This is a genomic window from Azonexus sp., assembly GCF_036170495.1.
Taxonomy (GTDB): Bacteria; Pseudomonadota; Gammaproteobacteria; order Burkholderiales; family Rhodocyclaceae; genus Azonexus.
Genome location: NZ_JAVHPH010000252.1, coordinates 2749 through 46134, shown reverse-complemented (window position 1 = coordinate 46134; position 43386 = coordinate 2749). Strand labels below are relative to the sequence as shown.

Annotated in this window: 43 protein-coding genes, 1 pseudogene and 1 riboswitch; of the genes and pseudogenes, 28 read left to right on the top strand and 16 right to left on the bottom strand. The window is 61.5% G+C overall.

Annotated elements, in window-relative coordinates; genetic code table 11:
• Positions 1-506 (top strand): phosphate acyltransferase (locus ADADOO_RS09105; RefSeq protein WP_511276897.1); only part of this gene is annotated, 506 nt, incomplete at its 5' end.
• Positions 507-609: 103 nt separating this feature from the next.
• Here ADADOO_RS09105 and mpl read toward each other — a convergent pair.
• Complete coding sequence (gene mpl / locus ADADOO_RS09100; RefSeq protein ID WP_511276895.1) at positions 610-1956, bottom strand: UDP-N-acetylmuramate:L-alanyl-gamma-D-glutamyl-meso-diaminopimelate ligase; 1347 nt, start codon at positions 1954-1956, stop codon at positions 610-612.
• Between the two features lie 50 nt (positions 1957-2006).
• Here mpl and ADADOO_RS09095 point away from each other — a divergent pair, with 50 nt between their 5' ends.
• The 9 genes and pseudogenes from ADADOO_RS09095 to ADADOO_RS09055 all read left to right on the top strand — a co-directional run.
• Positions 2007-2597: a hypothetical protein gene (locus tag ADADOO_RS09095; RefSeq protein WP_511276893.1), complete on the top strand. Its 591-nt coding sequence runs from the start codon at positions 2007-2009 to the stop codon at positions 2595-2597.
• 39 nt (positions 2598-2636) lie between these two features.
• Positions 2637-3116 (top strand): type II 3-dehydroquinate dehydratase, encoded by a 480-nt coding sequence (gene aroQ / locus ADADOO_RS09090; protein ID WP_511276891.1) that lies wholly within the window; start codon positions 2637-2639, stop codon positions 3114-3116.
• Positions 3117-3171: 55 nt separating this feature from the next.
• Positions 3172-3624, top strand: a complete 453-nt coding sequence (accB, locus tag ADADOO_RS09085) for an acetyl-CoA carboxylase biotin carboxyl carrier protein (protein ID WP_511276889.1) — start codon at positions 3172-3174, stop codon at positions 3622-3624.
• Between the two features lie 7 nt (positions 3625-3631).
• Entirely contained in the window at positions 3632-4990 is a 1359-nt protein-coding gene (gene accC, locus ADADOO_RS09080) for an acetyl-CoA carboxylase biotin carboxylase subunit (protein ID WP_511276888.1), read from the top strand.
• 3 nt (positions 4991-4993) lie between these two features.
• The gene (prmA, locus tag ADADOO_RS09075; protein WP_511276886.1) at positions 4994-5884 is read left to right on the top strand and encodes a 50S ribosomal protein L11 methyltransferase; all 891 of its coding nucleotides are present in this window, start codon (positions 4994-4996) and stop codon (positions 5882-5884) included.
• Complete coding sequence (locus tag ADADOO_RS09070; RefSeq protein WP_511276900.1) at positions 5884-6948, top strand: DUF3426 domain-containing protein; 1065 nt, start codon at positions 5884-5886, stop codon at positions 6946-6948. The genes prmA and ADADOO_RS09070 overlap by 1 nt, the downstream gene beginning before the upstream one ends.
• A gap of 6 nt (positions 6949-6954) precedes the next feature.
• Positions 6955-7887, top strand: coding sequence for a carbohydrate kinase family protein (locus ADADOO_RS09065; protein ID WP_511276884.1), 933 nt, complete (start codon positions 6955-6957; stop codon positions 7885-7887).
• A gap of 97 nt (positions 7888-7984) precedes the next feature.
• The gene (locus tag ADADOO_RS09060) at positions 7985-8737 is read left to right on the top strand and encodes a GNAT family N-acetyltransferase (protein ID WP_511276882.1); all 753 of its coding nucleotides are present in this window, start codon (positions 7985-7987) and stop codon (positions 8735-8737) included.
• 74 nt (positions 8738-8811) lie between these two features.
• A pseudogene (locus ADADOO_RS09055) lies at positions 8812-9267 on the top strand (lysophospholipid acyltransferase family protein); the annotation flags it as partial.
• A 190-nt stretch (positions 9268-9457) separates the two neighbouring features.
• Here the strand turns inward: ADADOO_RS09055 and ADADOO_RS09050 are convergent.
• From ADADOO_RS09050 to ADADOO_RS09040, 3 genes are read right to left on the bottom strand one after another with little or no spacing between them, the layout of a single operon-like run.
• On the bottom strand, positions 9458-10288 hold the full coding sequence (locus ADADOO_RS09050) for a symmetrical bis(5'-nucleosyl)-tetraphosphatase (RefSeq protein WP_511276881.1): 831 nt from the start codon (positions 10286-10288) through the stop codon (positions 9458-9460).
• 44 nt (positions 10289-10332) lie between these two features.
• Positions 10333-12156, bottom strand: a complete 1824-nt coding sequence (gene glmS / locus ADADOO_RS09045; RefSeq protein WP_511276879.1) for a glutamine--fructose-6-phosphate transaminase (isomerizing) — start codon at positions 12154-12156, stop codon at positions 10333-10335.
• A 9-nt stretch (positions 12157-12165) separates the two neighbouring features.
• Complete coding sequence (locus ADADOO_RS09040; protein ID WP_511276877.1) at positions 12166-13173, bottom strand: NAD-dependent epimerase; 1008 nt, start codon at positions 13171-13173, stop codon at positions 12166-12168.
• Positions 13174-13328: 155 nt separating this feature from the next.
• Here ADADOO_RS09040 and waaC point away from each other — a divergent pair, with 155 nt between their 5' ends.
• Together waaC and waaA are read left to right on the top strand one after the other, a co-directional pair.
• A complete protein-coding gene (waaC, locus tag ADADOO_RS09035; protein WP_511276876.1) occupies positions 13329-14282 on the top strand; it encodes a lipopolysaccharide heptosyltransferase I in 954 nt (317 codons plus the stop codon).
• Positions 14279-15541 (top strand): lipid IV(A) 3-deoxy-D-manno-octulosonic acid transferase, encoded by a 1263-nt coding sequence (waaA, locus tag ADADOO_RS09030; RefSeq protein WP_511276899.1) that lies wholly within the window; start codon positions 14279-14281, stop codon positions 15539-15541. Before waaC ends, waaA begins: the two co-directional genes overlap by 4 nt.
• Here waaA and ADADOO_RS09025 read toward each other — a convergent pair.
• From ADADOO_RS09025 to ADADOO_RS09005, 5 genes are all read right to left on the bottom strand, one after another.
• The gene (locus ADADOO_RS09025; RefSeq protein WP_511276875.1) at positions 15507-16832 is read right to left on the bottom strand and encodes a TolC family outer membrane protein; all 1326 of its coding nucleotides are present in this window, start codon (positions 16830-16832) and stop codon (positions 15507-15509) included. The two genes, waaA and ADADOO_RS09025, sit on opposite strands and share 35 nt — an antisense overlap.
• 7 nt (positions 16833-16839) lie before the next feature.
• Positions 16840-17163, bottom strand: coding sequence for a rhodanese-like domain-containing protein (locus tag ADADOO_RS09020; protein WP_511276874.1), 324 nt, complete (start codon positions 17161-17163; stop codon positions 16840-16842).
• The gene (locus tag ADADOO_RS09015) at positions 17163-17816 is read right to left on the bottom strand and encodes a protein-L-isoaspartate O-methyltransferase family protein (protein WP_511276873.1); all 654 of its coding nucleotides are present in this window, start codon (positions 17814-17816) and stop codon (positions 17163-17165) included. Before ADADOO_RS09015 ends, ADADOO_RS09020 begins: the two co-directional genes overlap by 1 nt.
• 62 nt (positions 17817-17878) lie before the next feature.
• Positions 17879-18523, bottom strand: a complete 645-nt coding sequence (locus ADADOO_RS09010) for a TetR/AcrR family transcriptional regulator (protein WP_511276871.1) — start codon at positions 18521-18523, stop codon at positions 17879-17881.
• A gap of 53 nt (positions 18524-18576) precedes the next feature.
• A complete protein-coding gene (locus ADADOO_RS09005) occupies positions 18577-20043 on the bottom strand; it encodes a carbonic anhydrase (protein WP_511276869.1) in 1467 nt (488 codons plus the stop codon).
• Between the two features lie 122 nt (positions 20044-20165).
• Positions 20166-20261: riboswitch (TPP riboswitch) on the top strand.
• Between the two features lie 41 nt (positions 20262-20302).
• On the opposite strand from ADADOO_RS09005, the gene thiC reads away from it, so the two are divergent.
• From thiC to ADADOO_RS08990, 3 genes are all read left to right on the top strand, one after another.
• A complete protein-coding gene (gene thiC, locus ADADOO_RS09000; RefSeq protein WP_511276867.1) occupies positions 20303-22219 on the top strand; it encodes a phosphomethylpyrimidine synthase ThiC in 1917 nt (638 codons plus the stop codon).
• Positions 22220-22408: 189 nt separating this feature from the next.
• A complete protein-coding gene (locus ADADOO_RS08995; RefSeq protein WP_511276866.1) occupies positions 22409-22687 on the top strand; it encodes a type II toxin-antitoxin system ParD family antitoxin in 279 nt (92 codons plus the stop codon).
• Positions 22687-23043, top strand: coding sequence for a type II toxin-antitoxin system RelE/ParE family toxin (locus tag ADADOO_RS08990; protein WP_511276864.1), 357 nt, complete (start codon positions 22687-22689; stop codon positions 23041-23043). Before ADADOO_RS08995 ends, ADADOO_RS08990 begins: the two co-directional genes overlap by 1 nt.
• A 121-nt stretch (positions 23044-23164) precedes the next feature.
• Here the strand turns inward: ADADOO_RS08990 and ADADOO_RS08985 are convergent, their stop codons facing one another.
• The 3 genes from ADADOO_RS08985 to ADADOO_RS08975 are packed head-to-tail and all read right to left on the bottom strand — an operon-like array spanning position 23165 to position 24792.
• The gene (locus tag ADADOO_RS08985) at positions 23165-23539 is read right to left on the bottom strand and encodes a hypothetical protein (RefSeq protein ID WP_511276862.1); all 375 of its coding nucleotides are present in this window, start codon (positions 23537-23539) and stop codon (positions 23165-23167) included.
• Positions 23540-23902, bottom strand: coding sequence for a hypothetical protein (locus tag ADADOO_RS08980; protein ID WP_511276860.1), 363 nt, complete (start codon positions 23900-23902; stop codon positions 23540-23542).
• Between the two features lie 2 nt (positions 23903-23904).
• A complete protein-coding gene (locus ADADOO_RS08975) occupies positions 23905-24792 on the bottom strand; it encodes an HNH endonuclease (protein ID WP_511276859.1) in 888 nt (295 codons plus the stop codon).
• A 227-nt stretch (positions 24793-25019) separates the two neighbouring features.
• On the opposite strand from ADADOO_RS08975, the gene ADADOO_RS08970 reads away from it, so the two are divergent.
• The 13 genes from ADADOO_RS08970 to mgtE all read left to right on the top strand — a co-directional run bounded on the left by ADADOO_RS08970 (position 25020) and on the right by mgtE (position 38701).
• Positions 25020-25376, top strand: coding sequence for a Spy/CpxP family protein refolding chaperone (locus ADADOO_RS08970; RefSeq protein ID WP_511276858.1), 357 nt, complete (start codon positions 25020-25022; stop codon positions 25374-25376).
• Between the two features lie 176 nt (positions 25377-25552).
• The gene (locus tag ADADOO_RS08965) at positions 25553-27019 is read left to right on the top strand and encodes an efflux transporter outer membrane subunit (RefSeq protein WP_511276856.1); all 1467 of its coding nucleotides are present in this window, start codon (positions 25553-25555) and stop codon (positions 27017-27019) included.
• Positions 27016-28302, top strand: coding sequence for an efflux RND transporter periplasmic adaptor subunit (locus ADADOO_RS08960; protein ID WP_511276854.1), 1287 nt, complete (start codon positions 27016-27018; stop codon positions 28300-28302). Before ADADOO_RS08965 ends, ADADOO_RS08960 begins: the two co-directional genes overlap by 4 nt.
• A gap of 55 nt (positions 28303-28357) precedes the next feature.
• Complete coding sequence (locus tag ADADOO_RS08955) at positions 28358-29056, top strand: ABC transporter ATP-binding protein (RefSeq protein ID WP_511276852.1); 699 nt, start codon at positions 28358-28360, stop codon at positions 29054-29056.
• Positions 29053-30261 (top strand): ABC transporter permease, encoded by a 1209-nt coding sequence (locus ADADOO_RS08950; RefSeq protein WP_511276851.1) that lies wholly within the window; start codon positions 29053-29055, stop codon positions 30259-30261. The genes ADADOO_RS08955 and ADADOO_RS08950 overlap by 4 nt, the downstream gene beginning before the upstream one ends.
• Before the next feature lie 176 nt (positions 30262-30437).
• Positions 30438-30977 (top strand): Spy/CpxP family protein refolding chaperone, encoded by a 540-nt coding sequence (locus ADADOO_RS08945; RefSeq protein ID WP_511276849.1) that lies wholly within the window; start codon positions 30438-30440, stop codon positions 30975-30977.
• 466 nt (positions 30978-31443) lie between these two features.
• Positions 31444-32268, top strand: a complete 825-nt coding sequence (locus tag ADADOO_RS08940; protein ID WP_511276847.1) for an undecaprenyl-diphosphate phosphatase — start codon at positions 31444-31446, stop codon at positions 32266-32268.
• Positions 32253-32822, top strand: coding sequence for a YqiA/YcfP family alpha/beta fold hydrolase (locus ADADOO_RS08935; RefSeq protein ID WP_511276845.1), 570 nt, complete (start codon positions 32253-32255; stop codon positions 32820-32822). Before ADADOO_RS08940 ends, ADADOO_RS08935 begins: the two co-directional genes overlap by 16 nt.
• A gap of 7 nt (positions 32823-32829) precedes the next feature.
• Positions 32830-34731, top strand: coding sequence for a ribonuclease catalytic domain-containing protein (locus ADADOO_RS08930; protein WP_511276844.1), 1902 nt, complete (start codon positions 32830-32832; stop codon positions 34729-34731).
• 53 nt (positions 34732-34784) lie between these two features.
• Entirely contained in the window at positions 34785-35624 is an 840-nt protein-coding gene (locus ADADOO_RS08925) for an energy transducer TonB (protein ID WP_511276842.1), read from the top strand.
• Positions 35621-36472 (top strand): shikimate dehydrogenase, encoded by an 852-nt coding sequence (gene aroE, locus ADADOO_RS08920; RefSeq protein WP_511276840.1) that lies wholly within the window; start codon positions 35621-35623, stop codon positions 36470-36472. Before ADADOO_RS08925 ends, aroE begins: the two co-directional genes overlap by 4 nt.
• Positions 36469-37164: a monofunctional biosynthetic peptidoglycan transglycosylase gene (gene mtgA, locus ADADOO_RS08915; protein WP_511276839.1), complete on the top strand. Its 696-nt coding sequence runs from the start codon at positions 36469-36471 to the stop codon at positions 37162-37164. The genes aroE and mtgA overlap by 4 nt, the downstream gene beginning before the upstream one ends.
• Before the next feature lie 94 nt (positions 37165-37258).
• Entirely contained in the window at positions 37259-38701 is a 1443-nt protein-coding gene (gene mgtE, locus ADADOO_RS08910) for a magnesium transporter (RefSeq protein ID WP_511276837.1), read from the top strand.
• Between the two features lie 388 nt (positions 38702-39089).
• On the opposite strand, the gene ADADOO_RS08905 is transcribed toward mgtE, so the two are convergent.
• From ADADOO_RS08905 to ADADOO_RS08890, 4 genes are all read right to left on the bottom strand, one after another.
• The gene (locus ADADOO_RS08905) at positions 39090-41297 is read right to left on the bottom strand and encodes an SLC26A/SulP transporter family protein (protein WP_511276835.1); all 2208 of its coding nucleotides are present in this window, start codon (positions 41295-41297) and stop codon (positions 39090-39092) included.
• 61 nt (positions 41298-41358) lie between these two features.
• On the bottom strand, positions 41359-41697 hold the full coding sequence (sugE, locus tag ADADOO_RS08900; protein ID WP_511276833.1) for a quaternary ammonium compound efflux SMR transporter SugE: 339 nt from the start codon (positions 41695-41697) through the stop codon (positions 41359-41361).
• Positions 41694-42977 (bottom strand): glutamate-1-semialdehyde 2,1-aminomutase, encoded by a 1284-nt coding sequence (gene hemL, locus ADADOO_RS08895; RefSeq protein ID WP_511276831.1) that lies wholly within the window; start codon positions 42975-42977, stop codon positions 41694-41696. Before hemL ends, sugE begins: the two co-directional genes overlap by 4 nt.
• Positions 42974-43386, bottom strand: a 413-nt coding sequence (locus ADADOO_RS08890) for a thiamine phosphate synthase (protein ID WP_511276829.1), incomplete at its 5' end; no start/stop codon positions are given. The genes hemL and ADADOO_RS08890, both read right to left, overlap by 4 nt.

Genomic DNA, 43386 nt, shown 5'->3' with positions numbered 1-43386 from the left:
GTTCGCTGTTCATCTGCGACACGCATGTGAACGAAAATCCGAGCGCCCAGGAAATTGCTGAAATGACGCTGATGGCGGCCGAACAGGTCAAACGTTTCGGCAGCCATCCGAAGGTTGCCCTGCTCTCGCATTCCAATTTCGGCTCCAGCAATTCCGAATCGGCCCGCAAGATGAGTGTCGCCGCCGGGCTGGTCTTGGCCATGTCGGGCGGCGAACTGGAAGTTGACGGTGAAATGCACGGCGACTCGGCGCTCAATGAAGATCTCCGTCGCGCCGCCAATCCGGATTCGCCGCTCAAGGGCGAGGCTAACCTGCTGGTCATGCCGAACATCGACGCCGCCAACATCTCCTACAACCTGATCAAGATGACCGGTGGCGAAGGCGTTACCATTGGTCCCATTTTGCTCGGCGCAGCCCGCCCGGTGCATGTGCTGACCTCGACGGCTACCGTGCGTCGCCTGGTTAACATGACGGCGCTCGCTGTCGTGGAGTCCATGGAGCGCTAAACCAGGCTCGATCAAAAAGGCGCGGGAGGGAAACCTCGCCGCGCCTTTTTATTTTTGGCCCCATTTCCCAGTTGACCGTGGGATTTCGGCCAAACGCCGAGTTTTACTCAGTTAGCCCGGCCAGGATTTTGCCGTGAATGCCGCCAAAACCGCCGTTGCTCATGACCAGGATGTGGTCGCCCGGTTGCGCCGCGATGACGATCTGATCGACTAGTCGGGCCAGGTCGTCTTCAATGACGGCGCGCTCGCCCATCGGCGCCAGCGCCTCGCGCGCATCCCAACCGAGGTTGCCGGCATAGCAAAAAGCCATGTCGACTTCGCGCAGGCTGTCCGGCAGTTGCGCCTTCATCGTGCCCAGCTTCATCGTATTCGAGCGCGGCTCCAGCACAGCCAGGATGCGGGCCTTGCCAACCTTGCGACGCAAGCCGGCGACGGTCGTCGCGATGGCTGTCGGATGGTGCGCGAAGTCGTCGTAAACCGTCACGCCACGCACTTCGCCGCACACTTCCATGCGCCGTTTGACATTGACGAAGCGCGACAAAGCGTCGAGCCCCTGCTCAAGCGGCACGCCAACATGGCGGGCGGCAAGCAGCGCGGCACAGGCATTGGCCCGATTGTGGTTACCAGAAAGTCCCCAGACCGTCCGCCGAACTTTGCCGTCAGGCGAGTGCAAAACCAGTTCGCCGCGGGCGTCGTCCCCCGTCACGAAATAGCCTGCCGGGTCGTTGAAACGTTCCACCGGCGTCCAGCAACCGCGCGCTAAAACCCGGTCCAGACTGGCTTCGGCGGCGTTGGAAACGATCAGCCCGGATTGTGGCAGGGTGCGCACGAGGTGGTGAAATTGCGTTTCGATAGCGGCCAGATCGCTGAAAATGTCGGCGTGATCGAATTCAAGGTTATTTAAAATGACCGTTCGTGGGCGGTAATGGACGAACTTGGAACGCTTGTCGCAGAAGGCCGTGTCGTATTCATCGGCCTCAATGACAAAGAACGGCGTGCCGCCGAGCCGGGCCGAAACACCGAAGTTCAATGGCACGCCGCCAATCAGAAAGCCGGGATCCATGTTGGCCGCCTCGAGAATCCAGGCCAGCATCGAGGCCGTCGTCGTCTTGCCGTGCGTGCCGGCGACGCCGAGTACCCAGCGGCCCTGCAGCAGGTTCTCGGCCAGCCATTGCGGCCCGGAAACGTAAGGCAGGCCCTTGTCGAGAATGGCTTCGAGCAGCGGGTTGCCGCGTGAAATGGCGTTGCCGATCACGAAGACATCCGGCGCGAGCTTGAGTTGATCGGTCTCGAAACCTTCGATCAGCTCGATACCGGCACCGCGCAGTTGGTCGCTCATCGGCGGATAGACGTTGGCGTCGCAGCCCGTGACCTTGTGGCCCGAATCGACCGCCAATTGGGCAACGCCGCCCATGAAAGTGCCGCAGATGCCGAGAATGTGAATGTGCATTTCAGTTCGAGCCGTTAGAATGGGGGCGATTTTACCTTGATCGAGTCACCATGGCCCGTCATGAACGGCAACGTACGAGCCCCGGCAATCGGGCCAGCATCGCCAGTGCCGCCGCCCGCCTGATGGCGGAGGATGGCATTGCCGACTACCACCACGCAAAAAAGAAGGCAGCCCGCCAACTGGGTCTGTCTGAAAATGCCGCCTTGCCGGATAACGCCGAGGTCGAGGCCGAACTGCGCGCCTACCGGAGTCTGTATCAGGGCGAAGAACACGAGGAGATGATTGGGCTGATGCGCCATACGGCGCTCGAGCTGCTCGATTTGCTGGCGGATTTCAATCCCTACCTGACCGGGTCGGTCCTTGATGGTACGGCCAGCGAGCATTCGCACATCGATATTTTGCTCTTCGCTGATAGCGCCAAGGAGGTCGAGATCTTCCTGCTCAATCGCGCCATCAGCGTCTCACATGTAGAATCACGCAATGAGCGGGTCGAGGCCGTGCTGCGCATGGAAACCGACACGGCTGACGCAGATCTCATTATTCTGCCGCCGAACATGGAGCGAGTCAGCCTGAAACACCATGATGGGCGTCCGCATGAGCGCATCAGGGCAGATGCACTACGCGCCTTACTAAAGGAATAGACTGGACAAGTTGCAGCTATTTGCGGCAAACTTGCAGCTATGACGAAGCGAAAAACTGCTTCCAGGCCGGTAGAAAAGCCTCGTGTCCTGGTTATCCATGGGCCGAATCTGAACCTGCTTGGCACGCGCGAACCTGAGCATTATGGCCGGGTAACCCTGTCGGATATCAACATGTCGCTGGCGCGCGCCGCCGAAACGGCTGGTGTCGAGTTGGAGGCATTCCAGAGCAACCATGAAGGTGCTCTGATCGAGCGCATCCATGCCGCTCGCGAACAGGGTGTCCGCGCCATCATTATCAATCCTGCAGCGTACACGCATACCAGTGTGGCCCTGCGCGATGCCCTCGCGGCGGTGGCGATTCCTTTCGTCGAAGTGCATCTTTCCAATGTGCATGCGCGGGAACCATTCCGCCATCACTCGTATTTTTCGGACTTGGCCATCGGTGTTATCTGTGGGCTGGGTCATGAGGGCTACCTGCTTGCCCTCGAATATCTGCTTAACAAGCTCAATATTGAATAGTCCGGCTCGGGCCGGACACTTGTGCCCGACGGGCGCAACACAGAAGGGAGTCTCCATGGATCTGCGTAAACTCAAGAAACTTATCGACCTCGTACAGGAATCCGGCATTTCAGAGCTGGAAGTCACGGAGGGTGAAGAAAAGGTTCGCATCGCCAAGCATTACGGCACCCTGGCCGCCGCGCCGCAGCAATACTACGCTGCGCCGCCCCAGATGGTGCCGGGTGCTCCGGCTGCAACTGCGGCCAAGCTTGATGACGAGGACGAATTGCCGGAAGGCCACATCGTCAAGTCACCGATGGTCGGTACTTTCTACCGCTCCCCGTCGCCTGGTGCCGAAGCTTTCGTTCAGGTTGGCCAAAGCGTCAAGCAGGGCGAAACCCTGTGCATTATCGAAGCCATGAAACTGCTCAACGAAATCGAAGCCGATGCTTCGGGCGTAATCAAGGCCATCCTGGTCGAGAATGGCGAGCCGGTGGAATTCGGTGAGCCGCTTTTTGTGATTGGCTAATATGGCCATGTTTGAAAAGATTCTTATCGCCAATCGCGGCGAGATCGCCTTGCGTATTCAGCGCGCCTGTCGCGAGCTTGGTATCAAGACGGTGGTCGTGCACTCCGAGGCCGATCGTGACGCGAAATATGTCAAGCTGGCGGACGAGTCGGTCTGTATCGGCCCTGCGTCGTCATTGCAAAGCTACCTGAACGTTCCGGCCATTATTTCCGCGGCAGAAGTCACCGATGCCCAAGCCATTCATCCGGGCTATGGTTTCCTGTCGGAAAATGCCGATTTTGCCGAGCGTGTCGAGACTTCCGGTTTTGTTTTCATTGGCCCGAGAGCCGAAACCATTCGCCTGATGGGCGACAAGGTGTCGGCCAAGAATGCCATGAAGGAGGCTGGGGTTCCGTGCGTTCCCGGCTCTGATGGCGAGTTGCCGGAAGATCCGAAGGAAATCATCAAGATCGCTCGCGCCGTCGGTTACCCGGTCATCATCAAGGCCGCCGGTGGCGGCGGTGGTCGCGGCATGCGCGTTGTGCACACCGAAGCAGCGCTGATCAATGCCGTGGCGATGACCAAGCAGGAGGCTGGCAGCTTCTTCAATAATCCGGCGGTGTACATGGAAAAGTACCTGGAAAATCCCCGTCATGTGGAAATCCAGGTCCTGGCCGACGAATACAAGAGCGCGATTTACCTTGGCGAACGCGACTGCTCGATGCAGCGTCGTCACCAGAAGGTAATTGAAGAGGCGCCGGCGCCGCATATCCCGGCCCGCCTGATTGCCCGTATCGGCGAACGCTGCGCCGAAGCCTGCCGGAAAATCGGCTATCGTGGTGCCGGTACTTTCGAATTTCTCTACGAAAACAACGAGTTTTATTTCATCGAAATGAACACGCGTGTTCAGGTCGAGCATCCGGTCACCGAAATGATCACCGGCGTCGATATCGTGCAGGAGCAGATTCGCGTCGCGGCCGGCGAGAAGCTGCGCTACAAGCAGAAGGACATCGTGTTCCGTGGCCACTCCATTGAATGCCGTATTAACGCCGAAGATCCCTTCACCTTCGTTCCCTGTCCCGGCAAGATTGAGTTTTATCACCCGCCTGGCGGCCCCGGTATCCGCGTCGATACACATATTTATCAAGGCTATACGGTACCGTCGCATTACGACTCGATGGTCGCCAAGGTCATCGCCTATGGCGACACCCGTGACCAGGCCATCCGCCGCATGCGCATCGCCTTGTCCGAGATGAGCATTCAGGGCATCAAGACCAATATCCCGCTGCACCAGGAGCTGATGCAGGACGCGCGTTTCGTCGAAGGCGGCACGAGCATTCATTATCTCGAACAAAAACTCGCCGACAAGGGCGAAGTGAAGCTTTAAGCGATGGCCTGGCAAAGTGTTTGTTTCCTGACCGATGCGTCGCATGCCGAGCCGATTTGCGATGCCCTACTTGAAGCGGGCGCGCTGTCGGCCAGTATCGAGGATGCCGATGCCGGTACGCCGGACGAACAGCCGCTGTTCGGCGAACCCGGTTCGCTGCCGAGTTCGGGCTGGACGCATTCGCGCATCGTTGCCCTGCTTGAAGCAGAAGCCGATATCGATGCGCTTCTCGGCCAGGTAATAGCGGCCATCGGCTTGAGCGAAGCGCCAAACTATACGGTCGAAACGGTGGAAGAGCAGAACTGGGTGCAACTGACCCAGTCGCAGTTCGACCCGATTCGTGTTTCGGGCCGTCTGTGGATCGTCCCGTCGTGGCACGAAACGCCGGACCCGGCGGCGGTGAATCTGATTCTCGATCCGGGCATGGCCTTCGGCACCGGCTCGCATCCAACTACCCGGCTCTGCCTGGAATGGCTCGAGCGCAATATCTTTGAAGGCTGTACCGTGCTCGATTATGGCTGCGGTTCTGGCATTCTGGCTATTGCTGCGGCTCGCCTTGGGGCTGGTCGTGTCGCTGGGGTTGATATTGATCCACTGGCCGTCGACGCGGCCCGCTCGAATGCTGAGCGCAATGGTGTGGTTGCGTTGTTTGCCGATTCGGCCATGCCGGCCGCTGGCGAATATGATTTCGTCGTGGCTAATATCCTTTCCAATCCACTTCGCGTTCTGGCCCCGGCAATCTGCGCGCATGTCCGTTCAGGTGGTCGTCTGGCACTGTCCGGTATTCTCCGCGAGCAGGCGGAAGAAATCATTGCCATCTACGCTCAGTGGCTACCGATGCAGGTGGCCGATACGCGCGAAGACTGGGTGTGTCTGGAAGGAATCAAGCCTTGATGCGGACGCGCTGTCCGGTCTGCGGCACGGTTTTCCGTGTGACGACCGAGCAGTTGCGGCTGAGAGCAGGCAAGGTTCGCTGTGGCCACTGCCAGGCTGTATTCAACGCTTTCGATGCATTGGTCAGCGAGGATCACGAGCCATTAATCGAGACGCCGCCAGTCGAGGAGCCGGTTCCGCACGAAGAGTCGGGTTCTCCGGAGCCTGAGACTCCGCTCGATGAGCCGGAAATTGAGGCTCAGGAAGTTGAAGTGGACGCGTCGCTGGCTGAGTGGCCCGCAGATTTGCCGGTTAAAATCGTTGACGAGTCTGGCTCCGCCGAGATTTCGCCAAACGAACAGCGTGAACAGCCCGCCAATGTTGTTCCCGAGGATTTTTCGCCCATCGCTGTCGAGCTGTCCGTGGAGCCTGTTGCGACTGAACCGGAGTTGATTCAGGAGCCGCTCGCCGAACCCCTGGTCGAGTCTCCCGAGGAGTCGACCGAGGCGGCCCGTCAGGCCGGGCTGGTTGCCTCGCGCGAACTGGCGGATACCGCAAGCAACCGCTGGTTGGCCGGAACGCTGGCCAGCGACGGTTTGGGCGGCTTCGATAACGAATCGACTCAGCGGGCGGTCTGGCCCTTTGTCCTCGTTGCTGTTTTGCTGTTGATCGGTCTGCTCGGCCAACTACTGTTCTATTTTCGCACCGACATTTCGCTGCGCTTCCCTAGTTCGGCCGGGCTTTACGAACTTGCTGCGGTCGACATCCCTTTGCCGCGAAATTCGGCCCTGGTGTCGATAGAAACCTCTGACCTGCAATCCGATAACGCCCGTGGCCTGTTCGTGCTGCAAGCTTCGTTAAAAAACCGGGCCGGCTATGCCCAGGCGTGGCCGGCACTGGAATTGAGCCTGACCGACACGAATGATGCCGTGGTGTCGCGGCGGGTCATGTATGCCGCCGATTATCTGCCCCCCGGCACGACTTCCGACGCCTTCCCGGCCAACGGCGAAATGGCCGTCAAGCTCTGGGTTGAGGCCAAGGAAAGTGGCGCTTCGGGTTACCGCCTTTATATCTTTTATCCCTGATCTGACATGACAACACTGATTTGCGGTTCGCTGGCTTTCGACAACATCATGGTCTTTCCGGATCGCTTCAAGAACCACATCCTGCCCGAGCAGATTCATATCCTGAATGTGGCTTTCCTGGTGCCCGAAATGCGTCGCGAGTTCGGCGGCTGTGCCGGCAACATCGCTTACAACCTGATGCTGCTCGGTGGTGAGCCGATGATCATGGCCACCGTCGGCGACGACGCTGCGCCGTATCTCGACCGCCTCGACCAGCTTGGCCTGCCGCGTACCCATGTCCGTCAGGTCAGTGGTAGTTTCACCGCGCAGGCATTCATCACAACCGACCTTGATGACAATCAGATCACCGCTTTTCACCCGGGGGCGATGAGCTTCTCGCATCTCAACAAGGTCGAGAGCGCCAACGCCAAGCTCGGCATCGTTGCCCCGGATGGCCGCGAAGGCATGATGCAGCATGCCCGTGACTTCGCCGATGCCAGGGTGCCATTCATCTTTGATCCGGGCCAGGGCCTGCCGATGTTCAATGGCGACGAACTCCTCGATTTCATTGAGCTCGCCGATTACGCCTGCTTCAACGACTATGAAGCCAAGTTGCTATGCGACCGGACCGGTCGCAGCCTGGAGCAACTGGCCAACTGCCTGAAGGCGCTGATCGTGACGCGGGGTGGCCAAGGTTCCGATATCTACGCCGATGGCGTACGTCACGCCATTCCCTGTGTCACGGCCGACGAAATTCTGGATCCGACCGGCTGCGGCGACGCCTATCGTTCGGGCCTGCTCTACGGCATTGCCAACGGGTTCGATTGGCTGACGACCGGCCGTCTGGCTGCGGTGATGGGGGCCATCAAGATCGCTCATCGCGGCGGCCAGAACCACCAGCCGAGCCGCGAGGAAATCGCCAGGCGTTATCACAAGGCGTTCGGCGCACAACCTTGGTAATCAAAGGCAGCGATGAAACATCGCCGTCATCTTCGGGCAAAGTGCATGTAACAACGCTCGTCCAGACTTGTTCCCCACGACTACAAGGAGAACAAAGATGGAAAATATCCATAAGGCGGCTGGTCGCAGCCGTCCCGAAAAGAAGAGCCTGGCGGTTGATTTTGCCCGCAGCCAGAGCGATATCCTCGACGCGCAGCGTCTGCGCTACCGCGTTTTTGCCGGTGAAATGGGCGCCAACCTGCCGAGCCGCATCCCGGGCATCGACCACGATATTTACGATCCGTATTGCCAGCATCTCGTCGTCCGAGATACGCAGACCAGCGAAATCGTTGGTACCTACCGGATACTGACGCCGGAAAATGCCCGCTTGATCGGCTATTACTCCGAAAACGAGTTTGACCTGACCCGCCTTCAGCATCTGCGTTCGCGTCTGGTTGAGATTGGCCGTTCCTGCGTTCACCCCGATTACCGGACCGGGGCGACGATTACCTTGCTGTGGTCGGGGCTGGCGCAATTTATGGTCGAGAACAGCTACGACTACCTGATGGGTTGCGCGTCGATCAGCATGGCCGATGGCGGCCATGCTGCGGCCAGCTTGTATAATCGGCTGGTTGCCGATCACCTTGGGCCGCAGGAGTACCGCGTTTTCCCGCGTTGTCCGCTGCCTTTGGCCGCCCTGCAGCAGGATTGGCCGGCCGAAATGCCGCCGTTGATCAAGGGCTACCTGCGGGCGGGGGCCTGGATCTGCGGTGAACCGGCCTGGGATCCTGATTTCAATACCGCCGACCTGCCGATTCTGTTGCCGATGGCCAAGGTTTCCGGCCGTTATGCCAAGCATTATCTGGGATAAGTAGACTGAGCCAGACAAATTTAGCGACTCGCGCTTTCCGCATACTTCGTATCACCCTGCTGGTCATCAGTGGGGTGCTTTTTTCGCTGTGCATTTTCCCGTTGTGCAGCGGCCGCCAGCGTCTCGCGCTCAAGGCCAGTTGGGCCGCTGCCTTGCTCGACGCGCTTGGCGTCGAGGTCGAGGCCGATCTGACGCATGCCGTGCCGGGCGCCTTGCTGGTCGCCAATCACATTTCGTGGATCGACATCTATGTGATCAACGCCGCGCTGCCGGCGGCCTTCGTCTCGAAGGAAGAAGTCCGGTATTGGCCGCTGATCGGCTGGCTGGCGGCGAAGAACGACACAATATTCTTGCGCCGCGGCAGCCGTGGCCATGCGAAGGTGATTAACGAGCAGGTGGCCGAGGTTCTCGGCAAGGGGAAGCATGTTGCCGTTTTCCCCGAAGGAACGACCACTGATGGCCGCTGCCTGCTGCACTTTCATGCCGCGCTCATTCAGCCGGCGCTGACCGCTGGGCGGCCGGTGTTGCCGGTGGCGATCTCGTACTGGGAACTCGATGGCCGGCGCAGCCTGGCCCCGCGTTACGACGGCGATATTTCGATGGGGCAATGTACGGCAGCCATTCTTGGCCGAAAACGCCTGATTGCCCGGCTGGTGACCACGCCGGTGCGCGGAATGAATGGTGAAGACCGCAAGCAGGTGGCGGCTGATGCGCGTGAGGCTATCGCTTTAGCGGCAGGGCTTCCGTTGGTGAGCAGTTCACCTGAAACACCTGCCGATCTTCGAGCCGGACCGCGGTCAGATGCCCACCCCACAGGCAGCCTGAGTCGAGCGCCAGCAGATTCGGCGTGACTTTCAGGCCGAGCGCCGACCAGTGGCCGGTAACCAGGACGGCCTCGGCACTTTTCCGGTTCGGCAGGTCGAACCACGGAATGTGACCGGCTGGTGCGTTGGCCAGTTTGCCCTTGACCTTGAACTCCATGACGCCATCCAGCGTGCAGAAGCGCATGCGGGTCATGGCGTTGACGATAACGCGCAGGCGCGGCCAGCCACGCAGCTTGTCCGACCAACCGGCCGGTTCACTGCCCCACAGGTTGAGGATGAATTCGCGGAAATTCGGTCCCTGCAGCGCGGCTTCGACCTCACGGGCCAGTTCGCGGGCGCGGGCCGCCGTCCATTGCGGCAGCAGACCGGCGTGGACGAGGCAGTATTCACCCTCGGTGTGGCAGATCGCCTGATGGCGTAGCCAGTCGAGCAGCTCGGCGCAATCGGGCGCGTCGAGGATTTCCTGCAGCGTGTCGTCCTTGCCGCGAAACTTGGCGCCGCCTTCGGCGACCATGAGCAGATAGAGGTCGTGGTTGCCGAGGACGGTGATGGCCGCTGGTCCGAGCGACTTGATCAGGCGGAGCGTTGCCAGCGAATGCGGGCCACGATTGACCAGATCGCCGACCAGCCACAGGCGATCGCTGGCCGGGTCGAAGGCGCAACGCTCGAGAAGTCGCTGCAGCGAGTCGTAGCAGCCCTGGATGTCGCCGATGGCGTAAGTGCTCATTGTTACGGTCAACCGGAAAAAATGGCCAAAATTGAAATGCCTGCCTACTCGACGGTGACCGATTTGGCCAAGTTACGCGGCTTATCGACGTCCGTACCCTTGACCAGCGCGACGTGGTAGGACAGCAGTTGTAGCGGAATGACGTGGAGGATTGGCGACAGTTCGCCGTAGTGCTCTGGCAGGCGGAGGATGTGCACCCCTTCCGATTCCGGGATTTCAGAGTCGGCATCGGCGAAAACGTAGAGTTCGCCGCCCCGTGCCTGGACTTCCTTGAGATTCGATTTGAGCTTGTCGAGCAGTTGGTCGTTCGGAGCGACCGAAATGACCGGCATGTTGGCATCGACCAAAGCCAGTGGGCCGTGCTTCAACTCGCCGGCCGGATAGGCTTCGGCGTGGATGTAGGAAATTTCCTTGAGCTTGAGGGCGCCTTCCATGGCGATCGGATAGTGCCGACCGCGCCCGAGGAAAAGGGCGTGATGCTTGTCGGCAAAACGCTGGGCCCAGGCTTTGATCTCGTCTTCGAGCTCGAGCACCTTGTTGACGGCGACCGGCAGGTGGCGCAGTTGGTGAATGTAGGTCGCTTCCTGTTCTTCGCTCAGGCGACCCTTGACCTTGGCGGCAACCAGCGTCAGCAGGAACAGTGCGGCGAGTTGGGTGGTGAAGGCCTTGGTCGAGGCGACGCCGATTTCCGGACCGGCGCGGGTGATGAAGCGCAGGGCGCATTCACGGACGATGGCCGACTCCGGCACGTTGCAGATGGCCAGTGTCTTGCTCTGGCCGAGCGATTTGGCGTGGCGCAGGGCGGCCAGCGTGTCGGCCGTTTCGCCGGATTGGGAAATGGCGACGATGAGCTGGCGCGGGTTGGGTACCGAGACGCGGTAGCGGTATTCGCTGGCGATTTCGACAGCGCACGGTACGCCGGCGATGCGCTCCAGCCAATAGCGGGCGGTGAAGCCGGAATGGCTGCTGGTGCCGCAGGCGAGAATGAGGATCGAGTCGACATCGGCCAGCAAGTTGCCGGCTTCGGCGCCGAAAATGCCGGGCTGGATGGTTTTGCTGCCGCCGACGATTTCCAGCGTATTGGCCAGTGCTTCGGGCTGCTCGAAGATTTCCTTCTGCATGTAGTGCTGGTAGTTGCCGAGCTCTACGGCGGCGGCCGACAGCTGGGAAACATGCACCGGACGCTGGACCGGTGTGCCGTCGAGGCGGGTGATCCTGACGTTGCTGGCGGTCAACTCGGCAATATCGCCGTTTTCCAGATAGACCATGTTGCGCGTCACTTGCAGCAGGGCCGAGGCATCGGAGGCGGCGTAGTTGCCGGTATCGGAAACACCGAGCAGCAGCGGCGAGCCTTCGCGGGCGACGATGACCTTGCCGGGCTGATTGTGGTCGATGACGGCGATGGCGTAGGCACCCACCAGACGTTGGCAGGCGAGCTGCACAGCCTTGAGCAGATCCGGCTCCGTCTTCAGCGTGGCCTGCACGAGGTGGGCGATGCTTTCGGTGTCGGTGTCGGAGGTGAACACGTAGCCTTGGGCGGTCAGCTCGCTGCGCAGGGATTCGTAGTTTTCGATGATGCCGTTGTGCACGACGGCGATGCTGCCGGAAACGTGCGGGTGGGCGTTGCGTTCGCAGGGCACGCCGTGGGTCGCCCAACGGGTGTGGGCGATGCCGGTGATGGCCAGGGTGTTGGCCGAGGCAGTTTCCAGTTCGGCAACGCGGCCGACCGAGCGGACGCGCTCGATGCTGTTGCCGGCGATGACGGCCAGTCCGGCCGAGTCATAGCCTCGGTATTCGAGCTTCTTCAGACCTTCGACGAGGACCGGAACGATATTCTTGTCGGCTGCTGCCGCGACGATGCCACACATAGCTGATCCTTAAACCTGGTAGTAATCGCGATACCACGCGATGAAGCGATTGACGCCTTCCTGGACCGGCGTGCCCGGGACGAAGCCAACCCAGTCGTTGAGCAGATCGGTGTTGGCATAGGTGGCCGGAACATCCCCATCCTGCAAAGGCAGCAGACGCTTTTCAGCCTTCTGGCCGAGGGCGTTTTCGATAGCGCCGATGAAGTCGAGCAACTGCACCGGGTTGTTGTTGCCGATATTGAAGACGCGGTACGGCGCGTTGCTGGTCGCCGGGTCGGCGGAAATCGCATCATATTTCGGGTTGACCGCAGCATTCTTGTCGAGCACGCGGATGACGCCCTCGACGATGTCGTCGACGTAGGTGAAGTCGCGCTGCATGTTACCGAAATTGAAGACATCGATGGGGCGGCCTTCGAGGATGGCCTTGGTGAACAGGAAAAGCGCCATGTCCGGCCGGCCCCACGGGCCATAGACCGTGAAGAAGCGCAGGCCGGTGGTCGGCAGGCCGTAGAGGTGGCTGTAGGTGTGCGCCATCAGCTCGTTGGCCTTCTTGGTCGCGGCGTACAGGCTGACCGGGTGATCGACACTGTCGTGCTCGGAGAACGGCATCCTGGTGTTGCCGCCGTAGACGCTCGAACTGGAGGCGTAAACCAGGTGCTGCACTTTGTTGTGCCGGCAGCCTTCGAGAATGTGGGTGAAGCCGACGATATTGCTGTCGATGTAGGCGTGCGGATTTTGCAGCGAGTAGCGAACGCCGGCCTGGGCGGCCAGGTGGATGACCTTGTCGAACTTCTCGTCGGCGAAGAGTTTGTCCATGCTGGTGCGGTCGGCCACGTCGAGCTTGACGAAGCGGAAGTTCGGGTGCGAGGTCAGGCGCTTGAGACGGTTTTCCTTGAGCGAGACTTCATAGTAATCGTTCAGGTTGTCGAGACCGACCACCTCGTCGCCGCGCGCCAGCAGGCGCAGTGAGGCGGTTGAACCGATGAATCCGGCGGCGCCGGTAACAAGAATTTTCACGGAATTGCCCAGAAGAAAAGTTGCTCGATTTTATCGCAGTGCAGCATCGAATTTATGACGCTGGTGCATATTCAGCCGGAAGCGCGCAATCAAAGGCGGCTGAGGCGTGCCGGCATTTATAATTGCCGCTTCGAAAGTCGTGATTTTATCCGTCGATGCGCATTCTGATCGTGAAAACTTCCTCGCTCGGCGACGTTATCCATAACCTGCCGGTGGTCAGCGACATCCGGCGGTACTTTCCGGATGCGACGGTCGACTGGTGTGTGGAAGAAAACTTCGCTGCTATTCCGCGCCTGCATCCCGGGGTTGGCAAGATCATTCCGGTCGCTGTCCGGCGCTGGCGAAAAAATATTTTCAAGGCAGCCACCTGGCGGGAGATCGCCGAATTCAGGCGCGCCCTGCAGGCTGGGCCTTACGACGCGGTCGTTGATACCCAGGGCTTGCTCAAAAGCGCGTTGATGGCCCGTCAGGCCAATGGTCCGACCTTGGGCTATGACGCCAGTTCGGCCCGCGAGCCGATGGCAGCCCGATTCTACGACCGGAAATTCAGCGTTTCCCGCGAACTGCACGCCGTCGTTCGCAACCGTCGGCTGGCCGCTGCCGGGCTGGGTTATTCAGCCGATGGCGAGCCCGATTACGGTATCGAGGCGGTGCCGGTCGGTTTTGCCTGGCTGCCGCATCGGCCTTATGTCGTCTTCTTGACCGCGACCAGTCGCGACGACAAGTTGTGGCCGGAAGCGAACTGGTTGGCCTTGGGGCAACAACTGAACTCGCTTGGGATCAGCGCGGTTCTGCCCGGCGGCAGCCCGGTCGAGCGTGAACGGGCGAGTCGTCTGGTGGCGGGGATTCCCGGTGCCGTGGCGGCGCCGGCCATGAACATCGCCGATCTGGCCGCCCTGCTCGCTGGCGGCCGCGCTGCCGTCGGCGTCGATACCGGTTTGACTCATCTCGCCGTCGCCCTCAAGGTACCGACCGTCGCGCTCTACACGGCGACCGATCCCGGCCTGACCGGCGTTCTCGGCGTTGGCTTTCACCGCAATCTGGGCGGCAAGGAGCAGATTCCTTTGCCAGCTGCCGTCCTCGCCGAATTGCAGTCGGCGCTGGCCTGATGGCGCGTTTTTTCTATTCGCTGCTGCTTTACCTGATCACGCCGCTGATCTGGCTCCGCCTGCTCTGGCGCAGCCGCAAGCAACCGGAATATCGCCAGCATCTCGGCGAGCGCTACGGTTTTTATCGCCAGCCAGTGCCGGCCAAGCTGATCTGGGTGCACGCCGTCTCGGTCGGCGAAACCCGCGCTGCCCAGCCGCTGATCGAAGGACTGCAGGCGCGCTGGCCGGAACATCGCATCCTGCTCACCGGCATGACGCCGACCGGCCGCGACGCCGGGCAGCAGGTCTACGGCGACAAGGTCATTCAGGCCTACCTGCCCTACGATTATCCCGGTGCGGTCGACCGTTTCTTCCACCATTTTTCTCCGGCCTTCGGCGTGCTCATGGAAACCGAAATCTGGCCTAATCTGCTGGCTGCCGGGAAGCGCCGCAAAGTGCCGATTTTTCTCGCCAACGCGCGTCTTTCGGTGCGCTCAGCCCGCGGTTACGGGCGATTTTCGGCGCTGGCCGGACCGGCGTTTTCGGCGCTGGCCGGTGTCGCTGCGCAAACAGCGGGTGACGCCGAACGGATCGCCGAATTGGGTGCGACCGCCGTCGAGGTCTGCGGCAATCTCAAATTCGATGTCACTCCGCCCGCTGACAAACTCGCCCTCGGCCACGAATGGCGGGCGGCGATTGGCCAGCGGCCGGTCTGGCTAGCGGCCAGCACACGCGAAGGCGAGGAGCCGCTAGTGCTCGATGCGTGGCGCAAGGTTGCCATTCCCGACGCCTTGCTTGTGCTGGTGCCGCGCCATCCGCAGCGTTTCAACGAAGTGGCCGCTTTGCTCGAGCAGCAGGGGCTGCGCAGCGTTCGGCGCAGCGTGGCCCTGCCGGCGGCCGACACGCAGGTCTGGCTCGGCGACAGCATGGGCGAGATGGCGGCCTATTTCACGCTGGCCGATCTGGCTTTCATCGGTGGCAGTTTGCTGCCGCTGGGCGGGCAGAACCTCATCGAGGCGGCGGCTTGCGATTGTCCGGTCGTTGTCGGGCCGCACACTTTCAATTTCAAGCAGGCGACCGAGGATGCCATCGCGGCCGGTGCCGCGCTACGCGTCGATAGCCCGGAAATGCTCGCTGCTACGGTCAACCGGATTTTTGGCCAAAAAATGAAATTGGCCGAAATGCGCACAGCGGCGGGAACGTTCGCCCGCGCCCATCAGGGCGCGGCTCAGCGGATGCTGGCGCTTATAGCGCGCTGGACGGATCGAGCAGGGCGTTGATCTGGGCGACGTCTTCCTCGCCCAAGGAACCGGTTGCCGCCTTCAAGCGTAGTTGTGCCAGCAGCGTGTCGAGCGTTGCCCTGGCCAGATCGCGGCGAGTAACGTAAACCTGATTTTCGGCGTTCAGTACGTCGATATTGATGCGCACGCCGACTTCATAGCCGAGTTTGTTCGATTCGAGGGCTGACTGGGAGGAGACCAACGCGGCCTTCAAGGCCTTGACCTGAGCCAGTCCATTGGTTACACCTAAATAATATTGGCGCGCCGACAGTGCAGCGCCACGGCGCGCGGCCTCAAGGCCGGACTGCGCCGCCGTGCGGTTGGCAGCAGCCTCGCGCTGGCGGGAAACGGTCAGGCCGCCCTGGAACAGCGGAATATTGAGCTGCAGGCCGACATTGGTGTAATCGGTATCGGCCAGGCCGTAAGCCGCGGCAAAGGTTTTCGAGTGGCCCTGATTGGCGACCAGATCAAGCGTCGGGTAATGGCCGGCGCGTTGCTTGTCCACCTCGCGGGCGGCAATGTCGGCTGCAGCCTGCTGGACCTGCACGGTGATGCTGTCCTTTTCGGCGGCAGCGACCCACTGGCTCATGTCGCTCGGCTGCGGCATGGTCAGTTCGGCATCCTTGCGCGTGGTGGCCAGCGGGCCGGGTGTCTTGCCGATAATCGCCTGCAAGGCATGTTGCTTCACCTCGAAGTCGCTTTCGGCGGCAATCTCCTGTGCCGAAGCTAGATCGTAGCGGGCCTGAGCTTCATGCGAGTCGGTGATGGTCGCGGTGCCGACTTCGAAATTCTTCTTGGCGGATTCCAGTTGCTGGGCGATGGCCGTCTTGTTGGCGCGCACGGCCTTGAGGTTCTCTATGGCGTAGAGCGCGTCGAAATAGGCTTGCGCGACGCGCAGGATCAGATCCTGGCGAGCCTGCACGAAATTGGCCTCGGCCTGTGCTACCTGCATTTTCGACTGGTCGTACGACACCCAGTTCTGCCAGCGGAACAGGGGCTGTGACAGCGTCAGCTGGTATCCGTTGGAGTTGTATTGCGGCTTGGACAGGGTCGGGCCGTTGTGGGTCGAAATCTCGTTCTTGTTCCACACCGTGTTGCCCGACAGCGTCAGGCTGGGCATCAGGCCGGCCAAGCCCTGCGGCGCTTTTTCGCGGCCGGCATCAAGCGTTGCCCGAGCCGCGGCGAAGGTCGGGTCGTTGTCCTGCGCGTCGCGATAAACCTGGATGAGGTCTGCAGCAAACAGCGGCGAAGCCAACAACGGGGAGACGAGCAGCCAAGCGAGTTTTTTCATGCCTACCTCAATAACGACGCATGTTGGAATCGACTTCACCCGCCCAGGACTCGACGCCACCCATCAGGTTATAGACCGCCGCGTAGCCCTTGCGCTCGAGAAACATGGCGACCTGCATACTGCGACCGCCGTGGTGGCAGATGACAACGATGTCCTGCTCGGGGTTGATCTCGGCACACCGCATCGGCACCAGATGCATGGGGATGCACTGCGATCCGGCAATCTGGCAAAGCTCGATTTCCCATGGCTCGCGCACATCGAGCAGAACGGGGCTGGGCCGGCTCTCGTCGGCCAGCCATTCAGCCAGTTGTTGGGCGCGAACCTGTTGCATCAGAAGGAGAAGCTTTCCTTGGCCGCGAAGCCGTCGAGGGCGGGAATGACCGTCTCGAACAGGTTGACCGTGTTGTAGATGCCGTCAGCCGTGCAGGTGATCAGCTGGGCTTCCATGACCGGTGCTTCGCCGACGATCACGGCTAGACGGCCCCCGACGCGCAGCTGTTTGAGCAGGGCGTCAGGAACGGCGGGAAGGGAGCCGGAAACGACGATGGCGTCGTAAGGTCCGCGCTGGGACCAGCCGTTGGCGCCGTCGCCGAGTTCAATCGTGACGTTGGTGACGCCGGCTCGCTCGAGATTCTGCCTGGCCATCTCGACCAGCGCCGGGCGACATTCGACGGTGACGATGTGTTCGGCGCGGGCGGCCAGCAGGGCGGCCATATAGCCGCTGCCGGTGCCGATCTCAAGAACCTTGTCGGTTTTCTTGAGGCCCAGCTCTTGCAGCATCTTGGCTTCGATCTTCGGGGCTAGCATCATCTGGCCATCACCGAGCGGAATTTCCATGTCGGCAAAAGCCAGGTTGCGATAGGCCGGCGGGGCGAAATCTTCGCGCTTGACGACGAAAAGAAGGTCGAGAACCTGCGGATCCAGAACATCCCAGGGACGGATCTGCTGTTCGATCATATTGAAGCGCGCTTGCTCGATGTTCATGGGTGGGTCTCCGCAGACTGAATATTAGCATGAGCTAATATATTGATTCCGACAAATTAAAATTATACCTGACTCTTTTTTTTCGGCTGGCGCAAACCCTGGCGCAGCAGGTCCATGTGGATGCGCAAATAGGTCTGCGGATCGCTCTCGCAGCTCTGACAGCAGTTCATCGAAAAGCGCCAGATCAGCAGCATCAAAATGGGGGCGATAACCACGTCGACGGTGGTTTCGACGTCCATGGTACGGAATTCGCCGCTGTCCATGCCGCGGCGCAGGGCGCTGGCAACCAGTGCGCGGCCACGGCTGATGACGTTTTCGTAATAAAAACGAGCCAATTCGGGAAAGTTACGTGCTTCGGCCACGATAAGCTTGGGGATGCCGGCAAAAGCGGTCTGGCCAATTTTTGTCCACCAGTTTTGGAGCAGAAGCTCCAGCAATTCGAAACTGCACCCGCTATGTTTGGCCGCGATCGCCTCGTTTTCGGCAATGACCGGAATGATCCCTTCCTGAATCACCGCCTTGAACAGCGCATCCTTGTTCTCGTAATAAAGATACAACGTCCCTTTTGAGACGCCGGCGCGTGCGGCGACGTCTTCCAGACGGGTCGCGGTGAAGCCTTTTTCAACGAACAAATGAAGCGCGGCCTCGAGTAGCTCGGAGGGGCGGGCTTCCTTGCGGCGCTTGCGGGGGGCGGGGGTGGCGGACATTGGTAACTTAATGACTTTTCGGTCATTAAGTTACCATCGCGGCTGCCGGCCGGTCAACGGCCTTCCTTGATCAGACGGCCGCCGGAGGGCTGGATGGGCCGGGCGTTGTTTTTGTAGAGCCGGCTGAAGATATTGATCTGGTCAGCCGAAACCTGTACGGGCTGCTTCATGACCAGCCACAGCACGCCTTCAGAGCACGGTGGCGTGGTTAGCGAGCCCATGTAGGTGTAGTAATTGCGTGAGGCCGGGAGCAGGGCGTTGAGGTTGATGGCGGTTTCCGGCGGGGCGACCGGCAGGTTTTTTTCCAGCGGCAGGTTGTTCCATAAGGTCTGGATGAACGGGTTCTCCGTGCCGCGTTCGAGCAGCACGGCGACGACGGCGAGCTGGCCATCGTCGGCTTTGTGCACGAGGTGGGCGACCATGTCGAAACGCTGGCCGTTTACTTTTTCTTCCGACGGCCGATGGAAATGAAACTGGACCAGTTCGTAGGTCTTGCCGGTCAGGGAGATCGAGCTTTCGCCGACTTCGACCTGAACGGTGTGGCCGTTGTCGATGATGCGGAAAGTGGACGGCTGGTAATTGAACTTGATCGGCTCCAGATCGACCTTGATGCCATCCTTGATGTCAATCGGTGATTGCCGCTGGCCGATGGCACACACCTTGTTGTCCTGGTCGATTTTCGACCAGTTTTCGGGGCCGCCGACACCTTCGTAATCCCAGTGGATCTGTGCGTGCTGGATAACCGGTTCGCTGTGGGCCAGTTCCAGCATGTAGCCTTCGGGATGGGCGCTCTGAGGTTTGGGCGCTTTTTTCGGCTTGGGTGTTGGGGCTTGGCTGGTGTGAACGATGACGGTTGCTGATTTTGGCGCAGCGACCTTGGCCGGCGCGGGTGCCGGTGGTGGCGCGGGAGGTGCCGCTTCCTTGGCGCTTTCCATGGCCGCCTTGAGGTTCGGCCGGATCGACGGAATCGCGCTTTCCTTCAGCGGAGCCGCGCCATGAGGGGCGTCGCTGGCTTTCACGGCCTCCGGCTTTTCGGCCTTGGCCATTTCCTTCTTGAGCATCGCCTCGTTGGCGGCTTTCAGCTGGCCGGCTGCCTCATTGGCCTTCTGGGCAATCTCGGCGGCGCCCTCCTTGGGCGGGCGACAGACTTCACGCAACACCTTGTCGTCCAGTGTGCCGGTGCGCACCGGCAGGTCGGCGCCTTTGATGTTTTCTTCACGGACAATGTCATTTTCATTCTTCTTGAAAACGCGCTTGATCGTGTTGGCGCTGCGTGTCGTGCAGTCATAGCGGGTGAATGCCTCGATGACGCGGTAGGGGGCGCCGGTACGGCCATCCACCAGTTCCTTTTCGAGGACGACGCGACCTTGCGCCTCAACGATGTTGCCATCGCGTTTCAGGCTCGTGCGGTTGAGTTCGATGCGCTTGCCCGGTTCGGCTGAAATGGTTTGCCAGGCGGGCGCGGCGGCAGCACCGAAAGGCAGGGCGACCAGCAGACTGGCGATCATCAGTAGGCGCATGGTGGTTCCCCCGTTTTCTCTATGGATTATGGCGCTTGTCGACGATATTTCGGCTGGTTTCGAGAATTCTTGAGCGCATTTTGTCATTCCTTGCATTTTGCCTGTATTTCCAGTAACTTGCAGCCTCTCGTTAGGGGTGCCCGACTGGATTCGGGCTGAGAATCACCCTTCGAACCTGACCGGGTCATGCCGTCGTAGGGAAACGAACTTTGTTGCTCCTTGCCCGTCTTACCCCGCTGCATCCACGCAAGGAATAACCATGAACGCCACCGAACAGTTTCTCGCCGCCAACGCCCACGTTGACGCGGCCGCAGTCCAGCCGCTGCCCAATTCCCGCAAGGTTTACATCAACGGCTCGCGTCCCGACATTCGCGTCCCGATGCGCGAAATCTCGCAGGACGACACGCCAACCGCCTTCGGTGGCGAAAAGAATCCGCCGATCTACGTTTACGACTGCTCCGGCCCCTATTCCGACCCGGCCGCCAAGATTGACATCCGCTCCGGCCTGCCCGCCCTGCGCGCCCAGTGGATTGCCGAGCGCGGCGATGTTGAAGAGCTGCCCGACCTGAGTTCCGAATTCGGCCGCAAGCGCGCCACCGACCCGTCGCTCGATGAACTGCGCTTCCCCGGCCTGCACCGCAAGCCGCTGCGCGCCAAGGCCGGCGCCAATGTCTCGCAGATGCACTACGCCCGCCAGGGCCTCATCACGCCGGAGATGGAATACGTCGCCATCCGCGAAAACAACAATCGCCGCGCCTACATGGAGTCGCTACGGTCAACCGGAAAAATGGGCGAAAGAATGGCCGCCCTGCTCGGTCGCCAGCACCCCGGCCAGAACTTCGGCGCCAGCATCCCGGAAGAAATCACCCCGGAATTCGTGCGGAGCGAAATCGCCCGTGGCCGCGCCATCATCCCCAACAACATCAACCACCCGGAAAGCGAGCCGATGATCATCGGCCGCAACTTCCTCACCAAGATCAACGCCAACATCGGCAACTCGGCGCTCGGCTCCAGCATTCAGGAAGAAGTCGAGAAAATGACCTGGTCGATCCGCTGGGGCGGCGACACCGTGATGGACCTGTCCACCGGCAAGAACATTCACGAAACCCGCGAATGGATCATCCGCAACAGCCCGGTCGCCATCGGCACGGTGCCGATCTATCAGGCGCTGGAAAAGGTCAACGGCAAGGCCGAAGACCTGACCTGGGAAATCTTCCGCGACACGCTGATCGAACAGGCCGAACAGGGCGTCGACTACTTCACCATCCACGCCGGCGTGCTGCTCCGTTACGTGCCGCTGACCGCCAGCCGGATGACCGGCATCGTCTCGCGCGGCGGCTCGATCATGGCCAAGTGGTGTCTGGCGCACCACAAGGAAAGCTTCCTCTACACGCACTTCGAGGAAATCTGCGAAATCATGAAGGCCTACGACGTCGCCTTCAGCCTCGGTGACGGCCTGCGTCCCGGCTCGATCTACGACGCCAACGACGAAGCCCAGCTCGGCGAACTCAAGACCCTCGGCGAACTGACCCAGATCGCCTGGAAGCACGACGTGCAAGTCATGATCGAAGGCCCCGGCCATGTGCCCATGCACATGATCAAGGAGAACATGGATCTCCAGCTCGAATACTGCGACGAAGCCCCGTTCTACACGCTTGGCCCCCTGACCACCGACATTGCGCCGGGCTACGACCACATCACCAGCGGCATCGGCGCCGCCATGATCGGCTGGTATGGCACCGCCATGCTCTGCTACGTCACGCCGAAAGAACACCTCGGCCTGCCCGACAAGGACGACGTCAAGGTCGGCATCATCACCTACAAGCTCGCCGCCCACGCCGCCGACCTCGCCAAAGGCCACCCCGGCGCGCAGATCCGCGACAACGCGCTGTCCAAGGCGCGCTTCGAATTCCGCTGGGACGACCAGTTCAACCTCGGCCTCGATCCGGACAAGGCGCGCGAATTCCACGACGAAACCCTGCCCAAGGAATCCGCCAAGGTCGCCCACTTTTGCTCCATGTGCGGTCCGCACTTCTGCTCGATGAAGATCACGCAGGACGTGCGCGAATATGCGGCGGCTCAAGGCATCGCCGAGGCCGATGCGCTGGAAAAGGGGATGGAGGTCAAATCCATCGAGTTCATCAAGGCCGGCGCTGAGGTTTATAGCAAGGTCTGAGCTTCGCTAAGCGCCTCGTAGCAAAGGAAAGGTGGCTGAATCAGCCGCCTTTTTGCTTTTTGGGGAATGCTACGGTCAACCGGAAAAATCGGCCAATTTTGGAAAATATGGCCTCTGTGCCCGTAGTATTGTCGCTGGCGAAGTGTTGGCATAGTATGCCAACATGAAACTTTGTCGAAGGAGCCGCTCATGCCGACCCGAAATGTAGTCCTGACCGATCATCAAGCCAGTTTTGTCGAGCAATTGGTGACTACCGGCCGCTACCAGAATGCCAGCGAAGTATTGCGCGAAGGCTTGCGGCTGGTCGAGCGTCGCGAAGCGGAAGATGAAGTGCGCTTGGCCGCCTTGCGCGAAGCCGCCCGGATCGGCATCGCCGACATCGACGCTGGCGCTTACCGCAGCTTTGATTCCGCGGACGAACTAGGCCGGCATCTGGCCACGCTGGCCGCCGCAACGGTCGGCGCATAGTGGCCGGAACTTACTGGACGGTTCGCCTTTCAGCCGCCGCCGAGGCGGATTACCTGCAAATTCTGCGGTGGACTGTCGAGAACTTCGGTTCGGCGCAGGCGCGGGTTTATGCCGAAACACTCGCCTCCGCGCTCAAAACGCTAGCCGCCGGCCCAGACATCCTTGGCGTCAAGGAGCGCCCCGAAATCGGCGGCAACATCCGGACGCTCCACGTTGCTCGCAACGGACGCAAAGGCCGGCACTTCATCATGTTCCGGGTGGGTGGCACCGAGGAGGAAAACCAGATCGACGTGCTTCGCCTCCTGCATGACAGCATGGATCTGGAACGGCATCTACCGCCAACGGAGAGCGGTTGAAAATTGGCCGTAAGCGGCGGTGTGACAAAAGAAAGGCGGCTGGATCAGCCGTCTTTTTGCTTATTGGTGATTGCTACGGTCAACCGGAAAAAACGGCCAAAATTGAAATTTGCCGTGACGTTCAGTCTTTGGCTTTGTTCGCAGTCAGAATTCGCTTGAGCGTGGTAATTCGACGCGCCAGACCAATTGGCGTCAGTGAGCGAGGTCCGCGTTTGATTCGGAATTCAATGGGCGCATCGAAGTGCGCGATTTCTGTCAGAAGAAAACAAATGCGATTGACGCGATGAAAGCCGGGGATGATCCACTGCTCTGTGCCTAATTCCCCGTCCACGACTGTCCAAACATGGTTTTCGTCGTGGTTAAAAGCTAGCTGCAAATCGTTGCCAAAAGTTTCAAGTCCATGCCCGCCCCAAATATCGAAGCGTGCCAACGGGTGCCTGAATGGGCGGAAATGCTCGTAGAAGACGTCCTCGTGAAAGACGGTGGTTTTTTGCATTCAGATATCCCAGTGCGGCGATAACTGTTCATTCCATGTATTCACCGATTTGAAACGCGCGATGAGTTCAGAAACCGTTCCCCAAGGCTCGCCGGAGAGGTCTTCCGCCTCTGCTTGACGTAGTTCGTGGAAGGTATGCCAGACGTGGTCATCTTCGGTGGGGCCGTCGCTGAACTGCCACAGCTCCGCATAGAGAGGTGGAATGCCAACTTGCTCGGCGATGAAAAACTCGCCGCTTTCAAGGCGGGCACGAAGTGGTTCGAGGTCTGTTTCAGTGGCGAGCCCTTCCAGCAGCAAACTACCCCAAGACTTGTAATTGCTTCCATCGCAATAGAGGTAGTCGAAGATGCTGAATTCTGTCATGGCTAGCTCGCCGAGCGATTATCCAGAAAGATTTCAGCTCGATGGCGCTGAAGAAAGGCTGCATCTGGAACAAAGCGCTCCGGAATCTCGATGGCGCGGCCTTCCAGTGGCGTTAGAACGGATCGAACGAAGGGTTCGTCGCGCTTACGCAGTTCTTCCGAAAGAACGATCTTCCAGTCGTCGCTCAACGTAATCAGCCCCTGATCGAACGCGCGGTCATGGATGGCCGAAAGGCAAAGGCCATTGCTTGGGTTCAGTCGGTTCGCTTTGTCCTTGCTCCACGGCACGATATGGCTGGCGATCAGCAGGCGTGGTTCGGAGAGGCCGGACATGCAGCAACGGCCTCGGTAGCTGGCGAGAACAGCGCGACGGAAAAAGTTTTGCTTGATGCGTTGCTCGGTAAAGACGCGGCGGGTTTCGCCGGTGAAATCGTAGGGAATCTCGAAGTCGTCGGTTTTTTCCTCTTCCTGACGGTCGACCGTAGGAATTAGGCCAAATTGCTCGCGGAGTTTCTCGCACTCAAGGGCCAAGCCTTCCCAGTCGGCGTGAAAGTCGGCCCAGATTTCGCGGTCGAGGTTTGATGCGCCATCAAGGCCTTTGCGGCCAGTGCTGGTAATCGCCGGATCAAGGCTGGCGAAATTGACTAGCTTCATGGCAACAGCCGATGGCGTGCGGCCGATCAGTTCAGCAAGCTGAATAATTTCCGGGTTGCGCGAATGTAGCTTGCCGAATGGAAGCTGGCAGTACAGGTGGAAAGCAAGTTTGAGTTGCTCACGGGTCCAGAGCCTAGATGCCATGCTGCCAGTACCTAAGAGTTGATGACGACTCGTTAAGTCTAACCTGGGTCGGTCGGGTTGGTATGCGAATGTTGTTACACCATTTACGTTCATTTACAGCCCGCTAACCCGCCTTAACCGTGCCGCGGGGGAGTATTCGTCCTGTCGTTGGGTACCCCTCGAAACTTGAAGTCAAAGGGCTGAATGTGAATTTTCCAAAATTGAGTTTGAAGCGGCTTCTGATTGCCGCTGCGATTTCGCTGGTGCTGCCGTTGGCTGCCCTGGGGGTTGGTCAGCGGGGTGATCGTTGCGGTGTCGGGCCGGCTACGGAATCGGAAAAGATGCCGCCGTATTTGCGCCAGTTGGATTTGAGTGAGGCGCAGCGCGACCGGGTTTTCGAGATCATGCACGGGCAGGCGCCGGCTAAGCGCGAGAAAGTGAAGGCGGCGCGTAATGCCGAGGAGTCGCTGCGTAAGCTGGTGTGGTCGACTGAATATACCGAGCCGAAGGCGCGCGCGTTGTCTGATGGTGCGGCCAGGGCGATGGCTGACCTGTCGCTGGCCCGGGCCAAGGCCGAGCGCCAGATTTATGAGGTGCTGACTGTCGAGCAGCGCAGCCAACTGGCCAAGCTGAAGGCCGCCGGCAAGGCGCCTATGGACGGGCGCGGTGGTGAGCGCCGTCCGCCTCCCGGCGATTAATCAAGGTTTTGGCTGCAGCTTGAAGGGCTGTTGCCACGTGATCTACCCCTTGCCCGCCGCGGCTCAATTTGTGGTCGCGGCGGGCCTTTTTACATCGTTTAACACCTGTGAAGATCGCAGGCGGTGAAAATATCCGGATGAATACCACGTCATTAATAAGGGCGCCGAATTGGCGCTTGTCGCTTGTTGTTTTGCTCGCCGTCGGCTCGCTGAGCGCCTGTTCCAGCCTGCCTTCGGTCGGGCCGGATTATCAGTTGCCCGAGTGGGCCATGCCGAGTCGTTGGCTGGCGGCCAAGGCGGGTGACTCTCGGTCAGAGGCAACGAATTCCACCGTTCCCACCGCTTCCACGGTCAACCGGAAAAACAGCCCGAATTCGCAAAGTGAGTGGTGGCGGCAATTGGGCGATCCGGCGCTCGATGAGCTGATCGCCACCGCTCAATCCGGCAGCCTCGACCTCAAGGCGGCGCAGGCCCGTTTGCGGCAGGCGCGGGCCAGTCGGGCGCAGGCGGTGAGCGGCTATTTTCCGCAAGTGTCGGCGTCGACTGGCGTTAGCCGGACGAAGAGCGCAACGGCAGTCAGCGCCCTGCCGACGCGCACGCTCTACGACGCCGGTTTCGACGCCAGTTGGGAGCTCGATCTTTTTGGTGCCACGCGTCGGGCGGTCGAGGCGGCGAGCGCCGATCTGGCAGCGAGCGAAGCCAGTCTGGAAAACGTCCGGGTTTCGCTGGTTGCCGAGGTGGCGCAGAACTATGTCGAGTTCCGCGCCTACCAGTTGCGTCTGACGATTGCCCGGGCCAATCTGGCCAGCCAGACCGAAACGGCGCAGATCACCGAATGGCGCGAGCAGGCCGGGCTGGCCAGTGGCGCCGACGTCGAGCAGGCGCGGACCAACCGCGAGCAAACGCGGGCCGGCATGCCGGATCTTGAGGTCGGGCTGGCGGCGGCGGAAAACCGCCTGACCACCTTGCTTGGCCGGCAACCCGGCGCCTTGCATGAACAATTGCTGGCCGCGCAGGCCCGGCCGGTGGCGCCGCCGACGGTCGCGACCGGCATCCCGGCCGATGTGCTCACCCAGCGGCCCGATTTGATCGTCGCCGAACGCACGCTGGCGGCGGAAACGGCGCGCATCGGCCAGAAGCAGGCGGCGCGCTTTCCCAGCCTGTCGCTGGGTGGCTCGTTCGGCTGGCAGGCTTACAGCCTCGGCGCGCTGGGTAGCAGCGACAGTCTGGTGCGCGCCCTGAGCGGCACGCTGGCGGCGACCTTGTTTGACGGCGGCAAGCTGCGCAGCGCCGTCGATTTGCAGACGGCGGTGCAGGAAGCGGCGCTGGCTGACTACGAAAGCGCCGTGCTGACGGCGCTGGAAGAGGTCGAAAACGCGCTGACCGCGCACGCGCAGGCCCGCGACCGGGTGATCGCCCGCGAAGCGGCGGCCGTTTCGGCGGGCAACGCGGCGACCTTGAGCCGACAGATGTACGAAGCCGGCCTCGCCGACTTCCAGAAAGTGCTGGAAACCCAGCGCACCCAATTGACGGCCGAGGATTCGCTGGCCACCGCCCAGTCGGCCGTGTTGACCACGCTGATCCAGCTCTACAAGGCGCTTGGCGGCGGCTGGCAGCCGGCCCCTGAAAGTGATCGAACATGACAAATAGTGCGGATACCTCGTCAGAGGCGCTCGTTGCGCTGCTCAGCCAGAACAAGCACGAGGATAGCGGCCGGCGATGGCGGCGGCTGATAGTCGGCGGCACTGCCGTCGTGGCTGTGCTGTGGCTGGTTGTGTCCGGCGGCAATGGTCAGCCGGCCGGGCAGTTCGCGACCGAGGAGGTGGTTTTCGGGAATCTGCTGGTTACCGCTTCGGCCAGCGGCACCTTGCAGCCGACCAAGTCGGTCGATGTCGGTTCCGAGCTTTCCGGCACTCTATCCAACGTGCTGGTGCAGGAAAACGATGTGGTCAAGAAAGGCCAGTTGCTGGCCCAGCTCGATACCGCCAAATTGAAGGACGCTGTTTCCAAATCGCAGGCGGCGGTGGCGGCGGCCGAGGCTTCGGTGGCGCTGGCGCAGGCGACAGTGGCCGAAACGACGGCGTCGCTGAATCGCATGCGGCAGGTCGCCGAACTTTCCGGCGGCAAGGTGCCGGCCAAGACCGAGCTGGAGACGGCCGATGCGGCGCGGCAACGGGCCATCGCCAGCCTGGCCAGCGCCCGGGCCGACGTGGTGCAGGCGCGGGCGACGGCGAAAACGGATGAAACCAATCTCGGCAAGGCGACCATCCGTTCGCCGGTCGATGGCGTCGTGCTGACCCGCAAGGTGGAGCCCGGCCAGACCGTGGTGGCAGCGATGACGACGCCGGTGCTTTTCGTGCTGGCCGAGGATCTGGCCAAGATGGAGTTGCAGGTCAAGGTCGATGAAGCCGATGTCGGCAATGTCAAAACCGGCCAGACGGCGAGTTTCACCGTGTCGGCCTGGCCGGGGCGCAAGTTTCCGGCGAGCATTCAGCGTGTCGGGCTGGGTTCGACGACGACCGATAACGTGGTGACGTACAAGACCATCCTGCGGGTCAATAACGATGATCTCGCGCTGCGCCCGGGGATGACGGCGACGGCTACCATCGTCACGGCGAGCCGTGAAAAGGTGCTGTTGGTGCCCAACGCGGCGTTGCGTTTCACGCCGCCGGGAGAGGGCGCGGCGGCGAAGGAGCGCGGCTTGGTCGCCCGCCTGATGCCCGGGCCGCCGCCGGAGGCACCGAAGAATCGCCCGGCGGCAGCCACGGGCAGCGGTGAAGGGCTGGTCTGGGTGCTGGTCGATAGCCAGCCGCAGGCAGTGGCGCTGAAAACCGGCGTCAGCAACGGGCGCCAGACCGAAGTGCTGGGCGGCGATTTGCCGGTGGATGCGGCGGTGATTTCCGACTATCAGGCGGCGAAAAAGTGAGTTGCTACGGTCAACCCGAAAAAATGGCCAAAATCGAAATGCCGGCGAGCTTGCTGTGAGCGCGCCCTTGATCGAACTGCGCGCCATCACCAAGACCTACGGTCAGGGACAGGCCGCGTTTCAGGCGCTGGGCGGCGTTGATCTGAGCATAGCGGCGGGTGAATTCGTGGCGGTCATGGGGCCGAGCGGTTCCGGCAAATCGACGGCGATGAATTTGCTCGGCTGCCTCGATACGCCGACCTCGGGCGAATACCGTTTTCAGGGCATCAACGTCGAGCAGCTCGACCGCAACCAGCGGGCGCTGCTGCGTCGGCAATGTCTCGGCTTCGTTTTCCAGGGGTTCAATTTGCTGGCGCGAACCTCGGCGCAGGAGAACGTCGAGCTCCCGCTGCTCTATCGCGGCGAACCGGCCGACGTGCGCCACACTGCGGCCCGCGCCGCCCTCGCCAAGGTCGGCCTCGACGGCTGGGAAACGCACACCCCGGCCGAGCTTTCCGGTGGCCAGCAGCAACGTGTCGCCATCGCCCGGGCCATCGTCACCAATCCGCTCGTGCTGCTCGCCGACGAGCCGACCGGCAACCTCGACAGCAAGCGCAGCCACGAGATCATGGAGCTGCTCGGGCGGCTGAACAGCGAACAGGGCATCACCATCATCATGGTCACCCACGAGCCGGATATGGCGCACTACGCGCGGCGCATCGTGCATTTTGTCGACGGCCTGGTGGACAGCGACAGCGCGACGGAGGCGGCATGATCCTGAACGCACTCCTGCTCGCCCTGCGCGAGATACGCCGCAACCTGCTGCGCTCCTTTCTGACCGTGCTCGGCATCGTCATCGGCGTCGGCGCGGTGATCACCATGGTGACGCTGGGCAACGGCGCCACGAAGATGGTTTCCGACCAGATTGCCAGCCTCGGCAGCAATCTGCTCATGGTCATGCCCGGCCAGCGCCTTGGCCCGGGGCGCGACAGTGCCGGCGCGGCGAAATTCAAGATCGCCGACATCGAGGCCATCCAGCAACAGGTCAATGGCCTCAAGGCCGTGGCGCCCGTCGTCGGCAGCCCCGTAACGCTGGTCGCCGGCACGCAGAACTGGTCGTCGACGGTGAGCGGCACGAGCAACGACTACTTCATCGCCGGCAACTGGAAAATCGCCGCCGGGCGTCAGTTCTCCGACGACGAAGAGCGCGCTGGCAAGGCCGTTTGCGTGATCGGCAATACCGTCAGGAAGGAGCTGTTCGGCGCCGGTAATCCGGTCGGCAGCAGCATCCGCGTCAAGACCTTCGACTGTGAGGTGATCGGCCTGCTCGTCGCCAAGGGCCAGGGCGGCATGGGCCAGGATCAGGACGACACGGTGCTGATGCCGCTGCGCACGACGCAACGCCGGCTGACCGGCTCGCTCGATATCGGCAATGTCATGGTCTCGCTCAAGGACGGCACCGACGCGACCGTCGCCATCGCCCAGCTGCGCAGCCTGCTGCGCGAACGGCGCAAGCTGGCCGAGAACGCCGACGACAATTTCAACGTGATGGACACCAAGCAGATCGCCGAAACGCTCTCCGGCACCATCGGCACGATGACCGCGCTGCTCGGTGCGGTGGCCGCCGTCAGCCTGCTCGTCGGCGGCATCGGTATCATGAACATCATGCTCGTGTCGGTCACCGAACGGACGCGGGAAATTGGCATCCGGCTGGCCATCGGGGCGCTGGAAAACGAGGTGCTTTGGCAATTCCTGATCGAAGCCGTGGTGCTCTCCGCCTTAGGTGGGCTGGTCGGCGTGGCGCTGGCCTTTGTCTCCTGCCTCGGACTGTCGTCGCTGATGCACATACCGTTTATGTTCAACCCGGCCATCAACCTGACGGCGTTTGGCTTCTCGGCAGCGATCGGGGTGATTTTCGGCTACGTGCCGGCGCGCCGGGCGGCGCAACTTGATCCGATCGAGGCGCTGCGGCATGAGTGAGGAATTTCAATTTTGGCCGTTTTTTCCGGTTGACCGTAGCAAGCGCGCTTTTCATCCGCTTACGCCATTTACTTTCATTTACAGCCCTGTCACCCACCTTTACAGGCTCTCGGGGGAGTATTCGTCCTGTCGCCAGGCCCGCTTGGGCCGGCTAATTTGAACAAGAGGATGAAGAGATGAAAACTACCCCCAACACCAATATCAAACGTTTCCTGATTGCCGCCAGCGTGGCTTTGGCCATTCCGCTTTCTGCCGCGGCCTTTGGCGGTCACGGCAGTCATGACGGCTGTGGAATGGAGGCGCTTGGCGGGTTGGGCCACCACATGATGGGTGGCAACATGATGCCGCCGCATCTGCGTACCTTGAATCTGACCGAGGCGCAGCAGGACAAGGTTTTCGAGATCATGCATGCCCAGGCGCCGGTAATGCGCGACAAGGCCAAGGCCCTGCGCAAGGCTGAGACTGATCTGCGGGCGCTGACTTCGGCGCCGGATTACAGCGAAGCCAAGGCGCGCGGTCTGGCCGACGAGGCAGCGAAGGCGATGTCGGAAATGACCCTGGCGCGGGCCAAGGCCGATCGTCAGGTATTCGAGGTGCTGACGCCGGAGCAACGCAAGCAACTGGCTGAAATGAAGCCGACCGAGCGCGGGCCGCGCGGCCGTGGCGATGGTCCGCGCGGCGCGGCGGCTGATACTGCCAAACCGGCCGGTCGTTAATTCGGTTTTTTTGACACTTGGGGGCCGATGGCCCCCATTTCATTTTTTGCTGATTTTTCCGGTTGACCGCGCCCCGAAGGAAGCACTCTTGGGGTGTGGAAGTCATCGGCGCCAAACGGAAAAGCCGAATCTGCGACAATCGGGCATGTCCGAAAAGCCCAGCTCCTCCGTTCCGTTACCGATGGCCTGCCGCCCCAATTGCGGCGCCTGTTGCATTGCGCCGTCGATCAGTTCGCTGAACAAGGCGGCGGGGGTGCCCTGCCGGCATCTCGATGGCGAATTTCGTTGCCTGATTTTCGCTAGCCCGGAGCGGCCGGATTGCTGCGCTGGCCTGCAACCGTCGGTCGAGATGTGCGGCTTATCCCGCGAGCATGCGCTCAACTGGCTAGCCGAACTCGAAGTTCTGACACAGCCGGGATAGTAGAATGCGGCCTCCCCAACTTGCTAAAAGCGCAGGCTGCACGCCATGGACCCGATTCTTCTCCTTAAAGCCCTCATTCTCGGCATCGTCGAAGGGCTGACCGAATTCCTGCCGATTTCCTCGACCGGCCACCTGATCCTGGCCGGCGATCTGCTGGATTTCAACGATGATCGCGGCAAGTTGTTCGAGATTGTCATCCAGTCCGGCGCCATTCTGGCCGTCGTCTGGGAGTATCGCGAGCGGCTGCTCGTCGTGGCGCGCGGCGCCTTCAGCGACAAGGCGGCGCAAAAATTCATCCTCAACCTGTTCGTCGCCTTCCTGCCGCTAGCCATCCTCGGGCTGACCTTCGGCAAGGCGATCAAGGCCCACCTGTTCAACCCGATTGCCGTGGCCACCAGCTTCATTGTCGGCGCCTTCGTCATTCTGTGGGCGGAGAAGCGCGAGCACACCATCCGCGTCCAGACGGTCGAGGAAATGACCCTGCTCGACGCCCTGAAAATGGGCTTCGCCCAGGCCGTGGCGCTGATTCCCGGCACCTCGCGGTCCGGCTCGACAATCATCGGCGGCTTGCTTTTTGGCTTGTCGCGCAAGGCGGCGACCGAGTTTTCCTTCTTCCTCGCCATCCCGACGCTCGGCGCGGCCACCGTCTATCAGCTCTACAAGGAACGCGCCCTGCTCAACGCCGACGATATTGGCATGTGGGCCGTCGGCTTCGTTTCCGCTTTCATTTCGGCCTTTCTGTGCGTGCGCTGGCTGCTGCGTTTCATTTCCAGCCACGATTTCACGCCCTTCGCGTGGTATCGCATCGTCTTCGGCATTGTCGTCCTGCTGACCGCCCACTTCGGCTGGGTGCAATGGACCGCGGGCTGATCCTTTACCTGCACGGCTTCTGCTCCTCGCCGGCCTCGTGGAAATCAAAGTTGCTGGCCGAGGAGATGGCGCGGCGCGGGCTGGCCGCGCAGTTTGTCTGCCCGCAACTGTCGCCGGTGCCCGATGAAGCAGTGGCCAGTGTCAGCCGCCTGATCGAACAGGCCGGCGGGCCGGTCACCTTGATCGGCAGTTCGCTCGGCGGGCATTACGCCAACCATCTGGCGGAAAAGCACGGCTTGAACGCGGTTCTGATCAATCCCGCTACGGTCGACCGGATAAATCTGGCCAATTTCGTCGGCGATCACGCCAATTTCCATACCGGCGAGCGTTTCACCTTCACCGAAGCGCATGCCGCGCAGCTCAAAGCGCAAGTGCGCCAGCCGACGCCGGCGCGCTACTGGCTGCTCGCCGAAACCGGCGACGAGGTGCTGGATTACCGGCAGGCCGTGGATTTCTACGCCGGCTGCCGGCAAACGGTGTTGCCGGGCGGTGACCACGGCTTCACGCAATTTCCCGGCTTCGTGCCGCAAATCATTGAATACGCTGGGCTATAATCCGTCGATGAATGTATTGTTTGAAGAAGATGGCGGCTTCAAGGCCGGCAGCATCATGGCCGACAACGACAGCTCGTTGCAGGTCGAAATGCCGAGCGGCAAGCGCAGCAAGATCAAGGCCGCAACGGTGTTGCTGCGTTTCGAGAAACCGTCGGCGGCTGCCTTGCTCGATCAGGCGACACCGCTGGCCGAAGAGATCGAAGCAGAATTCCTCTGGGAGTGCGTCAACGATGGCGAATTTTCGTTTCTTGATTTTGCCCGTGATTACTACGGACACGAGCCCAGCCCGCTCGAAGCGACGGCGGTGCTGCTTGCCGTGCACGCCGCGCCCGTCTATTTCCACCGCAAAGGCAAGGGTCGCTTCCGCAAGGCGCCTGCCGACATTCTCGCAGCTGCTCTGGCCAGTCTTGAAAAAAAGCGTCAGCAAGCGCTCGCGATGGAAGGCTGGATCGGCGAGCTGAAGGAATTCCGCCTGCCGCCGGAAATCGGCGCGCTGACCGATGCCCTGCTTTACGCCCCGGACCGCAACAAACCGGAAACCAAAGCCTTCGAGACGGCCTGTGCCGAAACCGGCCTGACGGCGGCGCAAATGCTCTTCAAGTGCGGCGCCATCAAGTCGCCCTACTTCCTGCATTACCGGCGTTTCCTGCACGAACAGTTCCCGAAAGGCGTCGCCTTTCCGCTGCTTGAGGCGCCGAAGTTGCCGCGCGATCTGCCGAAGGCCGACGTCCGCGCTTTCTCGATCGACGACGCCAACACCACCGAAATCGACGACGCGCTGTCGGTCGTCCGGCTGCCCGGCATCGGTTCGCGCATCGGCATCCACATTGCCGCGCCGGGTCTGGCCATCGCGCACGGCTCGCCGCTCGACGGCATCGCCCGCGCCCGGCTGTCCACGGTCTACATGCCGGGCAACAAGATCACCATGCTGCCCGATGCCGTGGTCCAGAACTACACGCTGGCCGGAGGCGTCGATTGCCCGGCCGTCTCGCTCTACCTGACGGTCAATGACTCGCTGGAAATACTGAGCCACGAGTCGCGGCTGGAAATGGTGCACATCGCCGCCAACCTGCGCCACCACGAAATCGAGCCGTGGTTCAACGCCGAAACGATCAACGGCCCGCTGCCCGACCAGCCGTTCAAGGACGAACTGGTGCACCTCTGGCATTTCGCCAACGCCTGCGAAGGCCGCCGGGGCAAGCCGTCGGCGATGCAGGGCATCAACGACTACAACTTTGAAATCGGCGGCGACCTGGCCGATCCGGATAGCTGCACCGTCGAAATTTCCGAACGCAAGCGCGGCAGTCCGCTCGACAAGCTGGTCGCCGAGCTCATGATCGTCGCCAACTCGACCTGGGGCGGCCTGCTCGCCGAGAAGAACGTCGCCTGCCTGTACCGGGCGCAGACGCAGGGCAAGGTGCGCATGACGACCTCGCCGCTGCCGCACGAAGGTCTCGGCGTGCCGCAATACGCCTGGATGACCTCGCCGCTGCGTCGTTACTGCGATATGGTCAACCAATGGCAGTTGATTGCCTGTTTGAAGGGCGAAACGCCGGCTTTTGCCCAGAAATCGGCCGAGTTGTTCGGCGCCATGCGCGATTTTGAGCTGACATACGCCGCTTATGCCGATTTTCAGCGCCAGATGGAGCGTTATTGGTGTCTGCGCTGGATTCTGCAACGTGGGTTGACTGAAATCGAGGCGACTGTGCGCCGTGAGCAGAGCGTCAAGCTCGACCATTTGCCCTTATTGCTCCGCGTGCCATCCTTGCCGGCCGATCTGGTGGCCGGCCAGCGTGTGCGTCTGGCCATTGAGAGTCTTGATCTGCTGGCGCCGGAAGTTAGCTGCCGCTTCGTGAGCCTGCTTGGCGAGAACAATTTGGCCGACGCCACGGAGAGTGAGGAGCAGTGAAAAAGAAGAGACCGTCCCTGCGCGCAGCCCGCGCGGCGAAGCAAGATCGCCGCTTGTGGCTCGCACTGGGCATCTCCGTCCTTTTTCATGGCTTGTTGCTGTTCCTGAATTTCCAGTTTCCGGAGGCTTCTCAGGCCTTTCGTGAAAAGGCCATGGACATCATCCTGGTCAACGCCAAATCCGCACGCAAGCCGACGGATGCTCAGGCGCTAGCTCAGGCCAATCTCGATGGCGGCGGTAATACTGATGAAAACCGGCGGGCCAAGACGCCCTTGCCGCCCTCGCCGCAAAAGAACGACGGCGACGCCATTCAGCAGATGCAGCGTCGCGTCCAGGAACTCGAAACAGCCCAGCAAAGGCTGCTGGCGCAGGCGAAGAGTCTGCGCAACGTCGCGGCGGCAAATACGGCCACCGAGCAGCCATCGCCGGTCGTGCCCGTGGTCAGTGGCTTGGACCTCGCCGAGTCGGCGCGGGCGATGGCCCGTCTCGAGGGCGAGATCAGCAAGACGGCCGACGAGTACAGCAAACGGCCGCGCAAGAAATTTGTTGGCGCACGGACTGAAGAATATGGTCTGGCTGCCTATCTCGATGCCTGGAAACAGAAAATCGAGCGCATCGGCACGCTGAACTATCCGCCAGAAGCGCGCGGCAAGCTCTACGGCGCGGTGGTGATTTTCGTTGAATTGCGCGCCGAGGACGGCAGCCTGTACAGCGCCGAGATCTCGCGCTCGTCCGGGCACAAGATTCTTGATCAGGCGGCGCTGCGTATCCTCCGGATGTCGGCGCCCTTCGGTGCCATTCCACAGCAGGCATTGGGTGGGGCGACCGTGCTTTCCTTTGCCCGGACCTGGTATTTCACGCAGGGTGATGCCCTCAATACGGCCAGCAAATGAGTGATCTTTACTGCGTCTTTGGCAATCCGATTGCCCATTCGAAATCGCCGGCCATTCATGCGGCCTTCGCCGCTGCGAGTGGGCAGGATGTGATCTACGAAGCGCGTCTTGCGGCGGTCGACGGCTTTAAACAAGCGATTTCCGAATTCGTAGCGGCGGGGGGCAAAGGGGCGAATGTCACCGTGCCGTTCAAGGAGGAGGCGTTTCGCCTGGCGACGCGTCTGTCCGAGCGCGCGGCGCGAGCCGGGGCGGTCAATACCCTGGCCTTCAACGGTGCCGAAATCTTCGGCGACAACACCGATGGCGCCGGGTTGGTTCGCGACATGACGCACAACCTCGGTTTTTCGCTGGCCGGCAAGCGCATTCTTCTGCTCGGCGCCGGCGGTGCCTCGCGCGGGGTTATCGCGCCGCTGCTGGCTGAACAGCCGGCGTCGCTGTTTATCGCCAATCGCAGCGCTGACAAGGCCGTTTTGCTGGCAAAGGCGTTTTCGGACAGGGCTATCCCCCAAGGGGAGTTCCTGCGGGGCGCGGTCAACGGGGGAAATTTCGCAAAAACCGCCGACAACAGCTTCGATCTGATTATCAACGCCACTTCAGCCAGCCTTTCCGGTGAAAGCCTGCCCTTGCCGCCGGGAATCTTTGCGCCGGGCAGTCTGGCCTACGACATGATGTACGGCCAAGGCGAAACGCCTTTTCTGGCACTGGCCCGCGTGCAGGGTGCAGCAATGCGCGCGGATGGGCTCGGCATGCTGGTCGAGCAGGCAGCTGAAGCTTTTTTCGTCTGGCGCGGCGTGCGCCCGGCCACCGCTCAGGTGTTGGCCGACCTGAGAGCCAAACTGGCCGCATGAAAATCGTTGGCCGTTGGTTGAAATGGGCTGTGCTGGGCATGCTCGGATTGTTCCTGATCTGGCAGTTGTGGCTCCTTGGCTGGGTGTTGCTTTGGGGGTGGATGAACCCCGGCGAAACCCGTTTCATGGAAATTCGTCTGACCGAATTGCACCAGAAGCTGCCCGATGCCCAACTTAAAAAGCAATGGGTGCCCTACGCGCGGATTTCAATTCATCTCAAGCGCGCCATCATCTCCGCCGAGGATGCCAAGTTCGTCGACCATGAAGGCTTCGACTGGGAAGGCATGCAGAAGGCGCTCGAAAAGAACCAGAAGCGAGGGCGTTTCGCGGCCGGCGGCTCGACCATCAGCCAGCAACTGGCTAAAAACCTGTTCCTGACGCCGACCAAGTCGTATTTCCGCAAGGCCGAAGAGGCGATCATTACGTTGATGCTGGAAAACCTGTGGAGCAAGCGGCGGATTCTCGAGGTTTATCTCAACGTGATCGAATGGGGCAACGGTGTTTTTGGTGCCGAGGCGGCGGCCCGCCATTACTACAACACCAGCGCCGCCCAGCTCGGGCCGGAACAGGCGGCGCGGCTGGCCGGCATGGTACCGAATCCGCGCTACTACGACCGCAATCGCAATGCCCCCGGATTGGGGCGCAAGACGGCGATTATTCTGGCCCGTATGCCGGGCGCCGAAGTGCCGTGAACGATTGCCGGGATAAGGGTTTCCCGCCGTAATTTTGTCGGAACCCGGCTCTTCGCCCGATGCTAAAATGCCCTACCTTTTGCGGCGCCGCACCATGAGCGAAGAAGCCCAGCTGACCGATACCGAAGACTTGCAGGAGCGCCTCGCCGAGGTGCAGACCCTGCTCGTCCGGCACAAGCTGGTTGAAGAGCTGGTACGCCGGCAGGAAGGTCCGCACCACGATCTGGTCGAGGACATTGTCCACAAGCAGCACTTGAATTCGCTGCGGGCCAGGTTGGAGCCGATGCATCCGGCCGACATCGCCTACATCCTCGAGGCTTTGCCGCAGGACGAGCGCCTGATTGTCTGGGAACTGGTCAATCCGGAGCTCGAAGGCGAAATCCTGCTCGAAGTTTCGGATGCTGTTCGGGAAACCCTGATCGATTCGATGGAGCGGACCGAATTGGTCGCTGCCGCCGAAACGCTCGATGCCGATGAACTGGCCGACCTCGCGCCCGATTTGCCGCAAGGCGTTATCGATGATGTATTCCGCGGCCTGACCATCGCCGAGCGCGAGCAGTTGCGCGCCGCGATGTCCTACCCCGAAGAGTCGGTCGGTTCGATCATGGATTTCGACATGGTCACCGTGCGCGAGGATGTCTCGCTCGAAGTGGTGCTGCGCTATCTGCGCCGTTTCGACGAACTTCCCGACCATACTGATCAGCTTTTCGTCGTCGATCGCGATGAGCGCCTGAAAGGCGTGCTGCCGCTCAACATTCTGCTGGTCAATGAGGTCGACGTCGAAGTCGGTACGCTGATGCAGACCGCTTTCGTCGAGTTCGAGCCTGACGACCTCGCCGAAGAGGCCGCCAAGGCTTTCGAGCGCTATGACCTCGTCTCGGCTCCGGTGCTCGACCCGGACGGCAGGCTCGTCGGCCGCGTGACCGTTAATGAGGTCGTCGACTACATCCGCGAAGAAGCCGAGCACGAACAACTGGCTCAGGCCGGTCTGCGCGAGGAAGAAGACATTTTCGCCTCGGTATGGGACTCGGTGAAAAACCGTTGGGCCTGGCTGGCGGTCAATCTGGTGACGGCTTTTGTTGCCTCGCGGGTGATTGGCGCCTTTGAGGATTCCATCGAGAAACTGGTGGCACTTGCCGCCCTGATGCCGATTGTCGCTGGCATCGGTGGCAATTCCGGCAACCAGACGATCACCATGATCGTCCGCGCCATCGCCATGGGCCAGGTCCAGCCCGACGCCATGCGCCGCCTGCTGCGCAAGGAACTCGGCGTGGCGACGATCAACGGCCTGATCTGGGGCAGCCTGCTCGGCATCGCCGCGTGGTGGCTCTACGGCAGCGTCAAGCTCGGTCTGGTGATGACCTCGGCGATGACGCTGAACCTCTTGCTGGCGGCCTCGGCCGGCGTTGGCATTCCGCTGTTGCGCCAGAAGTTCGGCGCTGACCCGGCGGTGGGCGGTTCGGTGATGATCACCGCACTGACCGATTCCGGCGGATTCTTCATCTTCCTCGGCTTGGCCACGCTGCTGCTCATGTGATTTCGGGGTCGGCCGGCCATTTTAATATTGGCCATTTTTTCCGGTTGACCGTGGCGGCCCCGTAGCGGGCTGAATCGGCGGTCACGTTCCTTTAACCTAGAAACCGCAGTTGACCGCTTATCCATTCTTTGCGAGCCGCATGAAAGCTGGCGTTTGTGCCTTCGCTGTGATTCACCCAATGGGTGACAGCGCCCCATGCCCGCTTCGCCATGAACCCGTCACGTCTGGCCCACGAAACGCGGCCACCCACCCCGCTCATCAACGACTTCACACGCATCACCCCGCCCGTGGGGGAGGGGGGAGCTATTGCCTCAAAATCGAAAAAATGGGCTACGGAGCGCGGAGGTGGTTCGGGTCAAAATTTGTGCAACATTCAGGCTAGGTTTAATCAATACTCCTGCAACATGGCGTTCTCGTTGTCGGCGTGGCGCAGGCGCAGGGCAAGCGAACGGGCCAGCGCCTGGAGCAGGGTCAGCGCCAGTTTCTTGTGTTCCTCGGAGATCGTGTTGAATTCGTCCTCGGAGAGGACGAAAAATTCCGTGTCGCCAGCGGCGATGGCGTCATCGCCACGCGGCAAGCCATCGAGGAAAGCGAGGCCGCCGAAGAAATCGCCACGACCAAAGGTGGCGACATGGCGGGTGCGGCCGCCGCCGAGCGGGGCAAAAATCTTCACCGCGCCGCGCCGGATCAAATAAATCGCGTCGCCCGGCTCGCCCTGCGAATAGATGACATCGCCAGCGGCATAGCGGCGTTTGACCAGCCGTTTTTCCAGGTCGGCCAAGGTTTCGTCCTTGCGATGTTTGAACAGCTCCATCTCCTGCAGCTCCAGTGCGGTCTCGGTTTCCGGGCTGTTTTGTTCCCGCTCGCCGAGCAGACGGTCTTCCACCCATTCGATGGCGCTGTCCAGTTCGCTAAACAGGCGGACGCTTTCCGGATTGTCGGTGACGCCGGTTTGGGCCAGGAACTCGCGCAGATTACGATTGTTCGGCAGATTTTCCCGGACATTGGAGAGCAGTAACAGGGCGCCGCGTTCGGCCAGTGAATCGCGAACCTGACTGAGCAGATGGGCGGCAGTCACATCGACGGACTGGATCCGTTTCATGTCGAGGATGACGAAATTTCGGCTCTTCAGCTCCGGCTCCAGTTGGCTGTAAAGCTGTTGGGTGGTGCCAAAGAACAGGCTGCCCTGCAATTCGAAAATGACCGCTTGGTCGCCCTTTTTTTCGAGAACACGCGTTTCGGCTTCGGGGCGATGCCAGCTTGAGGACATCTGATTGACGTAGAACTTATGGCGAACAACCGAGCCGCCAATCTGTTCGCGCAGGAAAAGGATGATGGCCAGCGCGACGCCAGCTGCCGAGGCGGCAATCAGGCCGACGGTCAGGGCGACGACGACGACGGTGACGACGACGCCGAAATCGAAAACGGTGGCCGACGACTGGACGAAGCGCAGCGGTCCACGGTCGATCATCCGGATGCCGACGACGATCAGGATGCCAGCCAGTGCGGCAACCGGAATCCAGGCGATAAAACTGCTCAGGAGCAGCGCGAAAACGAGGGCGGAGACGCCCTCGACCAGCCCTGATGCGCGGGTCATCGCACCGCTCGATAGATTGACCAGGGTGGCGCCCATGGTGCCGGCCCCAGGAATGCCGCCGACCGACGAGGAGGCGATATTGGCGATTCCCTGAGCGATCAGTTCGCGGTTCGGATGGTGTTGTGAGCGCGTCAATTGGTCGAGGACGACGCAGGTTTTCAGGGTGTCGATCGAGAGCAGCACGGCCAGGGTTAGGGCGTTGCCGAGCAGGGCGGCGACCTGGCCGAGACGCAGATCGCCGATCTCGTGCCAGCGGCCGGTGATCGACTGGATGTAGCCTTCGCCGCTGGCGCCGAGCGGGCCGATGATGAGGTTATTGGCGGCGAGGTGGAGCAGGCTTTCATCTTGCCACGCCAGGCCGAAATAGCAGGCAATGCCGGCAGCAATGCCGAGGATGGTGCCGGGCAGGCGTTGGGTCAGGCCGGGGCTCAGCGACATGACGAGCATGGTCGTGAGGCCGACGGCCAGGGCCCGCCAGTCCCACAGGGCGGGGGTGTATACGGCCTCGAACCAGCGGGTGGCGGTCGGCGTGCCAAGCAGTTTGCCGACCTGGCTGCCGATGATGAGCAGGCCGACCCCGGTCAGATAGCCGCTGACCACCGGGTAGGGGATGTATTTGATCAGGCGGCCGATGCCGACGAAGCCGAAAAGGAGCTGGAATAGTCCGGCCAGCACGCCGAGCATGAGCAGCATCAGAATGACGTTGCCGCCCGGCACGCCCTGGCCGACCAGTTCGATGGCGAAAGCCGAGAGCAGCGCTGCGGCCGGGGCACAGGGGGCGCTGATCAGACGGTCGGTGCCGCCGAGAATGGAGGTAATCAGGCCGATCACGGCGGCACCAATGATTCCGGCCAGGGCGCCCAGCGCCGCGTGGCTGGGCGCAATGGCCGAATAGATGGTGACGCCGAAAGCGATGGCGGCAGGCAAGGCCACCAGCATGGCGGCCAGGCCGCCCCAGAAGTCGCCGCTCTGATAGAGCTTTTTGAAGACATCCTGCATGGCGCCGCTCCCCCTGTGTTTTTATTGCGGGAATCTTACTGCGCTTTTTTCGTCGGCGAGCTTAAAGCCCTTCCGGCGTGACCAGCTTGAGGCCGACGATGCCGGCGACAATCAGGCCGATGCAGACGAAGCGCAGTACCTCGCGCGACTCGCCGAACAGGAGCATGCCGAGGATCGCGGTGCCGACGGCGCCGATGCCCGTCCACACCGCGTAGGCCGTGCCGAGTGGCAGGACTTTGAGCGACCAGCCGAGCAGGGCGACGCTGGCCGTCATCGCCACCAGCGTCGCGGCCGATGGCCACAGGCGGCTGAAACCCTCGGTGTATTTCAGGCCGACCGCCCAGCCGACCTCGCAGAGGCCGGCGACGAAGAGGATCAGCCAGGCGGAACCGGAATTCACTTCTGCGTGGCAAACCAGGCGTCGGCAGCGGCGATGGTGGCCGCGATGTCGGCGTCGGAATGGGCAGCCGAAACGAAGCCGGCTTCGAAGGCCGACGGCGCAAAGTAGTGGCCGGCGTCGAGCATGGCGTGGAAGAAGCGGTTGAAGGCTTCCTTGTCGCAGGCCAGCACTTCGTCGTAGGTGCCCGGGCATTTTTCGGCGAAATAGAGGCCGAACATGCCGCCGATGTTCTGGGCGGAGAACGCGACGCCGTGTTTTTTCGCGGCGGCGACCAGGCCGTCGCACAGGGCCTTGGTCTTGGCGGTCAGGGCTTCGTAGAAACCGGGCGCCTGGATGAGCTTCAACGTAGCCAGACCGGCTGCCGTGGCGATCGGGTTGCCGGACAGGGTGCCGGCCTGATAGACCGGACCAAGCGGGGCGATCTGTTCCATGATTTCGCGCTTGCCGCCAAAGGCGCCGAGCGGCATGCCGCCGCCGACCACCTTGCCGAAAGTGGACAGGTCCGGCGTGATGCCGAACAGGCCCTGGGCGCTTTTCAGGCCGACGCGGAAGCCGGTCATCACCTCGTCAAAAATGAGCACCGAGCCGTTCTTCGTGCACAGCTCGCGCATGGCGTTCAGGAAGGCTGGGGTCGGAGCGATCAGGTTCATGTTGCCGACGACTGGTTCGACGATGACGGCGGCGATCTTGTCGCCATGCTTGGCGAAAGCATCGGCCAGTTCCTGCGGATCGTTGTAGGTGAGGACCATGGTGTTTTCGGCCACGCCGGCCGGGACGCCGCTCGATGACGGGTTGCCGAAGGTCAGCAGGCCGGAGCCGGCCTTGACGAGCAGGCCGTCGGAATGGCCGTGGTAGCAGCCTTCAAACTTGATCAGGAGGTCGCGGCCGGTGTAACCACGGGCCAGACGGATGGCGCTCATCGTCGCCTCGGTGCCCGAGGAAACCAGACGCACCATGTCCATCGACGGTACCAGTTCGCAGAGCAGGTCGGCGATGTCGACTTCCTTCTCGGTCGGCGCGCCAAAGGACAGGCCATCGACGACGGCGGCCTGCACAGCAGCGATAACCTTCGGGTGGGCGTGGCCGAGGATCATCGGGCCCCACGAACCGACGTAATCGGTGTACCACTTGCCGTCGGCATCCTGAACCTTGGCGCCGACGCCCTTCTGGAAGAAACAGGGCGTGCCGCCGACCGAGCGGAAGGCGCGCACCGGCGAATTGACGCCGCCCGGAATGTGGCGTTGGGCGCGTTCGAACAGTTGCTGGTTGCGAGAGGTCATGCGGAGTGCTCCTCGAAAAGACGTTGGTAGGCGGCAGCGCGCGCCGCGATGTCGGGCGCGCTGAACAGGTCGGTGATGACGGCGAGCAGGTCGGCGCCGGCAGCGATGAGCGGCGCCGCGTTGGCCAGCGTGATGCCGCCGATGGCGCAGCTTGCTACGGTCAACCGGGTTTTTGCGGCAAAAAACAAATCGCCGGAGGCGAGCGACGCGTTCGGTTTGGTCGGTGACGGATAGACGGCACCGAAGGCAACGTAATCGACACCGGCTGCGTCGGCCCCCTGTGCGGCAGTGAAGTCGGCGTAGCACGAAGCACCGAGAATACGGTGCGGTCCGAGCAGGGCGCGAGCCACCATCAGGTTGCCGTCATCCTTGCCGAGATGCACGCCGTCGGCTCCGACGAGAACGGTCA

Coding starts and splice junctions, on each gene's coding strand:
- ADADOO_RS08980 (WP_511276860.1), bottom strand. CDS start 23,902: ATGACAGAATTCAGCATCTTCGACTACCTCTATTGCGATGGAAGCAAT.
- ADADOO_RS08940 (WP_511276847.1), top strand. CDS start 31,444: ATGGACCCGATTCTTCTCCTTAAAGCCCTCATTCTCGGCATCGTCGAA.
- ADADOO_RS08985 (WP_511276862.1), bottom strand. CDS start 23,539: ATGCAAAAAACCACCGTCTTTCACGAGGACGTCTTCTACGAGCATTTC.
- ADADOO_RS09065 (WP_511276884.1), top strand. CDS start 6,955: ATGACAACACTGATTTGCGGTTCGCTGGCTTTCGACAACATCATGGTC.
- aroQ (WP_511276891.1), top strand. CDS start 2,637: ATGACGAAGCGAAAAACTGCTTCCAGGCCGGTAGAAAAGCCTCGTGTC.
- ADADOO_RS09095 (WP_511276893.1), top strand. CDS start 2,007: ATGGCCCGTCATGAACGGCAACGTACGAGCCCCGGCAATCGGGCCAGC.
- accC (WP_511276888.1), top strand. CDS start 3,632: ATGTTTGAAAAGATTCTTATCGCCAATCGCGGCGAGATCGCCTTGCGT.
- ADADOO_RS08960 (WP_511276854.1), top strand. CDS start 27,016: ATGACAAATAGTGCGGATACCTCGTCAGAGGCGCTCGTTGCGCTGCTC.
- hemL (WP_511276831.1), bottom strand. CDS start 42,977: ATGACCTCTCGCAACCAGCAACTGTTCGAACGCGCCCAACGCCACATT.
- accB (WP_511276889.1), top strand. CDS start 3,172: ATGGATCTGCGTAAACTCAAGAAACTTATCGACCTCGTACAGGAATCC.
- waaC (WP_511276876.1), top strand. CDS start 13,329: ATGCGCATTCTGATCGTGAAAACTTCCTCGCTCGGCGACGTTATCCAT.
- mtgA (WP_511276839.1), top strand. CDS start 36,469: ATGAAAATCGTTGGCCGTTGGTTGAAATGGGCTGTGCTGGGCATGCTC.
- ADADOO_RS08930 (WP_511276844.1), top strand. CDS start 32,830: ATGAATGTATTGTTTGAAGAAGATGGCGGCTTCAAGGCCGGCAGCATC.
- ADADOO_RS08905 (WP_511276835.1), bottom strand. CDS start 41,297: ATGCAGGATGTCTTCAAAAAGCTCTATCAGAGCGGCGACTTCTGGGGC.
- ADADOO_RS08950 (WP_511276851.1), top strand. CDS start 29,053: ATGATCCTGAACGCACTCCTGCTCGCCCTGCGCGAGATACGCCGCAAC.
- ADADOO_RS08935 (WP_511276845.1), top strand. CDS start 32,253: ATGGACCGCGGGCTGATCCTTTACCTGCACGGCTTCTGCTCCTCGCCG.
- thiC (WP_511276867.1), top strand. CDS start 20,303: ATGAACGCCACCGAACAGTTTCTCGCCGCCAACGCCCACGTTGACGCG.
- glmS (WP_511276879.1), bottom strand. CDS start 12,156: ATGTGTGGCATCGTCGCGGCAGCAGCCGACAAGAATATCGTTCCGGTC.
- ADADOO_RS08995 (WP_511276866.1), top strand. CDS start 22,409: ATGCCGACCCGAAATGTAGTCCTGACCGATCATCAAGCCAGTTTTGTC.
- ADADOO_RS09005 (WP_511276869.1), bottom strand. CDS start 20,043: ATGCGCCTACTGATGATCGCCAGTCTGCTGGTCGCCCTGCCTTTCGGT.
- ADADOO_RS09070 (WP_511276900.1), top strand. CDS start 5,884: ATGCGGACGCGCTGTCCGGTCTGCGGCACGGTTTTCCGTGTGACGACC.
- ADADOO_RS08970 (WP_511276858.1), top strand. CDS start 25,020: ATGCCGCCGTATTTGCGCCAGTTGGATTTGAGTGAGGCGCAGCGCGAC.
- ADADOO_RS09025 (WP_511276875.1), bottom strand. CDS start 16,832: ATGAAAAAACTCGCTTGGCTGCTCGTCTCCCCGTTGTTGGCTTCGCCG.
- ADADOO_RS09015 (WP_511276873.1), bottom strand. CDS start 17,816: ATGAACATCGAGCAAGCGCGCTTCAATATGATCGAACAGCAGATCCGT.
- mpl (WP_511276895.1), bottom strand. CDS start 1,956: ATGCACATTCACATTCTCGGCATCTGCGGCACTTTCATGGGCGGCGTT.
- mgtE (WP_511276837.1), top strand. CDS start 37,259: ATGAGCGAAGAAGCCCAGCTGACCGATACCGAAGACTTGCAGGAGCGC.
- prmA (WP_511276886.1), top strand. CDS start 4,994: ATGGCCTGGCAAAGTGTTTGTTTCCTGACCGATGCGTCGCATGCCGAG.
- ADADOO_RS09060 (WP_511276882.1), top strand. CDS start 7,985: ATGGAAAATATCCATAAGGCGGCTGGTCGCAGCCGTCCCGAAAAGAAG.
- ADADOO_RS09050 (WP_511276881.1), bottom strand. CDS start 10,288: ATGAGCACTTACGCCATCGGCGACATCCAGGGCTGCTACGACTCGCTG.
- ADADOO_RS08975 (WP_511276859.1), bottom strand. CDS start 24,792: ATGAACGTAAATGGTGTAACAACATTCGCATACCAACCCGACCGACCC.
- ADADOO_RS08945 (WP_511276849.1), top strand. CDS start 30,438: ATGAAAACTACCCCCAACACCAATATCAAACGTTTCCTGATTGCCGCC.
- ADADOO_RS09010 (WP_511276871.1), bottom strand. CDS start 18,523: ATGTCCGCCACCCCCGCCCCCCGCAAGCGCCGCAAGGAAGCCCGCCCC.
- ADADOO_RS09020 (WP_511276874.1), bottom strand. CDS start 17,163: ATGCAACAGGTTCGCGCCCAACAACTGGCTGAATGGCTGGCCGACGAG.
- aroE (WP_511276840.1), top strand. CDS start 35,621: ATGAGTGATCTTTACTGCGTCTTTGGCAATCCGATTGCCCATTCGAAA.